This window comes from Pseudomonas sp. CG7 (assembly GCF_023701885.1).
In the GTDB taxonomy this organism is placed as follows: domain Bacteria; phylum Pseudomonadota; class Gammaproteobacteria; order Pseudomonadales; family Pseudomonadaceae; genus Aquipseudomonas; species Aquipseudomonas zanjanensis.
Genome location: NZ_JABAEE010000032.1, coordinates 1 through 56665, shown reverse-complemented (window position 1 = coordinate 56665; position 56665 = coordinate 1). Strand labels below are relative to the sequence as shown.

At 62.7% G+C, this 56665-nt stretch carries 50 protein-coding genes and 2 pseudogenes; 32 read left to right on the top strand and 20 right to left on the bottom strand.

Translation table 11 applies throughout. The annotated features are described in order from the left end of the window. Positions 1-6: 6 nt before the first annotated feature. From HGO40_RS15020 to HGO40_RS15010, 3 genes are all read left to right on the top strand, one after another. Positions 7-549 carry a YaeQ family protein gene (locus HGO40_RS15020; protein ID WP_250963635.1) on the top strand — a complete coding sequence of 181 codons (543 nt, stop codon included), beginning with the start codon at positions 7-9 and terminating at the stop codon, positions 547-549. A 168-nt stretch (positions 550-717) separates the two neighbouring features. Beyond that, positions 718-2427 carry a single-stranded-DNA-specific exonuclease RecJ gene (gene recJ / locus HGO40_RS15015; protein WP_250963634.1) on the top strand — a complete coding sequence of 570 codons (1710 nt, stop codon included), beginning with the start codon at positions 718-720 and terminating at the stop codon, positions 2425-2427. Positions 2428-2783: 356 nt separating this feature from the next. Then, positions 2784-3890 carry an NADH:flavin oxidoreductase/NADH oxidase gene (locus HGO40_RS15010; RefSeq protein ID WP_250963633.1) on the top strand — a complete coding sequence of 369 codons (1107 nt, stop codon included), beginning with the start codon at positions 2784-2786 and terminating at the stop codon, positions 3888-3890. A 203-nt stretch (positions 3891-4093) separates the two neighbouring features. Here the strand turns inward: HGO40_RS15010 and HGO40_RS15005 are convergent, their stop codons facing one another. After that, positions 4094-5722, bottom strand: a complete 1629-nt coding sequence (locus tag HGO40_RS15005; protein WP_250963632.1) for a glucan biosynthesis protein D — start codon at positions 5720-5722, stop codon at positions 4094-4096. Between the two features lie 361 nt (positions 5723-6083). Between HGO40_RS15005 and HGO40_RS15000 the strand changes: the two genes are divergently transcribed. From HGO40_RS15000 to HGO40_RS14990, 3 genes are all read left to right on the top strand, one after another. Then, on the top strand, positions 6084-6269 hold the full coding sequence (locus tag HGO40_RS15000; protein WP_250963631.1) for a hypothetical protein: 186 nt from the start codon (positions 6084-6086) through the stop codon (positions 6267-6269). A 160-nt stretch (positions 6270-6429) separates the two neighbouring features. Then, positions 6430-6675, top strand: a complete 246-nt coding sequence (locus tag HGO40_RS14995) for an AbrB/MazE/SpoVT family DNA-binding domain-containing protein (protein ID WP_250963630.1) — start codon at positions 6430-6432, stop codon at positions 6673-6675. Continuing rightward, positions 6675-7076 (top strand): type II toxin-antitoxin system VapC family toxin, encoded by a 402-nt coding sequence (locus tag HGO40_RS14990; RefSeq protein WP_250963629.1) that lies wholly within the window; start codon positions 6675-6677, stop codon positions 7074-7076. The genes HGO40_RS14995 and HGO40_RS14990 overlap by 1 nt, the downstream gene beginning before the upstream one ends. 63 nt (positions 7077-7139) lie before the next feature. Here HGO40_RS14990 and HGO40_RS14985 read toward each other — a convergent pair whose 3' ends face one another. The 7 genes from HGO40_RS14985 to HGO40_RS14955 all read right to left on the bottom strand — a co-directional run bounded on the left by HGO40_RS14985 (position 7140) and on the right by HGO40_RS14955 (position 15598). Continuing rightward, complete coding sequence (locus HGO40_RS14985) at positions 7140-8564, bottom strand: gamma-aminobutyraldehyde dehydrogenase (protein WP_250963628.1); 1425 nt, start codon at positions 8562-8564, stop codon at positions 7140-7142. A gap of 157 nt (positions 8565-8721) precedes the next feature. Next, on the bottom strand, positions 8722-9540 hold the full coding sequence (locus tag HGO40_RS14980; protein WP_053118722.1) for an ABC transporter permease: 819 nt from the start codon (positions 9538-9540) through the stop codon (positions 8722-8724). After that, positions 9530-10477, bottom strand: coding sequence for an ABC transporter permease (locus tag HGO40_RS14975; protein WP_250963627.1), 948 nt, complete (start codon positions 10475-10477; stop codon positions 9530-9532). The genes HGO40_RS14980 and HGO40_RS14975 overlap by 11 nt, the downstream gene beginning before the upstream one ends. A 1-nt stretch (position 10478) precedes the next feature. Beyond that, on the bottom strand, positions 10479-11516 hold the full coding sequence (locus tag HGO40_RS14970) for an ABC transporter ATP-binding protein (protein ID WP_250963626.1): 1038 nt from the start codon (positions 11514-11516) through the stop codon (positions 10479-10481). A gap of 254 nt (positions 11517-11770) precedes the next feature. After that, the gene (gene ydcS, locus HGO40_RS14965; RefSeq protein ID WP_250963625.1) at positions 11771-12922 is read right to left on the bottom strand and encodes a putative ABC transporter substrate-binding protein YdcS; all 1152 of its coding nucleotides are present in this window, start codon (positions 12920-12922) and stop codon (positions 11771-11773) included. An 89-nt stretch (positions 12923-13011) separates the two neighbouring features. Next, the gene (locus tag HGO40_RS14960) at positions 13012-14469 is read right to left on the bottom strand and encodes a gamma-aminobutyraldehyde dehydrogenase (protein ID WP_250963624.1); all 1458 of its coding nucleotides are present in this window, start codon (positions 14467-14469) and stop codon (positions 13012-13014) included. Between the two features lie 214 nt (positions 14470-14683). After that, entirely contained in the window at positions 14684-15598 is a 915-nt protein-coding gene (locus tag HGO40_RS14955; RefSeq protein ID WP_250963623.1) for a LysR family transcriptional regulator, read from the bottom strand. A gap of 181 nt (positions 15599-15779) precedes the next feature. Between HGO40_RS14955 and HGO40_RS14950 the strand changes: the two genes are divergently transcribed. The 15 genes and pseudogenes from HGO40_RS14950 to HGO40_RS14880 all read left to right on the top strand — a co-directional run bounded on the left by HGO40_RS14950 (position 15780) and on the right by HGO40_RS14880 (position 32725). Continuing rightward, positions 15780-16490 (top strand): tellurite resistance TerB family protein, encoded by a 711-nt coding sequence (locus tag HGO40_RS14950; RefSeq protein ID WP_207966541.1) that lies wholly within the window; start codon positions 15780-15782, stop codon positions 16488-16490. Positions 16491-17128: 638 nt separating this feature from the next. Next, complete coding sequence (locus HGO40_RS14945; RefSeq protein ID WP_250963622.1) at positions 17129-18751, top strand: methyl-accepting chemotaxis protein; 1623 nt, start codon at positions 17129-17131, stop codon at positions 18749-18751. Further along, positions 18751-19287 carry a chemotaxis protein CheW gene (locus tag HGO40_RS14940; protein ID WP_250963621.1) on the top strand — a complete coding sequence of 179 codons (537 nt, stop codon included), beginning with the start codon at positions 18751-18753 and terminating at the stop codon, positions 19285-19287. The genes HGO40_RS14945 and HGO40_RS14940 overlap by 1 nt, the downstream gene beginning before the upstream one ends. After that, the gene (locus tag HGO40_RS14935) at positions 19284-20549 is read left to right on the top strand and encodes a CheR family methyltransferase (RefSeq protein WP_250963620.1); all 1266 of its coding nucleotides are present in this window, start codon (positions 19284-19286) and stop codon (positions 20547-20549) included. The genes HGO40_RS14940 and HGO40_RS14935 overlap by 4 nt, the downstream gene beginning before the upstream one ends. Then, positions 20546-21217 carry a chemotaxis protein CheW gene (locus HGO40_RS14930; protein ID WP_250963619.1) on the top strand — a complete coding sequence of 224 codons (672 nt, stop codon included), beginning with the start codon at positions 20546-20548 and terminating at the stop codon, positions 21215-21217. Before HGO40_RS14935 ends, HGO40_RS14930 begins: the two co-directional genes overlap by 4 nt. Then, positions 21214-23478, top strand: a complete 2265-nt coding sequence (locus tag HGO40_RS14925; protein ID WP_250963618.1) for a hybrid sensor histidine kinase/response regulator — start codon at positions 21214-21216, stop codon at positions 23476-23478. Before HGO40_RS14930 ends, HGO40_RS14925 begins: the two co-directional genes overlap by 4 nt. Next, on the top strand, positions 23475-24485 hold the full coding sequence (locus HGO40_RS14920) for a chemotaxis response regulator protein-glutamate methylesterase (protein ID WP_250963617.1): 1011 nt from the start codon (positions 23475-23477) through the stop codon (positions 24483-24485). The genes HGO40_RS14925 and HGO40_RS14920 overlap by 4 nt, the downstream gene beginning before the upstream one ends. 45 nt (positions 24486-24530) lie before the next feature. After that, positions 24531-25526: pseudogene (locus tag HGO40_RS14915) on the top strand (diguanylate cyclase); the annotation flags it as partial. 275 nt (positions 25527-25801) lie between these two features. Continuing rightward, positions 25802-26897, top strand: a protein-coding gene (gene prfB, locus HGO40_RS14910) for a peptide chain release factor 2 (RefSeq protein WP_250963616.1) whose coding sequence is annotated in 2 segments (ribosomal slippage) — positions 25802-25873 and positions 25875-26897 — 1095 coding nt in all. Because the reading frame shifts where the segments join, the coding sequence is not laid out codon by codon here. Between the two features lie 108 nt (positions 26898-27005). After that, positions 27006-28508, top strand: coding sequence for a lysine--tRNA ligase (lysS, locus tag HGO40_RS14905; RefSeq protein ID WP_250963615.1), 1503 nt, complete (start codon positions 27006-27008; stop codon positions 28506-28508). A 101-nt stretch (positions 28509-28609) separates the two neighbouring features. Then, positions 28610-29326 carry a TetR/AcrR family transcriptional regulator gene (locus tag HGO40_RS14900; protein ID WP_250963614.1) on the top strand — a complete coding sequence of 239 codons (717 nt, stop codon included), beginning with the start codon at positions 28610-28612 and terminating at the stop codon, positions 29324-29326. A 150-nt stretch (positions 29327-29476) separates the two neighbouring features. After that, the gene (locus HGO40_RS14895; protein ID WP_250963613.1) at positions 29477-30031 is read left to right on the top strand and encodes a hypothetical protein; all 555 of its coding nucleotides are present in this window, start codon (positions 29477-29479) and stop codon (positions 30029-30031) included. A 36-nt stretch (positions 30032-30067) separates the two neighbouring features. After that, on the top strand, positions 30068-31345 hold the full coding sequence (locus tag HGO40_RS14890; RefSeq protein WP_003185001.1) for a flavohemoglobin expression-modulating QEGLA motif protein: 1278 nt from the start codon (positions 30068-30070) through the stop codon (positions 31343-31345). A gap of 148 nt (positions 31346-31493) precedes the next feature. After that, complete coding sequence (locus HGO40_RS14885; protein WP_250963612.1) at positions 31494-32399, top strand: alpha/beta hydrolase; 906 nt, start codon at positions 31494-31496, stop codon at positions 32397-32399. Further along, positions 32396-32725, top strand: coding sequence for a PA3694 family proteiin (locus HGO40_RS14880; protein ID WP_250963611.1), 330 nt, complete (start codon positions 32396-32398; stop codon positions 32723-32725). The genes HGO40_RS14885 and HGO40_RS14880 overlap by 4 nt, the downstream gene beginning before the upstream one ends. A gap of 185 nt (positions 32726-32910) precedes the next feature. On the opposite strand, the gene lptF is transcribed toward HGO40_RS14880, so the two are convergent. The 3 genes from lptF to HGO40_RS14865 all read right to left on the bottom strand — a co-directional run bounded on the left by lptF (position 32911) and on the right by HGO40_RS14865 (position 34795). Next, on the bottom strand, positions 32911-33699 hold the full coding sequence (lptF, locus tag HGO40_RS14875) for a lipotoxin F family OmpA-related lipoprotein LptF (RefSeq protein WP_250963644.1): 789 nt from the start codon (positions 33697-33699) through the stop codon (positions 32911-32913). Positions 33700-33750: 51 nt separating this feature from the next. Beyond that, the gene (locus HGO40_RS14870; protein ID WP_186705469.1) at positions 33751-34164 is read right to left on the bottom strand and encodes a DUF4398 domain-containing protein; all 414 of its coding nucleotides are present in this window, start codon (positions 34162-34164) and stop codon (positions 33751-33753) included. A 286-nt stretch (positions 34165-34450) separates the two neighbouring features. Continuing rightward, positions 34451-34795, bottom strand: coding sequence for a pilin assembly protein (locus HGO40_RS14865; RefSeq protein WP_250963610.1), 345 nt, complete (start codon positions 34793-34795; stop codon positions 34451-34453). A gap of 180 nt (positions 34796-34975) precedes the next feature. On the opposite strand from HGO40_RS14865, the gene ppc reads away from it, so the two are divergent. The 7 genes from ppc to HGO40_RS14830 all read left to right on the top strand — a co-directional run bounded on the left by ppc (position 34976) and on the right by HGO40_RS14830 (position 42421). After that, on the top strand, positions 34976-37606 hold the full coding sequence (ppc, locus tag HGO40_RS14860; protein WP_250963609.1) for a phosphoenolpyruvate carboxylase: 2631 nt from the start codon (positions 34976-34978) through the stop codon (positions 37604-37606). Positions 37607-37898: 292 nt separating this feature from the next. Then, entirely contained in the window at positions 37899-38546 is a 648-nt protein-coding gene (adk, locus tag HGO40_RS14855; RefSeq protein WP_072408226.1) for an adenylate kinase, read from the top strand. A gap of 93 nt (positions 38547-38639) precedes the next feature. Beyond that, positions 38640-39317, top strand: coding sequence for a tRNA (adenosine(37)-N6)-threonylcarbamoyltransferase complex dimerization subunit type 1 TsaB (gene tsaB / locus HGO40_RS14850; protein WP_250963608.1), 678 nt, complete (start codon positions 38640-38642; stop codon positions 39315-39317). A gap of 365 nt (positions 39318-39682) precedes the next feature. Then, positions 39683-39991: a hypothetical protein gene (locus HGO40_RS14845; protein ID WP_186705474.1), complete on the top strand. Its 309-nt coding sequence runs from the start codon at positions 39683-39685 to the stop codon at positions 39989-39991. Beyond that, positions 39991-40851, top strand: a complete 861-nt coding sequence (locus HGO40_RS14840; RefSeq protein ID WP_250963607.1) for a DUF72 domain-containing protein — start codon at positions 39991-39993, stop codon at positions 40849-40851. The genes HGO40_RS14845 and HGO40_RS14840 overlap by 1 nt, the downstream gene beginning before the upstream one ends. 33 nt (positions 40852-40884) lie before the next feature. Continuing rightward, positions 40885-41706, top strand: a complete 822-nt coding sequence (locus tag HGO40_RS14835) for an isocitrate lyase/PEP mutase family protein (protein WP_250963606.1) — start codon at positions 40885-40887, stop codon at positions 41704-41706. A 16-nt stretch (positions 41707-41722) separates the two neighbouring features. After that, entirely contained in the window at positions 41723-42421 is a 699-nt protein-coding gene (locus HGO40_RS14830) for an extensin-like domain-containing protein (RefSeq protein WP_250963605.1), read from the top strand. Positions 42422-42446: 25 nt separating this feature from the next. Here the strand turns inward: HGO40_RS14830 and HGO40_RS14825 are convergent. After that, positions 42447-42860 (bottom strand): annotated as a pseudogene (locus HGO40_RS14825) (energy transducer TonB); the annotation flags it as partial. A 109-nt stretch (positions 42861-42969) separates the two neighbouring features. Here HGO40_RS14825 and HGO40_RS14820 point away from each other — a divergent pair. Beyond that, the gene (locus HGO40_RS14820) at positions 42970-43752 is read left to right on the top strand and encodes a class I SAM-dependent methyltransferase (RefSeq protein ID WP_250963603.1); all 783 of its coding nucleotides are present in this window, start codon (positions 42970-42972) and stop codon (positions 43750-43752) included. 261 nt (positions 43753-44013) lie between these two features. Here HGO40_RS14820 and HGO40_RS14815 read toward each other — a convergent pair whose 3' ends face one another. Then, positions 44014-44649 (bottom strand): TetR/AcrR family transcriptional regulator, encoded by a 636-nt coding sequence (locus tag HGO40_RS14815; RefSeq protein ID WP_250963602.1) that lies wholly within the window; start codon positions 44647-44649, stop codon positions 44014-44016. Between the two features lie 93 nt (positions 44650-44742). Between HGO40_RS14815 and HGO40_RS14810 the strand changes: the two genes are divergently transcribed. Continuing rightward, a complete protein-coding gene (locus HGO40_RS14810; RefSeq protein ID WP_250963601.1) occupies positions 44743-45843 on the top strand; it encodes an efflux RND transporter periplasmic adaptor subunit in 1101 nt (366 codons plus the stop codon). 5 nt (positions 45844-45848) lie between these two features. Next, positions 45849-48914 (top strand): efflux RND transporter permease subunit, encoded by a 3066-nt coding sequence (locus tag HGO40_RS14805; RefSeq protein ID WP_250963600.1) that lies wholly within the window; start codon positions 45849-45851, stop codon positions 48912-48914. Between the two features lie 188 nt (positions 48915-49102). Here the strand turns inward: HGO40_RS14805 and HGO40_RS14800 are convergent, their stop codons facing one another. From HGO40_RS14800 to plsB, 4 genes are all read right to left on the bottom strand, one after another. Beyond that, positions 49103-49792 carry a DUF4197 domain-containing protein gene (locus HGO40_RS14800; RefSeq protein ID WP_186705483.1) on the bottom strand — a complete coding sequence of 230 codons (690 nt, stop codon included), beginning with the start codon at positions 49790-49792 and terminating at the stop codon, positions 49103-49105. Positions 49793-49822: 30 nt separating this feature from the next. Continuing rightward, a complete protein-coding gene (locus tag HGO40_RS14795; protein WP_250963599.1) occupies positions 49823-50227 on the bottom strand; it encodes a YbaY family lipoprotein in 405 nt (134 codons plus the stop codon). A gap of 170 nt (positions 50228-50397) precedes the next feature. Then, positions 50398-50700 (bottom strand): hypothetical protein, encoded by a 303-nt coding sequence (locus HGO40_RS14790; RefSeq protein WP_250963598.1) that lies wholly within the window; start codon positions 50698-50700, stop codon positions 50398-50400. Positions 50701-50888: 188 nt separating this feature from the next. After that, complete coding sequence (gene plsB / locus HGO40_RS14785) at positions 50889-53387, bottom strand: glycerol-3-phosphate 1-O-acyltransferase PlsB (protein WP_250963597.1); 2499 nt, start codon at positions 53385-53387, stop codon at positions 50889-50891. Between the two features lie 250 nt (positions 53388-53637). Between plsB and HGO40_RS14780 the strand changes: the two genes are divergently transcribed. Then, the gene (locus tag HGO40_RS14780; RefSeq protein ID WP_207965472.1) at positions 53638-53847 is read left to right on the top strand and encodes a cold shock domain-containing protein; all 210 of its coding nucleotides are present in this window, start codon (positions 53638-53640) and stop codon (positions 53845-53847) included. 215 nt (positions 53848-54062) lie between these two features. On the opposite strand, the gene HGO40_RS14775 is transcribed toward HGO40_RS14780, so the two are convergent. From HGO40_RS14775 to dapE, 3 genes are all read right to left on the bottom strand, one after another. Beyond that, on the bottom strand, positions 54063-54440 hold the full coding sequence (locus HGO40_RS14775; RefSeq protein WP_250963596.1) for a hypothetical protein: 378 nt from the start codon (positions 54438-54440) through the stop codon (positions 54063-54065). Positions 54441-54519: 79 nt separating this feature from the next. Next, positions 54520-55329, bottom strand: coding sequence for a putative RNA methyltransferase (locus HGO40_RS14770; protein ID WP_250963595.1), 810 nt, complete (start codon positions 55327-55329; stop codon positions 54520-54522). Next, positions 55329-56480, bottom strand: coding sequence for a succinyl-diaminopimelate desuccinylase (gene dapE / locus HGO40_RS14765; protein WP_250963594.1), 1152 nt, complete (start codon positions 56478-56480; stop codon positions 55329-55331). Before dapE ends, HGO40_RS14770 begins: the two co-directional genes overlap by 1 nt. Positions 56481-56665 lie beyond the last annotated feature (185 nt).

Below are 56665 nucleotides of genomic sequence, written 5' to 3'. Positions count from 1 at the left end.
CCGTTCATGGCCCAGCCGTCCACGACCTACAAGTTTGAACTGAACCTCACCGACCTCGACCGCAATGTGGACGAGAATGTGAAGCAGACCATCGCCCGCCACCCTTCGGAAACCGAAGAGCGCATGACCGTGCGCCTGCTGGCCTACGCGTTCTGGTACAACGAGCTGCTGGCATTTGGTCGTGGTCTGTCAGACGTCGATGAGCCTGCGCTGTGGGAAAAAAGCCTGGATGCCCGGGTGCTGCACTGGATCGAAGGCGGTCAGCCGGATGCCGATCGCCTGACCTGGTGCTCGCGCCGGACCGAGCGCACCAGCCTGCTGGCCTACGGCAGCCTGCGGGTGTGGGAAGGCAAGGTGATCCCGGCGGTGAAGAACCTGAAGAACGTCAACATTGCCGCCGTGCCCCAGGAAGTGCTCGAAACCCTGGCCAAGGACATGCCCCGGGTGATCAAGTGGGATGTGATGATCAGCGAAGGAACGATTTTCGTGACCGACGACCGTGGCCAGCATGAAGTCCAGCTGCAATGGTTGCTGGGCGAACGTGGTTGAGCCATTGACCCGGCATTGAGCGAGCTCATTGTGGGAGCGAGCTTGCTCGCGATGACGGCAGATCAGTTTGCATTGATGTTGAATGCGCCGCCGTATTCGTGAGCAAGCTCCCACCCAGGCTCTCCTTGCCACAATCTTCATGATTTCCAGAGAAAACTTTGTCCCCCCATGCGCATAGAACCCCGCCAACTGCCCGACACCCTACCGTTCCTCGGTGACCTGCCGCCCCTGTTGACCCGCCTGTACGCAGCACGCGGCGTGCAGTCCGAGGCCGAACTGGACAAGAGCCTGGCGCGCTTGATTCCGTTCCAGCAGCTCAAGGGGATCGACGCCGCGGTGGACCTGCTGGTGACGGCGCTGGAGCAACGCCAGCGCATCCTGATCGTCGGGGATTTCGATGCCGATGGCGCGACCGCCAGCACCGTGGGCATGTTGGGCTTGCGCCTGCTGGGTGCGGCCCATGTCGATTACCTGGTGCCCAATCGCTTCGAATATGGCTATGGGCTGACCCCGGAAATCGTCGAGGTCGCCCTGGCCCGCGAACCGCAATTGCTGATCACCGTGGATAACGGCATTTCCAGTGTGGAAGGCGTGGCGGCGGCGAAAGCGGCGGGGCTTCGGGTGCTGGTCACCGATCACCACTTGCCGGGCCTCGAATTGCCGGCGGCCGATGCCATCGTCAATCCGAACCAGCCGGGCTGCGAGTTCCCGAGCAAGGCCCTGGCCGGTGTCGGGGTGATTTTTTATGTGCTGATGGCGCTGCGGGCGCGTCTGCGCAGCCTGGGCTGGTACACCAGCACCCCTCAGCCGAACATTGGCGAATTGCTCGACCTGGTGGCCCTGGGCAGCGTGGCCGACGTGGTACCGCTGGACGCGAATAACCGGATCCTCGTGCACCAGGGCCTGGAACGGATTCGCGCCGGACGCGCCCGGCCCGGCATCAAGGCGATCCTGGAAGTGGCCAAGCGCGACGCAGCGCGGATTACTTCCACTGACCTCGGATTTATCCTCGGGCCGCGTCTGAATGCGGCCGGGCGCCTGGACGACATGAGCCTGGGCATCGAATGCCTGCTCACCGACGACCCGGCCCTGGCGCGGGAAATGGCGGCGCAACTGGACGGCATGAACCAGGACCGCAAATCCATCGAGCAAGGCATGCAGCGTGAAGCCCTGGCCCAGCTCAAGGACCTGCCGGTGGAGTCGATGCCATTCGGCTTGTGCCTGTTCGATCCGCAGTGGCACCAAGGGGTGATCGGCATCCTCGCTTCGCGGATGAAAGAACGTTATTTCCGGCCGACCATCGCCTTTGCCGACGCCGGGGACGGCTTGCTCAAGGGCTCAGGTCGCTCGGTGCCGGGCTTTCACATTCGCGATGCGCTGAGCGTGGTGGCGGCGCAGCATCCGACCCTGATCAGCAAGTATGGCGGTCACGCCATGGCGGCGGGGCTGACGCTGCCGGAAGCGAATTTTCCATTGTTCGCCGAAGCGTTCGACGCGGAAGTGCGCCGGCAATTGCGCGAAGAAGACCTGACCGGCCGGCTGTTGTCGGAGGGCGCCCTGGCGGTGGAGGAGTTCCATCTGGAACTGGCCCGGGCGCTGCGCCATGCCGGTCCCTGGGGCCAGCATTTCCCGGAGCCGATGTTCCATGGCGTGTTCCAGTTGGTCGAGCAACGCGTGGTGGGCGAACGGCACCTGAAGGTCATCCTCAAGAGCGAGTGCGGCTCGGTGAAGCTCGACGGCATTGCCTTCGGCATCGACCGCGAGATCTGGCCCAACCCTACCGTGCGCTGGGTGGAGCTGGCCTACAAGCTCGACCTCAACGAGTTCCGCGGCCAGGAAACGGTGCAGTTGATGATTGCCCATATCGAGCCGCGGTAGGCGATACGCCGATCAGCCTTTGTGGCGAGGGAGCTTGCTCCCGCTGGACGCGACAGCGTCCCCTTGCAATGTGATGGCTGGAATTCAGGGGGCCGCTTCGCAGCCCAGCGGGAGCAAGCTCCCTCGCCACGAGATGCAAGCAGCCTTGAGCGAACGGCGTTGCGTCACACCGTCGGTTTTTAAGTTCTGAACCCTCCGTCCTCGCGGGTTGTCGACTAGGCTCTAAGCACTGCTTGATAGCCCTTGTGACGTCTTGTCGAATTTTTTGCCCGCGGGGGCGGGTGTTGTACCTTTTGTCACTCGTCGACTGTTCAAACAGAACCCTGGAGCCTGCCCACTGATTCGAGAGGTGCCCCATGAGTCTGCTGCTGGAACCCTATACCCTTCGCCAATTGACCCTGCCCAATCGCATCGCGGTATCGCCGATGTGCCAGTATTCGAGCACCGATGGCCTGGCCAACGATTGGCACCTGGTGCACTTGGGCAGCCGCGCCGTGGGCGGTGCCGGCCTGGTGTTCACCGAAGCCACCGCCGTGACCGCCGACGGTCGCATCACCGCCCAGGACCTGGGGCTGTGGAACGATGAACAGATCGAACCCCTGCAACGCATCACCCGGTTCATCACCGCCCAAGGCGCCGTGCCGGGCATCCAACTGGCCCATGCCGGACGCAAGGCCAGCACCTGGCGACCCTGGCTGGGCAAGCACGGCAGCGTCAAACCGGCGGACGGCGGCTGGGTGCCGGTCGGCCCGTCGCCGATTGCCTTCGCTCCGCACCACACCCAGCCGGTGCAGTTGGACGAAGGGCAGATCGCCGATCTGATCCAGGCCTTCGTGGAGGCGGCCAAGCGCGCCCTCACGGCCGGCTTCAAGGTGGTCGAGGTCCACGCGGCCCATGGCTACCTGCTGCATCAATTCCTGTCGCCGTTGAGCAATCAGCGGCGCGATCAATACGGCGGCTCGTTCGAAAACCGTATCCGGCTGGTGCTGCAAGTCACCGAAGCGATCCGGGCGGTATGGCCTGAAGAACTGCCGGTCTTCGTCCGCGTCTCCGCCACCGATTGGGTCGAGGACGGTTGGAACCCGGATGAGACCGTGGAGCTGGCGCGGCGCTTCAGGGCGCTGGGTGTGGACCTGATCGATGTGTCATCGGGCGGCACGGCCGCCAATGCGGAAATTCCCACCGGCCCGGGTTACCAGACACGTTTTGCCGAGCGGGTGCGCAAGGAGTCGGAAATCGCCACCGGCACCGTCGGCATGATCACCGAACCGGCCCAGGCCGAGCACATCCTGCGCACTTGCCAGGCCGACATCATTTTCCTGGCCCGGGAATTGTTGCGCGATCCTTACTGGGCCCTCCATGCCGATGATGACCTGGGCGGCCGCAAGGCCACGTGGCCGGCGCAATACCAGCGGGCCACCCATCGGGACCAGCCGATTCATGAGTCGGATTTGCGGGACTGAGGGCCTGATAAAACAGAAAGCCCCGGTCGATTGGCCGGGGCTTTTGTTTGTCTAGCTGGATTATTTGATGGCGGTACCGGCCTCATCGCGAGCAAGCTCGCTCCCACAGGGTTGGGTGTGGATTACAGGTTATGTGAACAACACCAATCCACTGTGGGAGCGAGCTTGCTCGCGATAGGGCCAGCCCAGACAACCGATTCCTATCAGGGGTACTTGCGCTTATCCGGCGCCGGCGGGAAGTACTGGTACAACCAGGTCTCGCTCAAGGTCCGGTCCTTGGTGCGAATGAACAGGCGCATCTGCACCGGGTCCACACGGTCGTCGGTCGGGTACCAATCGAAGGTGATGCGATAGCCCTTGATCGCATCCAGCACCAACACGTTGAAGTCCTTCACTTCGCCGTGGGAGCAGGTCACCACCGGTTCGATGCCGGTGCCCGGCGGCAGTTGGTCGAGGCCACCGCCGCTGAAGTCCACGGCGAAACGGCGTGCCCAGACGGTCGGGTAATGCTCGCCCGGTGCCCAACCTTCGATGAAGCCGCCCATGCCTGAACGGGTGGCGTCGACATGGGCCAGGTCGGTGCTGACCGGCGGCAGGGCGCTCCAGTAGAGCTTGTAGCCATAGTTCAGCGAGTCACCGGCGGCCACCGGTTTTTTCGGCGTCCAGAACGCGACGATGTTGTCCAGGGTTTCGCCGGTAGTCGGAATCTCCAGCAGGTCTACCGAGCCTTCGCCCCAGGCCGTCGTCGGTTCGACCCACAGGCTCGGACGCTTGCTGTACCAGTCCACGGTGTCCTGGTAGCTGGCAAAGTCGTGATCGGTCTGCACCAGGCCGAAGCCTTTTGGGTCCTTGTCGGCGAACGCATTGAATTGCAGGGTGGCGGGGTTGTGCAACGGACGGCAGACCCACTCGCCGTTGCCGCGCCACATGGCCAGACGGTCGGAGTCGTGGATTTGCGGGTGAATGGTGTCGCACATGCGCCGCGCGACGGTGCCGCAGCTGAACATGCTGGTCATGGGGGCGATACCCAGTTGCTCGATGGCGGTACGGGCGTTGACGTGCGCGTCGATCTCCATCACCACCCGGGTCGGCTGGCAATCGATGTCGAACCGATAGGCACCGGTGGCACTGGGGGAGTCGAGCAGGGCGTAGACCACGAAGCGGGTGCTGTTCTTGTCCGGGGTTTCGAACCAGAACTTGGTGAAGTCCGGGAATTCCTCGCGCTTCTTGGCGTAGGTGTCGATGGCCAGGCCACGAGCCGACAGCCCGTACTGGCCGCTGGCATCCACCGCGCGGAAATAGCTGGCCCCCAGGAACGAAACGATGTCGTGCCGATCCAGCTCCGGCGCCTTGAAGACGCGAAAGCCGGCGAAGCCCAGGTCACCTGTCAGTTGCGAGGTGTTGACCGTGGTTTTCTCATAGTTGAACAGCTCCGGACGGAAGTGCACCTCACGGGCCATACGTGTCTTCGGGTCGACACTGTACATGCGCACCGGCTGCTTGAAGCCCATGCCCACGTGGAAGAACTGTGCATCCAGTTGCCGCCCGTCCAGATCATTCCATAACGAATGGTTGGCGTCGTACTGGATGGCGTTGAACTGCAGTGGCGACATCTGGGCCAGGGTCGGTGGCAGGACTTGCTTGGTGTCGACGTAGCGGCTCTCGGCCAGCCGCTTGGCCTGTTCCTTCAAACCGTTGAAATCGAAGGGACGGGCTTCGCCGTCGGCAGTCTGTTCGGCGGCCCAGGCGCGTGCGGCCATGAGCCCGGAGGCCGATAGCCCGGTGTAGGCGGCGAAGGCCATGGAGGCCTTGAGCAGATTCCTGCGGTGCATAAATACAACCTTTCTCGAAACAGCCCCGAGCCGATCCTGGCCACAGCGACTGATAAAGGAGTTCGGACATGCCTTTGGCCAAACGCGACGAACGTTAGAACAGATGCCTGAGAGCTGGATCGGTTCACCGAGGCGCAAAATCATAGGGGAAATACAGGCTTGGAGAGACAGGAAAGCGTGGCATGGTTAAATTTTCTTACAGTTATTTCTTTTTTTATGCCGATTCCCTGCTTTTTTGACTAATTACTCTAAAACTCTCTTTTCACGCTTTGAATCCTCCTATTCTTTAGCGTGACGGACGATCCAACTCGGGTTTCAGACGGCGCTATCAGGTCAACCTCGACGTAAAGAAGGACAACTCATGACAAAAATGCAGGGCATCATCGAAATGCTGGGGATCTTTCCAGGCCTGACCCACCCGCGCAGGACACGCCGGCTCAGCCTGGAAGAATTGAGACTGGTCGAGCGCTATCGGGAGTTGTCGGAAAACGACCGCATCGCCATGCGTTACCTGGTGGATGCGATGCGCAGTGTTTCGCGGTTTTGACCAGAGACCCTGCAGCCTTTAAATGGCCTCGCAATTTTCCTACCAACGAGTGGGAATTTTCAAACGAGGCCAAGCACATCGGCCTACCGTCAGCGGCGGTTGCAGGCCTGAGCGTGAAGTATTACTTTTCTATGCGAAGTAATACTTTGAGGAGAATACCGTGCCGACGACTATGACCAGCAAAGGACAAGTCACCATTCCCAAACCCATTCGCGACGCGCTGCACTTGATTCCTGGCTGTGCGGTAGAGTTCAGCATCAATGCACAGGGCGAGGTAGTGCTGCAGGCAGGTAAGCCCGGAACAGCCGAGGCAGCTATCGGTGATCGCTTTGAAGCTGTCCGTGGCAGGGCGGATATCAAATGGCGCACAGACGATCTAATGGCCCTGTTGCGTGGTGAAGACTGATGATATTGGTCGATACCAACGTCTTGATCGATGTGCTGGAAGATGATCCGGTTTGGGCTGATTGGTCCATCGAGCAGATGCGTGCCCAATCCAAAATTCACAATTTGGTAATCAATCCAGTTATTTATGCTGAACTGTCCCAGACATTTTCTACCTTCGAAGCGTTGGATGAGGTTGTCGAAGAGATGGGGCTGCTAATGCAGGAGGTACCTCGTCCAGCGTTGTTTTTGGCAGGGAAGGCTTTTGTGCGTTATCGAAAGATGGGCGGTGGCAAAAATAATGTGCTCGCCGACTTTTTCATCGGTGCCCATGCAGCTGTCAAGCGTCTTCCTTTGCTTACACGTGATGCGAAGCGTTACCGAAGTTATTTTCCTTCGGTGCAGTTGGTGGTGCCATCGTGAGGTGCGCTTCACCACGACCAATATCGTCCCCTTGGTCGTGGTGTAATCGCAATTAGCGTTGGCTCAATGCTTGAACATCACATGCCGCACCACCGTGTAATCCTCCAGGCCATACATGGACATGTCCTTGCCATAGCCGGAACGTTTCTGACCGCCATGGGGCATTTCGCTGACGAGCATGAAGTGGGTGTTCACCCAGGTGCAGCCGTATTGCAGGCGTGCCGACAGGCGATGGGCACGGCCGATGTCGGCGGTCCAGACCGATGAGGCCAGGCCGTAGTCCGAATCGTTGGCCCAGGCCAGCACTTGCGCTTCGTCGAGGAACGGCGTGACGGACACCACCGGCCCGAAGACTTCCCGGCGGACAATTTCGTCATCCTGCTGGGCGTCGGCCAGCACCGTCGGTTCGAAGAAGAACCCGTTGCCGTCCACGGCCTTGCCACCGGTGATCAGGCGGATATGCGGTTGGGCGATGGCCCGTTCGACAACAGCGGCCACGCGGACGCGGTGCTGGGCGGTGATCAGTGGGCCCATCTCGGTGTCTGGTGCGGTTTGCAGGCCGTATTTGATGCTCTTCACCGCGGCGCCGAGTTTCTCGACGAACCGGTCGTAGATACCTTGCTGGGCATAGATGCGGCAGGCGGCGGTGCAGTCCTGGCCGGCGTTGTAGAAACCGAAGGTGCGGATGCCTTCCACGGCCGCGTCAATGTCGGCGTCGTCGAAGATGATCACCGGGGCTTTACCGCCCAGTTCCATGTGCATGCGCTTGACGCTGTCGGAGGTGCTGGAAATGATGTTCGAGCCGGTGGCGATGGAGCCGGTGAGCGCCACCATGCGCACTTTCGGGTGAGTGACCAGCGGGTTGCCGACGGTTTGCCCGCGGCCGAAGATCACGTTAAGCACGCCGGCCGGGAAAATCTCCGACGCCAGTTCCGCCAGGCGCAACGCCGTCAATGGGGTCTGTTCCGACGGCTTGAGCACCACGGTATTGCCGGCGGCCAGGGCCGGGGCGATTTTCCAGGCGACCATCATCAGCGGGTAGTTCCACGGCGCGATGGAGGCGATGACCCCCACCGGGTCGCGACGGATCATCGAGGTGTGCCCGGGCAGGTATTCGCCGCCCGCCGAACCGCTCATGCAGCGACTGGCGCCGGCAAAGAAACGGAACACGTCGGCAATCGCCGGGATCTCGTCGTTCAGGGCGGCGCTGAAGGGTTTGCCGCAGTTATCCGACTCCAGCTTCGCCAGTTCCTCGCCGTGGGCTTCGATGGCATCGGCCAGCTTGAGCAGCAACAAGGAGCGGTCCTTTGGCGGCACTTGCGACCAGGCTTCGAAGGCGCTGTCGGCGGCACGCACGGCGGCATCGACCTGGGCTTCGCTGGCTTCATTGATTTCCACCAGCACCCGGCCCAGCGCCGGGTTGAACACCGCCTGGCCAGGGCCTTCGCCGTTCACCAGATGGCCGTTGATCAGCAGTTTGGTTTGCATGTCCATGTCCTCTTGAAGGTTTCCAAAATCCCCTGTGGGAGCGAGCTCGCTCGCGATGAGGCCGACACATTCAACATCACCGTTTCAGACACACCGCCATCGCGAGCAAGCTCGCTCCCACAGGATTGCGGTTCCTGCAGTGAGCGATCACCGTTGATTATTTCCCGCCACTCCCCGCCACGCTCTCACCCCCACGGGTCAGGTAATACGCGCCCAGTATCGGCAGCATCGTGACCATCATCACCAGCATCGCCACCACGTTGGTCACCGGCACGTCGCGTGGGCGACTGAGCTGGTTGAGCAGCCACAGCGGTAGGGTGCGTTCGTGGCCGGCGGTGAAGGTGGTGACGATGATCTCGTCGAACGACAGCGCAAACGCCAGCATCCCACCGGCCAGCAGGGCCGATCCCAGATTAGGCAAGATGATGTAGCGAAAGGTCTGCCAGCCGTCGGCGCCCAGGTCCATCGAGGCCTCGATCAGGCTGTGGGAAGTACGGCGCAGGCGGGCGATGACGTTGTTGTAGACGATCACCACGCAGAAGGTTGCATGGCCGACGACGATGGTGAACATCCCCGGTTCGATGCCCAGGGTCTTGAAGGTCGCCAGCAGTGCTATGCCGGTGATGATCCCCGGCAAGGCAATTGGCAGGATCAGCATCAGCGAAATGCCCTGTTTGCCGAAGAAATCGCGGCGGTACAGCGCCGCCGAGGCCAGGGTGCCCAGCACCATGGCGATCAGCGTGGCGATGGCCGCGATCTGCAACGACAGCTTGATCGCCTCCAGCACGTCCGGGCGTGAGAAGGCGACGCTGAACCACTTCAGGGTCAGGCCCTTGGGCGGAAAGCTGAACGCCGCATCCTCAGTGTTGAAGGCGTAGAGGAAGATGATCAGGATCGGAAAGTGCAGGAACACCAATCCGCCCCACGCCGCGATGCGCAAGCCCCACGAGGCTCGGTCTTGAGAGTCAGAGTGCATCGAAAGCCCCCAGTCGCTTGACGACGGATAGATAGATCGCGATCAGCACGATGGGTACCAGGGTGAACGCCGCGGCCATGGGCATGTTGCCGATGGCGCCTTGCTGGGCGTAGACCATGCTGCCGACGAAGTAGCCCGGTGGGCCTACCAGTTGCGGCACGATGAAGTCCCCCAGGGTCAGCGAGAACGTGAAGATCGAGCCGGCGGCAATGCCGGGGATCGACAGTGGCAGGATCACTTGCATGAACGTCTGGCGCGGCCTGGCGCCCAAGTCCGCCGAGGCCTGCAGCAGCGACGGTGGCAGACGCTCCAGGGACGCCTGGATCGGCAGGATCATGAACGGCAGCCAGATGTAGACGAACACCAGGAAACGCCCCAGGTGGGAGGTGGACAAGGTGCTGCCGCCCACGCCCGGGATCCCCAGCACGAACTGCAACACCGGCCCCAGGCCCAGGTGCTGGACGAACCACTGCGCCACGCCGCCCTTGGCCAGCAGCAGCGTCCAGGCATAGGCCTTGACGATGTAGCTGGCCCACATGGGCAGCATCACCGCGATGTAGAAAAACGCCTTGGTCTTGCCGCGGGTGTAGCGCGCCATGTAGTAAGCGATCGGGAACGCGACGATGGCGCTGGCGATGGACACCGCAATGGCCATGCTCAGGGTGCGCCAGATGATGTCGAAATTCGACGGCTGGAACAGCGCCGTGAAGTTCGCCAGGGTCAGGTCCGGCGTCACCGCCATGGTGAAGTCATCGAAGGTGTAGAAACCCTGCCACAGCAAGGTCAGCAGCGAGCCAAGGTAGATCGCGCCGAACCACAGCAGCGGCGGCACCAGCAACAGCGACAGGTACAGGTTGGGCCGTCGGTACAGCAGGTTGGAAAAACGCCGCAGCGGCGAACCGGGCGCAGGCGTTGGGGTGATGGCCAGCGTGTTCATCTCACACCTCGCCACTGACGGCGTCGTGCAGCGTGACCATCGCCTCACGGGCCCAGCGAACGCTCAGCTGTTGGCCGGCCTGGTGCGGGGCGGCGTTGTCCTGCCACTGGGTGTTGGCCTGGCTGAGGTTCAGGGTCTGGCCGTTGGCAAGTTTCAGCTCATAGCGTGTGGCGCTGCCCTGGTACTGGATGTCGTGCAGCAGGCCGTGGACTTCGACCTCACCGCTGGCCAACGGGCCCTCGGCGAAACGCAGGTGTTCCGGACGGATCGAGAACGGCTGTGGATAACCGCTCAGTTCCCGTGCCAATTCGCCACGAATCACGTTGGAGGTGCCGACGAATTCAGCGACGAAGGTGGTCGCCGGTTTCATGTACAGGTTGCGCGGCGTATCGACTTGTTCGATGCGGCCTTTGTTGAACACTGCCACGCGGTCGGACATCGACAGCGCTTCGGTCTGGTCGTGGGTGACGAAAATGAAGGTGATGCCCAACTGGCGTTGCAGCTTCTTCAACTCGCCCTGCATCTGTTCACGCAGCTTCAGGTCCAGGGCGCCCAAGGGCTCATCGAGCAACAACACCCGCGGGCGATTGACCAGCGCACGGGCCAGGGCCACCCGTTGGCGCTGGCCGCCGGAGAGCTGCACCGGCTTGCGTTCGCCGTAGCCGCCCAGGGCGACCATCTCCAGGGCCTCGTTGGCGCGCTGGATGCGCTCGGCCTTGGCGACGCCTTTGACCTTTAAGCCGTAGGCAACGTTGTCGCGCACGTTCATGTGGGGGAAGAGGGCGTAATCCTGGAACACCGTGTTGACGTCCCGCTGATACGGCGCAAGCCCCGTGGCTTCTTCGCCATGGATGCGGATCGAGCCGGCAGTGGGTTGTTCGAACCCGGCGATCAGCCGCAGGCAGGTGGTCTTGCCCGAGCCGGACGGGCCCAGCATGGAAAAGAACTCGCCGTCCTGGATGTCAATGGAGACCCGGTCAACGGCCTTTACATCGCCGAACTGCCGGGATACCTGGGTGAATTGGACTGCAAGCGTCATGGTGCGGGGCTCCAGAAAGCGGGGCGGGTATGAAATCTCAACGATTGGCAGGCGATCCCGTGGCGAGGGAGCTTGCTCCCGCTGGGTGGCGACGGTAGGAGCTGTCGAGTGCAACGAGGCTGCGATCTTTCCACTACCCATTGAATCGAGAGCGAAAGATCAAGATCAAAAGATCGCAGGCTTCGCCAGCTCCTACACACCAGCGGGAGCAAGCTCCCTCGCCACAGGGGCCGCTCCCATTTATGTGCTGGGGGTTAACGCCCACCCATGATCGCAATGTAATCCTGGGTCCAGCGGCTGTACGGCACGAACTTGCCGCCCTCGGCCTGTGGGGTTTTCCAGAAGGCGATCTTGTCGAATTGATCGAAGCCGTTGGTCTTGCAGCCTTCGGCGCCCAGCAGCTCGCTGCCCTTGCACGCCGCCGGCACCGCTGGCAAGGAGCCGAACCACGCGGCCACGTCACCCTGGACTTTCGGTTGCAGTGACCAGTCCATCCACTTGTACGCGCAGTTGGGGTGCTTGGCCTCGGCGTGGAGCATCGTCGTGTCGGCCCAGCCAGTGGCGCCTTCTTTCGGAATGGTCGAGGCGATGGGTTGCTTCTCGTTCATCAGGCCGTTGACCTGATAGGGCCAGGCGCCGGACGCCACCACGCCTTCGTTCTTGAAATCGCTCATCTGCACCGTGGTGTCGTGCCAGTAGCGGTGGATCAACGGCTGCTGGGCCCGAAGCAGTTCCAGCACGGCCTTGTACTGGGCTTCGTCGAGTTGGTACGGGTCCTTGATGCCCAGTTCAGGCTTGGCGGTCTTGAGGTACAACGCCGCGTCGGCGATGTAGATCGGGCCATCGTAGGCTTGCACGCGCCCTTTGTTCGGCTTGCCGTCGGGCAACTCCTGGGCATTGAACAGTACGCTCCAACTGGTGGGCGCTTGCTTGAACACGTCGGTGTTGTACATCAGCACATTGGGACCCCATTGGTACGGGGTGCCGTAGGTCTGCTGGTTGACCACGTACCACGGCGCATCTTTCAGGCGCGGGTCGAGGTTTTTCCAGTTGGCGATCAGCGCGGTGTTGATCGGCTGCACGCGCTTGCCGGCAATCAGCCGCAACGAGGCGTCGCCCGAGGCGGTGACCAGGTCGTAGCCGCCCTTGGTCATCAGGCTGACCATTTCATCGGACGTGGCGGCGGTTTTCACATTGACCTTGCAGCCGGTTTCCTTCTCGAACCCCGTGACCCAGTCGTAGGCCTTGTCGCTTTCGCCGCGTTCGATGTAACCCGGCCAGGCGACGATATCCAGTTGGCCCTCGCCGGCACCGACGGCCTTGAGCGGCTCGGCGGCCTGGAGACTGACGCTGGTCAGCAGCGCCGTGGTGAGTGCACTGAGCAATGCGGTCTTGTGCGCGTACATGGAAATCCCTCTTGCTTTAATTATGGTCGGGGCAGTGTTCGAACAGGTGAAACGCCATGGCTGGCCTGTTATTAGAGTAGTGCTGTTATCTATAGATGCTGGCCGTGGCGGGCCATGATGTGGCGCACCACGCTGTAGTCCTGGAGCGAATCGCTGGACAGGTCCTTACCGTAGCCGGAACGTTTCAGGCCGCCGTGGGGCATTTCGCTGCCCAGCATGAAATGGCTGTTGATCCAGGTGCAGCCGTATTGCAAGCGCGCCGCCACCTGCATGGCCTTGTCCAGGTTCTGGGTCCATACCGAGGACGCCAGGCCGTATTCCGAATCATTGGCCCATTCCACCGCCTGGCTGAGTTCGTCGAAGCGGGTCACGGTGACGACCGGGCCGAACACCTCGCGCTGGACGATTTCATCGCTTTGCTTGCAGCCGGCCAGCAGGGTGGGTTGATAATAGAAGCCAGCACCGGAATGCACCGCCGCACCGGTGATGCGCTCGATGTGCGGCTGGCCGAGGGCGCGCTCGACAAAACTGGCCACGCGGTCGCGCTGGCGGGTACTGATCAGCGGGCCAATCTCATTGTCGGCGTCGCGCTTGCCGGCAAAGCGCAAGCTGCTGACCGCCGCGCCGAGCTCGGCCACCAGCCGGTCGTGAATTCCGCCCTGGGCGTAGATCCGGCACGCTGCCGTGCAATCCTGCCCGGCGTTGTAATAGCCGTAGGTGCGCACGCCTTCGACCACCGCCTGGATGTCGGCGTCGTCGCACACGATCACTGGCGCCTTGCCGCCCAGTTCCAGGTGTGTGCGCTTGAGGGTTTTTGCCGCCGCCTGGAGGATTTTCTGCCCGGTGACGATATCGCCCGTCAGCGAAACCATGCGCACCTTCGGATGGCTGACCAGATGGCTGCCCCCCCCTTCGCCACCGCCGCAGAGGATATTGATCACGCCCCGCGGCAGGAGCCGGGCCAGCATCGGCGCCAAGGCCAGGATCGACAACGGCGTGTGCTCCGATGGCTTGAACACCAACGTGTTGCCGGCGGCCAGGGCCGGGGCGATTTTCCAGGCGGCCATCATGATCGGGTAGTTCCACGGCGCGATGGACGCCACGACGCCGATCGGGTCGCGGCGCACCATGCTGGTATAGCCGGGCAGGTATTCGCCACTGAGCTGGCCGGTCTGGCAGCGCACGGCGCCGGCGAAGAAACGAAAGACATCCACCGTGGCGCTCAGGTCATCCTGGCGCGCCAGGTGCAGCGGCTTGCCGCAGTTCAGGGCTTCGAGGCGGGCCAGCTCATCGGCGTTCTGTTCGATGGCGCTGGCGATGTCCAGCAGCAGGTTCGAGCGTTGTTGCGGCGTGGTGCGGGACCAGCCGTCGAAGGCGCAGTGGGCAGCGAGGATCGCGGCTTCCACCTGCTCGGTACTGGCCTCGGCGATGTGAGCCACGACTTCGCCGGTGGCCGGGTTGAGGATCGGCTCGACAACGCCTTCACCGGGAACGAGTTCCCCGTCGATCAGCAACGCGGTGCACAACGGGGTTTGCGTGCCAGCCATTTTTATAGGTCTCAGTTGAAACAAAGAACCTGTGGGAGCGAGCTTGCTCGCGAGGGCGGTGTATCAGTCGAATCGATGTCGCCTGTCACGCCGCTATCGCGAGCAAGCTTGCTCCCACAATGGATTGTTCTCCCACAATGGATTGTGGCGATGCAGCAAGACTAGTGCCCGGCCTCATGCCCGACAAATTCGAAATACTCAAGGCTGCATTCGATTAAATAGATGGCTTGCGTCCGCCATGAGGCTGTTCCCGGGCCACCGCCAGGAACGGGTCGACCGACGCCGGTCGCGCCGTGCCCCGGCGCCAGGCCAGGCCGACGTCGAGGGTCTGGTTGAGGTCGGCAATCGGTCGCGCTTCGATGATGTCGCCTTCCAGCGACCAGGGGCGGTAGGTCATGTCCGGCTGGATCGATACGCCCAGCCCCGCGGCCACCAGGCTGCGCACTGCTTCGGTCGAGGCGGTGCGCAGGGTGACCCGGGGTTGCAGGCCGGCGCCGCGCCACAGGCGCTGGGCGTTGCGGTCCATTTCGTCGACGTTCAGTTGGATCAGCGGCTCGCGGGCCACATCGGCCAGGTGGATGCTGTCGTGCTCCAGCAAGGGATGCTGCGCCGGTAGCCACAAACGGTGCGGCGAATGCGTCAGGACTTCGGTCTGCAGGGCGTGGCGATCCTCCAGGTTGGACAGGATCAGCACCCCGACGTCGATTTCGCCGCTGACCAGCAAATGTTCGATGTACGGCCGCTCGTCCTCCATCACGCGGATCTCCACGTTGGGGTAGGCGCGCTGGAAGCGGGTCAGCAAGTCCGCCAGGTAATAACCGGCGACCAGGCTGGTGACGCCAATGGTGACTTGGCCAGCCACCTGGTCGGTGCTTTGTTGCAGGCTGCGCTTGGCGTTGTCGACCGTGGCCAGGATCAGGTGGGCCTGGCGCAGGAATTGATGGCCCTGGTGGGTCAGGGTCATGCCCTTGGCGTGGCGGTTGAACAGGCTGACGGCGATGTCTTGCTCCAGTTGCTGGATGGCCAGGGTCAAGGTGGACTGGGAAATGAACGCCGTTTGCGCCGCGGCGGAGATGGAGCCGGTTTCGGCCACGGCGATGAAATGGCGGATCTGACGCAGAGTCATCATGGGCGCGTACCGGTGGGCGGATTTATCGATGTACTGAAGTGTATATCGTTTTTTTAGAAGGGAAGGAACGTGCACCGCTGGCGGCGCTAGGCAACATCTGGAAGCAATCTCGCCAACGGCGTCGGGCACTTTCGATCTAGGCTGGGGGCCTTACGTTGACCCGAACATCTGGAGGCAACAAATGAACACCCGTGGATTGCTCGATCAGCTTCTCAAGTCCGGCCAGGAAATGTTGCAGAACAAGGCTGGCGGTTCACAGGGCAAGTCGTCCGGTGGCCTGGGCGGTTTGCTCGGCGGCTCCGGCAACCTGGGCGGGATGCTTTCCGGCGCGGGCGGCGGGGCACTGGCCGCCGGGGCCATGGGCCTGTTGCTGGGCAACAAGAAAGCCCGCAACTTTGGCGGCAAGGCCCTGGCCTATGGCGGCCTGGCGGCCTTGGGCGTGATCGCCTACAAGGCCTATGGCAACTGGCAGGCCCAGCAGGGCAACGCGCCGAAGACCGAACCGCAGACCCTCGATCGCGTGCCTCCGGCGCAGGTCGAGCAGCACAGCCAGGCGATCCTCAAGGCGCTGGTGGCGGCGGCCAAGGCCGACGGCCATGTGGACGAGCGCGAGCGGCAATTGATCGAAGGCGAGTTCACCAAGCTCGACAACGACCAGGAGTTGCAACACTGGCTGCATGCTGAACTCAACAAACCCTTGGACCCCACCGACGTCGCCCGTGCTGCCAGCACCCCGGAAATGGCCGCGGAAATGTACATCGCCAGCGTGATGCTGGTGGACGAGGAAAACTTCATGGAGAAGTCCTACCTCGATGAACTGGCGCGCCAACTCAAGCTGGAGCCAGGGTTGAAGGCGGAACTGGAAAAACAGGTGCGCCAGGCGACTGTATAAAGCAGCATCAACGCTATTCCTTGTGGGAGCGAGCCTGCTCGCGATGGCGTCCGGTCAGTGACAGTATTTTTGACTGATACACCGCTATCGCGAGCAAGCCCGCTCCCACAGTGGTTTTGTGGTGTCTGGCAATCTTGTATCCAACGCTATTCCCTGTGGGAGCGAGCCTGCTCGCGAAGGCGCTCGGTCAGTCTCAGCATGGTTGACTGATACACCGCTATCGCGAGCAAGCTCGCTCCCACAGTGGTTTTGTGGTGTTTGGCAATCTTGTATCCAACGCTATTCCCTGTGGGAGCGAGCTTGCTCGCGAAGGCGCCTGGTCAGTCGCAGCATGGTTGACTGACACTGCGCTTTCGCGAGCAGGCTCGCTCCCACAGTGGTTTTGTGGTGTTTGGCAATAACATGTATCCAACGCTATTCCTTGTGGGAGCGAGCTTGCTCGCGATGGCGCCCGGTCAGTGACAGTATTTTTAACTGATACACCGCTTTCGCGAGCAGGCTCGCTCCCACAGGGGCGGGCTCCATTCTTCAAGTACCGGTGAGCCTCGGCTCAATCAAAATCCTCCCACGCCGCCATACAGACGCCGCGCCGCCCTCGGCTATACTCCCCAGCATTTTCAAGTGCCTGAGGTTTTACTGTGAAGAATTGGACATTGCGCCAACGCATCCTGGCGAGTTTTGCGGTGATCATCGCCATTATGCTGCTGATGGTGGTTGTCTCGTATTCACGGTTGCTGAAAATCCAGGACAGCGGAGAAAAGGTCCGGGCCGATGCGGTTCCGGGGGTGTATTTCAGCTCGATGATCCGCGGCGGCTGGGTCGACAGCTACGTCCTGACCCAGCAAATCGTCGGCCTTTCCGGGAATCGGGAAATCACCGCCGAGGACAAGGCTCGCTACCAGGGTTTCGAGCGGCACTTGCGCGAAGAAATACGGAACTATCAAAAACTGATCCAGGACCCGGCCGACCAAGTCTCTTTCGACGAGTTCGAGGTCAACCACCAGGACTTCAACAAGGCCCTGGCGAAAGTCCTGGACCTGTACCAGCGCAAGGATTACGAAGGGGCGCGGCTGGCGCTGAACGCAGAACTGACGACGGCGTGGCTCGACGGTCGCGGACACTTGAACCAGATCATCGAGCGCAATCGCGAGCTGGCACAAAGCGCCACCCTGACCATTGGCGATGCGGTGACGGCGGCCAAGGTCGCCATGGGCTTGTCGTTCCTGGTCGCGCTGATCGTCGCGGTACTCTGTGGCCTGCTGCTGATGCGGGCGATCATGGGGCCAATGAACCGCATCGTCGAAATCCTCGAGATCATGCGCAGCGGCGACCTGAGCGGACGCCTGAACCTGGCGCGCAAGGACGAATTCGGGGCCGTGGAAACCGGCTTCAACGACATGATGGCCGAACTGACCTCGCTGGTATCCCAGGCCCAGCGCTCATCCGTGCAGGTCACCACCTCGGTCACCGAAATTGCCGCCACCTCGCGCCAGCAGCAGGCCACGGCCACGGAAACCGCCGCCACCACCACCGAGATCGGCGCGACGTCCCGGGAAATCGCCGCCACCTCCCGGGACCTGGTGCGCACCATGACCGAAGTCTCCACCGCCGCCGACCAGGCCTCGGTGGCCGCCGGCTCTGGCCAGCAAGGCTTGGCGCGCATGGAGGAAACCATGCATTCGGTGATGGGCGCCGCCGACCTGGTGAACGCCAAGCTGGCGATCCTCAACGACAAGGCCGGCACCATCAACCAGGTGGTGGTGACCATCGTCAAAGTGGCCGACCAGACCAACCTGTTGTCCCTCAACGCCGCCATCGAGGCCGAGAAGGCCGGTGAGTACGGGCGCGGTTTCGCCGTGGTGGCCACGGAAGTACGGCGCTTGGCCGACCAGACCGCCGTGGCGACCTATGACATCGAACAGATGGTGCGCGAGATCCAATCCGCGGTATCGGCCGGTGTGATGGGCATGGACAAGTTTTCCGAGGAAGTGCGCCGTGGCATGGCCGAAGTGCAGCAGATCGGCGAGCAACTGTCGCAGATCATCCATCAGGTCCAGGCTCTGGCGCCGCGGGTATTGATGGTCAACGAAGGCATGCAGGCCCAGGCCACCGGCGCCGAACAGATCAACCACGCCCTGGTGCAACTGGGCGATGCCAGCAGCCAGACCGTGGAGTCCCTGCGCCAGGCCAGCTCCGCCATCGACGAGCTGAGCCAGGTCGCCGTGGGGCTGCGCAGCGGCGTCTCGCGTTTCAAAGTCTGATGGGCGAACTCGAGACCCGGCGTGGCGTCGCAGCGACGGCCCGCCAGACGTTGTTCCTGGTGTTCTGCATCGGCAACGAACGTTACGCCCTGCAGGCCACCGATGTAGTGGAAGTGCTGCCGCGCCTGCCCCTCAAGCCGATCGCCCGGGCGCCGTCCTGGGTGGCGGGGGGGTTTGCCTGGCGCGGCACCGTGGTGCCGGTGATCGACCTGTGCGCCCTGACGTTCGGCCGGAGCGCCGAACCCCGGACCAGCACGCGGTTGGTGCTGGTGCGTTATCAAGGCGATACACAACGAACCGGGCAAGTGCTGGGATTGATCCTGGAACAGGCGACCGACACCCTGCGCTGTGATCCGGTCGATTTCAAACCCTATGGCCTGGACAATCGGCAGGCGCCGTACCTTGGGCCGGTCCGCGAAGATGCCCTTGGGTTGCTGCAATGGGTGCGGGTCAATGACCTGCTCGACGAATCCGTTCGGGCGCTGCTGTTTCCTGCTACGCCGCTGAGCCTCGACGACCTCGAGGCAGCGCCATGAACAACGACCAACGCTTTTTCGATTTTCTCAAGGAGCGCATCGGCCTCGATGTGACCTCCGTCGGCACCGCGATCATTGAGCGCGCCGTGCGCCAACGAATCAGTGCCGTGCCTGGGCGAACCGCCGATGAGTATTGGCAGGCCCTGCAGCATTCGGCCCCGGAACAGCAGGCGTTGATCGAAGCGGTGATCGTCCCGGAGACCTGGTTCTTCCGCTACCCCGAGTCCTTTGCGACCCTCGCCAGGCTGGCCGTCAAGCGCCTGGCAGAGATCAAGCACCTGCGTGCGCTGCGCATCCTCAGTTTGCCGTGCTCCACCGGCGAAGAACCGTATTCCATCGCCATGGCCTTGCTCGACGCCGGCTTGGGCGCCCATCAGTTCAAGGTGGACGGCATGGACGTCAGCCCGCTGTCGGTGGCGCGGGCCAAGGACGCGCGTTACGGCAGGAACTCCTTCCGTGGCGCCGACCTGGGTTTTCGCGAGCGGCATTTCGACGCCGAAACCGAAGGCTACCGCCTCAGCGACCGGGTGCGCGAACAGGTGCGCTTGCAAGTAGGCAACCTGCTGGATCCGGCCTTGCTGGCGAACGAGGCCCCCTACGACTTTGTGTTCTGTCGCAACCTGCTGATCTATTTCGACCAGCCGACCCAGCAGCAGGTGTTCGAGGTGCTCAAGCGCTTGACCCATCAGGACGGCGTGCTGTTTATCGGTCCTGCCGAAGGCAGCCTGCTGGGGCGCCTGGGCATGCGCTCGATCGGGATTGCCCAATCGTTCGCGTTCAGCCGTCAGGGGGCGTCGGAGCCACAACCGTTGCCGGCCTTGATACCACCGTCGCTACCGATTCGTCAGCCACCGCCTCGCGTCGTCCCGCCGGTGGTTCGGCCGCGGCCGTTTGCCGCGAGCGTGACACCGATTGCCCCACCCGAGAGCAGCGACGCCGCGAGCTTGCTGGCCAATATCGCGGCCCTGGCCAACGGCGGCAAAAGCGCCGAAGCCCGCGCGGCATGTGAAGAATACCTGCGCAGCCACGCGCCGAACGCCCAGGTGTTCTATTGGTTGGGCCTGCTCAGCGACATGGCCGGTAGCGCGCTGCAAGCCCAGGGTTTTTATCGCAAGGCGCTTTATCTTGAACCGCAACACGCCGAGGCCCTGGTGCATCTGGCGGCGCTGCTGGCTTCCCAGGGAGACGCGGCCGGAGCCCGTCGGTTGCAGGAACGCGCCGCCCGCAGCGGGCGCACGGCAGACAGTGAGCACAAACGATGAGCGGTTCGGCTTCCTACACCATCACCCATGACGATGCCCAGGCCATCGACGATTGCTGGAACCGCATCGGTGTGCATGGCGATAAATCCTGCCCGCTGTTGGTCGAGCATATCCATTGCCGCAATTGCTCGGTGTATTCGGCGGCCGCGACTCGGCTGCTCGACCGTTATGCCTTGCCGCAGGATCAGCGGGATTTGTCCCTGGCCCCGGTGGACAACGATGTGGTCACGCGCTCGTTGCTGATGTTCCGCCTCGGCGAGGAATGGCTGGGCCTGACCACGCGCAGCCTGGTGGAAGTGGCGCCGTTGCAGCCGATTCACTCGTTGCCCCACCAACGCTCACGGGCCTTGCTGGGCGTGGCGAATGTGCGCGGGGCGCTGGTGGCCTGCCTGTCGCTGGTGGAGCTGCTGGCCCTGGAACCCGGCGCGGCGGCGGTGGCCGGTACACGGGTCATGCCGCGCATGTTGATCGTCGCGGCCAAGGGCGGGCCGGTGGTGGTGCCGGTGGATGAGGTGGACGGCATCCACGCCATCGATGAACGTATTTTGGCGAACGCTTCGCCGTCGGCGGGCAAGTACACCCGTGGCGTGCTGCCGTATAAGGGGCGCAGCTTGCGCTGGTTGGATGAAGAACAGTTGCTGACCGCCGTGGCCCGGAGTTTGTCATGACCCCCGACCAAATGCGCGACGCCTCGCTGCTGGAACTGTTCAGCCTGGAAGCCGAAGCCCAGGTCCAGGTGCTGAGCACCGGCCTGCTGGCCCTGGAGCGCGATCCGACCCAGGCCGAGTACCTTGAGTCATGCATGCGCGCGGCGCATTCCCTCAAGGGCGCGGCGCGCATTGTCGGGGTGGATGCCGGGGTTAGCGTGGCCCACGTGATGGAAGATTGCCTGGTCAGCGCCCAGGAGCGGCGCCTGGTACTGGGCGCCGAGCACATCGACGCCTTGCTGCAAGGCACCGACTTGCTGACGCGCATCGCCACGCCGGGCAACAACGTCGGCGCGCCGGACATCGACGCCTATGTGGCGTTGATGGGACGCCTGCTCGATCCCAACGCTGCACAACAACCCGCGCAGGTACCGACAAAACTCCAGACGCCTGTCGAACCCGTCAGCGTCGAGCCGTCCGTGCCGGAACCGCTCGCCGCAACGGAGCCGGGCCCCAAGCGCAAACGGGTCACCGAAGGCGGCGAGCGGGTCTTGCGGGTCACGGCCGAACGCCTCAACAGCTTGCTCGACCTGTCGAGCAAGTCCCTGGTGGAGACTCAGCGCCTCAAGCCTTGGCTGGCGGCGATGCAACGGCTCAAGCGCCAGCAAGGCACCGGCTTGCGCGCCCTTGAAGAGCTGAACGTGCACCTCAAGGACCACGCCCTGAGCCTGCAAGCCCAGGAAGCCCTGGGCGATGCTCGCCGCTTGCTCGCCGAAACCCAGCAGTTGCTGGCGCAGAAAACCGCCGAGCTGGATGAGTTCGCCTGGCAGGCCAGCCAGCGGGCGCAGGTGCTGTACGACACAGCGCTGGCCTGTCGCATGCGGCCGTTCGCCGATGTGCTGTCGGGCCAGGCACGCATGGTCCGTGACCTGGGCCGCAGCCTGGGCAAACACGTGCGCCTGGAAATCGAAGGCGAGAAAACCCAGGTCGACCGCGACGTGCTGGAACAGCTCGAAGCGCCTCTGACCCATTTGCTGCGCAACGCCGTCGACCACGGCATCGAAACCCCGGAACAACGGGTACTGGCCGGCAAGCCCGCCGAAGGCCTGATCCGCTTGCGCGCTTCTCATCAGGCCGGCCTGCTGGTCTTGGAGCTGGCGGACGATGGCGCCGGGGTGGACCTGGAACGGGTGCGCCGCAGCATCGTCGAGCGCGGCCTTTCTCCTGAGCCAACCGCCGCCAGCCTGAGCGAGGAGGAACTGCTGACCTTCCTGTTCCTGCCCGGTTTCAGCCTGCGCGACAAAGTCACCGAAGTGTCCGGGCGCGGCGTTGGCCTGGACGCCGTCCAGCACATGGTCCGGCAGTTGCGCGGGGCGGTGGTGCTGGAGCAGACGGCGGGCGAGGGCAGTCGTTTCCATCTCGAGGTGCCGCTGACGCTGTCGGTGGTGCGCAGCCTGGTGGTGGAGGGCGGCGGTGAAGCGTACGCCTTCCCCCTGGCCCACATCGAACGCATGTGCGACCTGGCGCCGGAGGACATCGTCCAGGTCGAGGGGCGCCAGCATTTCTGGCACGAAGGCCGGCATATCGGCTTGGTCGCCGCCAGCCAGTTGCTCAATCGCCCATCGACGCAGAACGGCAGCCAGACCCTCAAGGTCGTGGTGATCCGCGAGCGCGAGACGATCTACGGCGTGGCGGTGGAGCGGTTCGTCGGCGAGCGCACCCTGGTGGTCCTGCCCTTGGACGAGCGCCTGGGCAAGGTCCAGGACATTTCCGCCGGGGCCTTGCTCGACGATGGCTCGGTGGTGGTGATTGTCGATGTCGAAGACCTGTTGCGGTCGGTGGACAAGCTGCTCGATACCGGGCGCCTGGAGCGCATCGCCCGGCAAAACCAGGCCCAGGCACCCCGCAAGCGGATCCTGGTGGTGGACGATTCCCTGACCGTGCGTGAGCTGCAGCGCAAGTTGTTGCTCAATCGCGGCTATGACGTAGCAGTGGCGGTGGATGGCATGGATGGCTGGAATGCATTGCGCTCGGAGGATTTCGATTTGTTGATCACGGACATCGACATGCCACGCATGGACGGCATCGAACTGGTGTCGCTGTTGCGGCGCGACAACCGCTTGCAATCGCTGCCAGTGATGGTGGTGTCCTACAAGGACCGCGAAGAAGATCGCCGCCGTGGCCTCGACGCCGGCGCCGACTATTATCTGGCCAAGGCGAGTTTCCACGACGACGCCTTGCTCGATGCCGTGGTCGAATTGATCGGAGGGGCGCGCGCTTGAAGATCGCCATCGTCAATGACATGCCCCTGGCAGTCGAGGCCCTGCGCCGCGCCCTGGCGTTCGAGCCGGCGCACCAACTGGTCTGGGTCGCCGCCAACGGTGCCGAGGCGGTGCAGCGTTGCGCCGAATACACCCCGGACCTGATCCTGATGGACCTGTTCATGCCGATCATGGATGGCGTGGAGGCTACCCGGCGGATCATGGCCGACAGCCCATGCGCTATCGTGATAGTGACCGGAGACAGCCAGCAGAATGTCCACCGGGTGTTCGAGGCCATGGGCCATGGCGCGCTGGATGTGGTCGATACCCCGGCCCTGGGGGTCGGTAACCCGGCGGACGCGGCGGCGCCGCTGCTGCGCAAGATCACCAACATCGGTTGGCTGATCGGTGAGCGCAACAAGCGCGAGCGCCCCGTACCGGCGGCCCAGCGCGCGGCGGTGTCGCGCAAGAGCCTGGTGGCCATCGGGTCGTCGGCGGGCGGGCCCGCGGCGCTGGAGGTGTTGCTCAAGGCCCTGCCGCGGGACTTTGCCCCGGCGATCGTGCTGGTCCAGCATGTGGACGAGGTGTTCGCCGCGGGCATGGCCGAATGGCTGGGCAGTGTGTCGGGCCACACGGTGCGCCTGGCCCGGCAAGGTGAGACGCCGCAAAGCGGCACGGTATTGCTGGCGGGAACCAACCATCACCTGCGTTTGTTGAAGGACGGCACCCTGGCCTATACCGCCGAGCCGGTGAACGAAATCTACCGGCCCTCCATCGACGTGTTTTTTGAAAGTGTCGCCCAGTACTGGAGCGGCGACGCGGTGGGCGTATTGCTCACCGGCATGGGCCGCGACGGTGCGCAAGGGCTTAGACTCATGCGCCAGCAGGGCTATGTGACCATCGCCCAGGACCAGCGCAGCAGCGCCGTGTACGGCATGCCCAAAGCGGCGGCCGCCATCGACGCCGCCGTCCATATTCTTGCCCTGGACGCCATTGCGCCACGGCTGTTGGAGATTGTGACCCCATGAAGAACCCCGCGAGCCTTGCCCCAGGCCGTACCCAGGTAAGCCATCATGACTGATTTGCAGCTCGACGAATTCAAGCGCGATGAGAACGCCGCCATGGTCTTGCTCGTCGACGACCAGGCGATGATCGGCGAGGCGGTGCGGCGCGGGCTGTCGGAGGAAGACAACATCGACTTCCACTTCTGCTCCGACCCCCACCAGGCCATCGCCCACGCGGTGCGCATCAAGCCGACGGTGATTCTCCAGGACCTGGTGATGCCCGGCCTCGACGGCCTGAGCCTGGTGCGCGAGTACCGTAACCATCCGTCCACCCGCGATATCCCGATCATTGTCCTGTCCACCAAGGAGGACCCGCTGATCAAGAGCGCGGCGTTCGCCGCCGGGGCCAACGATTACCTGGTCAAGCTGCCGGACAACATCGAACTGGTGGCGCGCATCCGCTATCACTCGCGTTCCTACATGATGCTGTTGCAGCGCGACGCGGCCTATCGCGCATTGCGGGTCAGCCAGCAGCAATTGCTCGACACCAACCTGGTGCTGCAACGCTTGATGAACTCCGATGGCCTGACCGGGCTGTCCAACCGTCGGCATTTCGACGAGTACCTGGAACTGGAATGGCGCAGGGCGATGCGCGACCAGAGCCAACTGTCGCTGCTGATGATTGACGTGGACTACTTCAAGTCCTACAACGACAACTTTGGCCATTTGGAAGGCGACGAAGCCCTGCGCAAGGTCGCCACGGCCATCCGCGAGGCGTGCAGTCGGCCGTCCGACCTGCCGGCCCGCTACGGCGGCGAGGAGTGCGCCCTGGTGCTGCCCGGCACTTCGCCCGGCGGCGCCCGGCTGATGGCCGAGAAACTGCGCCAGAGCGTCGTCGCCCTGAAAATCCCCCACGCCACGCCCGACGGCGGCGAAAACCTGACCATCAGCATCGGCGTCTCGACCTTCACCCCCCAGCAGGGTGGCGACAGCCGTCAGCTGATCTCGGCGGCGGACAAGGGGTTGTACCTGGCCAAGCACAAAGGGCGTAATCGGGTGGGGGTCGATTATACCTTTTGCCTGGCTAGATTGCTTTTGTGGCGAGGGAGCTTGCTCCCGCTGGGGCGCGCAGCGGCCCTGAAACCCGTTGGCTCGGTGTGTCAGCTTGATTGAGGGAGCCGTTTTGGGGCTGCTGCGCAGCCCAGCGGGAGCAAGCTCCCTCGCCACGGGGGTGGTGTTGAATGTTCATTGCCCCTAAAGCCGCCAGGCGGGCTGCCGCTGGCGCTTGATTACGTTATACTCGCCGGCTTTCAAAAGTTCGCCAACGAGTGCTGCCCGCCATGGAAATCAACCCGATCCTTAACACCATCAAGGACCTGTCCGAGCGCTCCGAAACTATTCGGGGGTATCTTTGACTACGATCAAAAGCATGAGCGCCTGACCGAAGTCAATCGCGAGCTTGAAGATCCGAATGTCTGGAACAACCCTTCGTACGCCCAGGAACTGGGCCGCGAGCGTTCTGCGCTGGCGCAGATCGTCGAGACCCTGGACGAGCTGTCCAGCGGCCTGGCCGATTGCCGCGACCTGCTGGACATGGCTGTCGAAGAGGACGACGAAGGCGCAGTCGGCGATGTCGTCGCCGAGCTGACCCGCCTGGACGAGAACCTCGCCAAGCTGGAATTCCGTCGCATGTTCAGCGGCGAGATGGACATGAACAACGCTTACCTGGACATCCAGGCCGGTTCCGGCGGCACCGAAGCCCAGGACTGGGCCAACATCCTGCTGCGCATGTACCTGCGCTGGGCCGATAAACGCGGTTTCGACGCCACCATCATGGAACTGTCGGCCGGTGAAGTCGCCGGGATCAAGGGCGCCACCGTGCACATCAAGGGCGAATACGCCTTTGGCTGGCTGCGGACCGAGATCGGCGTGCACCGCCTGGTGCGCAAGAGCCCGTTCGACTCCGGCAACCGTCGCCACACCTCGTTCTCGGCCGTGTTCGTTTCGCCGGAAATCGATGACAACATCGAAATCGAGATCAACCCGGCGGACCTGCGCATCGACACCTACCGTTCCTCCGGGGCCGGTGGCCAGCACGTCAACACCACCGACTCGGCCGTACGGATCACCCACGTACCGACCAACACCGTGGTCAGTTGCCAGAACGAACGTTCCCAGCACGCCAACAAAGACACCGCGATGAAGATGCTGCGGGCCCGCCTGGACGAGCAGGAAGTGCAGAAGCGCAACGCGGCGTCCCAGGCCCTGGAAGACACCAAGTCGGACATCGGCTGGGGTCACCAGATCCGTTCGTACGTGCTCGACGCCTCGCGGATCAAGGACCTGCGGACCAGCATCGAACGCAGCGATTGCGACAAGGTGCTCGACGGCGATATCGATGAATACCTGATCGCCAGCCTCAAACAAGGGCTGTAACGCGACACCCATGCGGCGGACGGGCCACGCTTGCACAGAAAGCGCGGCTCGCCCGCAAACTCCGGCCCGGGCCGGGGGCAACGAACCTGTGATGGAATCCTTAAAGACATGAGCGACCTAGAACTCGACCCGCAAGCCCTGCAACAGGAAGAAAACTCCCTGATCGCCCTGCGCAAGGAAAAGCTTGCTGCCGAGCGCGCCAAGGGCCAGGCCTTCCCCAACGACTTCCGCCGCGACGCGTATTGCGACGTCCTGCAGAAGAAGTACGCGGACAAGACCAAGGAAGAGCTGGCCGAGGCGGCGATTCCAGTCAAGGTGGCCGGTCGTATCATGCTCGACCGTGGTTCGTTCATGGTGATCCAGGACATGACCGGGCGTATCCAGGTCTACGTCAACCGCAAGACCCTGCCGGAAGAAACCCTGGCCGCCGTCAAGACCTGGGACCTGGGCGACATCATCTCCGCCGAAGGCACCCTGGCCCGTTCCGGCACGGGCGACCTGTACGTCGAGATGACCAACGTGCGCCTGCTGACCAAGTCCCTGCGCCCGCTGCCGGACAAGCACCACGGCCTGACCGACACCGAGCAACGCTATCGCCAGCGCTACGTCGACCTGATCGTCAACGAAGACGTGCGCCAGACCTTCCGCGTCCGCTCGCAAGTCATCGCCCACATCCGCAGCTTCCTGATGAAGCGTGACTTCCTGGAAGTCGAGACGCCGATGCTGCAGACCATCCCTGGCGGCGCGGCGGCCAAGCCGTTCGAAACCCACCACAACGCCCTGGACATGGAAATGTTCCTGCGCATCGCGCCGGAGCTGTACCTCAAGCGCTTGGTCGTGGGTGGCTTCGAGAAGGTTTTCGAGATCATCCGCAACTTCCGTAACGAAGGCGTTTCGACCCGGCACAACCCCGAGTTCACCATGCTCGAGTTCTACCAGGCCTACGCCGACTACGAAGACAACATGGACCTGACCGAGGAACTGTTCCGCGAGCTGGCGCAGCTTGTTCTCGGGACGACCGACGTGCCGTACGGCGACAAGGTGTTCCACTTCGGCGAGCCGTTCGTGCGCCTGTCGGTGTTCGACTCGATCCTCAAGTACCACCCCGAGATCACCGCCGCCGACCTGCAGGACATCGAGAAGGCCCGCGCCATCGCCAAGAAGGCCGGCGCCAAGGTGCTCGGCTTCGAAGGCCTGGGCAAGCTGCAAGTGATGATTTTCGAAGAACTGGTCGAGCACAAGCTGGAGCAGCCGCACTTCATCACCCAGTACCCGTTCGAAGTGTCGCCGCTGGCCCGTCGCAACGACGAGAACCCAAGTGTGACCGACCGTTTCGAGCTGTTCATCGGTGGTCGTGAAATCGCCAACGCCTACTCCGAGCTCAACGATGCCGAAGACCAGGCCGAGCGTTTCATGGCCCAGGTGGCCGACAAGGATGCCGGCGACGACGAAGCCATGCACTACGATGCCGACTTCGTGCGCGCCCTGGAGTACGGCATGCCGCCGACTGCTGGCGAAGGCATCGGCATCGATCGCCTGGTGATGTTGTTGACCAACTCACCGTCGATCCGGGATGTGATCCTCTTCCCGCACATGCGGCCCCAAGCGTAATTGTTTCAAATAAAAAGCCGCCTCGATGGGCGGCTTTTTATTGCCTGTCTGGTACAAACGTATCAATTGGTTACTTTTTCAAAGAGCGAGGAAGACCTGTCGTGAATCGTGCAATGGCTTCAGAAGGTGCAGCGGGCGTCGCCACGGCTGTCGCTGAAAGTGTTCAGTACCAGGGCCGCAAGGCCAGCCGACAGGGCAGTGAGCAGCGTCGCCAGGAGATTCTCGACGCGGCCATGCGCATCGTGGTGCGCGATGGCGTGCGTGCGGTGCGTCACCGTGCGGTGGCCGCCGAAGCGGGCGTGCCGCTGTCGGCCACTACGTACTATTTCAAGGACATCGACGATTTGCTCACCGATACCTTCGCCCAGTATGTGGAACGCAGCGCGGCGTTCATGGGCAAGCTGTGGGCCAACAACGAAGGCCTTCTGCGGGAGATGGTCGCCTATGGTGACGGCAGCGCCCAGTCGCGCTCGCAACTGGCGGACGACATCGCGCGGATGACCGCCGACTACGTGCGGCATCAACTGGACAGCCGTCGCGAGTACCTGATGGCCGAGCAGGCCTTTCGCCAGGAAGCCCTGCTCAACCCACGCCTGGCGGAGTTGGTGCGTTCCCACCAGCAGATATTGCTGCATGGCACGTGTCAGTTTTTCCAGGTTTTAGGCTCCCGCGAACCGCAACAGGATGCCAAAGTGTTGACGGCGATTATCGGACGGATGGAATATCAGGGCTTGCGCAATGGCGCCGAGCCGGTAGCCGATGAAGACATGCTCGGCATCCTGACCCGCTACATGCACCTGGTACTGGCGTCGGTGTGATCCAGATGGGTTCACCACAGCCCTTGTGGCGAGGGAGCTTGCTCCCGCTGGGCTGCGCAGCAGCCCCTTTTTTGTGAGCGCTGCGCACTCAAGCGGGAGCAAGCTCCCTCGCCACAGGGGATAAAGCGACCTGTGCCAGAGGGAGTTCAAATGAAAGCCTGGCCTGCCGTTGTACTGGCCGTGTCGTTGCTGCTGCTCAGTGGTTGCCTGGTGTCCTTCAAGGCGCCGTTACCCGACAGCGAAGCCGCGCCCGCCGGCCTGCTCGGCCAATGGACCAGCACCAACGCCTGGGGCGAACCGTTGAACCTGGAGTTGACGCAAGTCGGCAAGCACCGCTACCAGGCCATCAGCTACTTCAGGGCCCGGCCCCATGAGCGCGAAGCCATCCCCCTGACCGTCTCCCGGCATGGCAGTCGCTGGTACCTGTCGGCCAAGGTGCCGGCCCGCTACGGTGGACATTTCCTGATCGCCGGTTTCGAATTGACCGATAAACAGGAACTGGTGGTCTACAACCTGGACCTGGAACAGATCAACCAGGCCATCGGCCAGAAGATCCTCAGCGGCCAGCCGAACCAGAGCGAAGAAGGTGACGGTGTGTTGGTGGACAGCGACATGAACAAGGTTTTCAGCTACCTCGACGACCCGGCCAATTCCGATGTGTTCTCGGAAGCCGTGCGTTACCAGCGACTGGCCAAATCCCAATAATTGCAACAAGCGGACGTTTTTTCACAGGAGTTTTCGGTGGACGATTACCAGCAGACGATACGCACCTTGTCCGATCGCATTGTGCTGGCGCAAACGCCGATTCGCATCCTCGACGCGGTGAAGTGGGACGAGAACATCCGCAAGGGGTTTCTCAAGGCCAAGGGCAAGGAAATGCCTGCGGTGGATCGCGACTATTACCTCAACCGGCCGTTGTCTTTTGACTCCAGCAAAGTGAAGCTGGAGTTCCAGAACATCGAGCGCGACATCACCCGCCAACTGGGGCAGTTCAACCCGGTGGGCCAGATCATGCGCCGCATGTGCAAGGAATACCGCATGGTGGTGCGCATGCTCGAAGCGCGTGGCACCGAGGATTTCGGGCTGATTTCCCAGGAGCTCTATGGCGCCGCCTCCGATGCTTTTCACGCCGGCGACCCGACCCTCGCCGACCTGGGCCTGATGCTCTCCGATTACCTGAACAACATCGATGGCCGTGGCGACCTCAAGGACGAGCCGAAAGTCCTCAGTGCCAAGGAAGCCGTCAGCCTGTTGCAGCATCGCCTCAACCGGGTGTTCGGCGAAGCCGAGGAAACCATCCGCGTGTTCGAGTCCGACGGCATCGTCGCCGACGCGGCGGCGGGCGCCGACTACATCAAGATCCGCACCGATGCGATGTTCAACGAGCGCGACGTACGAGCGCTGGAGGTCCACGAAGGGCTGGTGCACGTCGGCACCACCCTCAACGGCTTGAACCAGCCGATCTGCACCTTCCTGTCCAAGGGCCCGCCCTCGTCCACGGTGACCCAGGAAGGCCTGGCGATCCTGATGGAAATCATCACCTTCGCCTCCTACCCGAGTCGCCTGCGCAAACTCACCAACCGCACCCGGGCCATTCATATGGTGGAGGAGGGCGCCGATTTCCTGCAGGTCTTCGAGTTCTTCCGCGAGCAGGGTTTTGAGATGGCCGAAAGCTACGGCAACGCCAGTCGGGTGTTCCGTGGCTCGGTGCCCACCGGGCTGCCATTCACCAAAGACTTGTCCTACCTCAAGGGCTTCATCATGGTTTACAACTACATTCAGTTGGCCGTGCGCAAAGGCAAGCTGGAGCAGGTGCCGCTGCTGTTCTGCGGCAAGACCACCCTGGAGGACATGCGCACGTTGCGCCAGTTGGTGGACGAAGGCCTGGTGGTGCCGCCTAAATACTTGCCTGAGCAATTCCGCGACATGAATGCCCTGTCGGCCTGGATGTGTTTCTCCAACTTCCTGAACCACCTGAGCCTGGACCGGATCGAAGCGGATTATTCGAATATTCTTTAACAACACCACCCATCCCCTGTGGGAGCGAGCTTGCTCGCGATAGCGCCAGGACAGTCAACACCGCTGTGACTGACATACCGCTATCGCGAGCAAGCTCGCTCCCACAGGGGCTGTGGATAACTTCTGATTTTTTGCGAGGCTTCACCGGATGCGAACCCTCGGCATCATCTGCCTGCTGCTGGCCCTGGGCGGTTGCAGCTCCCTGTTGTTCTATCCCGAACGCGGCCTGCCGTTTACCCCGGAGCGGGCCAAGCTCGAGTACCGCGACGTCACCCTGACCACCGCTGACAATCTCAAGCTCCGTGGCTGGTGGCTGCCCGTCAAACCAGGCGTGGAGGTCAAGGGCACGGTCCTGCATTTGCACGGCAACGGCGGCAACCTGGCGTGGCACCTGGGCGGGAGCTGGTGGTTGCCCGAGCAGGGCTACCAAGTGTTGATGGTCGATTATCGGGGTTATGGCGTGTCCGAAGGCGAGCCGAGCCTGCCGGCGATCTACCAGGACATCGACGCCGCGTTCCAATGGCTCGACCAGTCGCCCGAGGTCCAGGGCAAGCCGCTGGTGCTGCTCGGCCAGAGCCTGGGCGGCGCGCTGGCGGTGCATTACCTGGTCGAACATCCCCAGCGTCAACGGCAGCTCAAGGCCCTGGTGCTCGACGGCGTGCCCGCCAGCTATCGCGACGTCGGGCGTTTTGCCCTGAGTACCTCGTGGCTGACCTGGCCGTTCCAGGTGCCGTTGTCCTGGCTGGTGCCGGACGGTGACAGCGCGATCAGCTCCGTGGCGCAGTTGAACGGCGTGCCGAAGTTGATCTACCACAGCCTCGCCGACCCCATCGTGCCCCTTTCCAATGGCATCCGCTTGTATCAAGCTGCGCCGCCGCCGCGGGTCCTGCAGCTGACACGGGGCGGCCATGTGCAGACCTTCGCCGACCCGACGTGGCGCACCGTGATGCTGCGCTACCTCGACGATCCCCGGCATTTTGACGGCCTGCGCCGCCTGGGGGAGGTCCCGAACTACCCGAAATCACCCGTTGAACCACCAGAGAACCCGCAATGAGCGAAGAACGTAACGCCATCCCCCTGATCATCACCGGTATCTGCAGCATCCTGGGTACCGTCGCCGTGCTGTGGTACTACGGCTACCTGCATTTCGCCAAGCCCGAGGATGCGTTGCTGCTCGACCAGTTCACCATGCTCAAGACCGTGCCGGGGGAGGACTACAAGGTGTCCCTGGAACCCGCGCCCCAGGTCGCCCAGTGCATCGATGGCGTGCTGGTGTTGTTCGACACCGAGCAGAAAGGCCTGACCGGCGTGTTGATCAACGAGAAGAAACGTGCGGTGCGGTGCATGGGGCAGGAAACACCACAAAAACTGCAGCCGTAATCCAATCCCCTGTGGGAGCGAGCTTGCTCGCGATAGCGGTAGTTCAGCAGCATAAATAGTGCCTGACACGCCGCCATCGCGAGCAAGCTCGCTCCCACAGGGATTGTGTACAGCCAAATATCTTCAGCCATGAAAAAGCCCCGCCTGACGAAACCAGGCGGGGCTTTTCAGTTGCACTCAGCCGATCAGTTGGCGCTCATGGTCGAGCGCGGGGCCACTGGCTGGTTGTCGTTGGAGATGGTCACTTCCACGCGACGGTTCATGGCGCGGCCCGAGACGCTGGTGTTGTCCGCCACCGGGAATTCCTTGCCATAGCCCTGGGTCACGATGCGAGCCGGGTCGACGCCCATTTTCACCAGGGCGGTACGCACCGAGCTGGCGCGGCGTTCGGACAGCGATTGGTTGTAGGAATCCGAGCCGGTGCTGTCGGTGTAGCCTTCGATGATCACCTTGCGGTCCGGGTTTTCCTGGAGGAACTGCGCCAGTTTGCTCACATTCGTCATGCCGCTGGTGCGCAGGTCGGACTTGTTGGTGGCGAACAGCACGTCGCCGAAAGTCACCAGCGTCCCGCGTTCGGTTTGCTTGGCGTTGAGGCTGTCTTGCAGTTGCTTGATCTGCGCGTTGCGCGCGTCGAGCAGGGCACGGGCGCGTTCGTCGCCGGCGTTTTTCAGTTCGGCTTCGGCATTGCGCAGGGCGATGGTCTGCTTGGCCACTTCGACGCGCTGGTTGGTCAGGTAGGCCAGTTGGTCGACCTTGGCTTCGTCTTCCCGATCCAGGTAGGCCTTGTCGGCCTTGGCCAGGAAGTCCGCCGCGTCCTTGGTTTCCAGGGCGGCCACTTTGGTCGCCGCCGGGTCGGCTTGCAGGCCGTTGTAATTGGTCCGCGCCTGTTCGAGATTGGCGTTCGGGGCGTGGGAGCAAGCGGCCAGGGCTACGCAGGCAGCGAGCAGGGCGGGCATCATCAAGTGTTTGTGCATCATAGTCTGTCGTCCTTTTATCAATGAGAAGTACGTCGTGGCGTGATCGGTTTACTGAACCTTGTTCATGCCTTCCTGACGCAGTTCCTGAACCCCTTTCTGAGAGTCCTTGAGGGCTTGTTCGGCCTTGGCGGCCTGAGCCTTGCGCTCGGCGACGCGGGCATCCCACTCGGCTTGTTCGGCCAGTCGCTTGGCTTCTTCGTAGTTCTCGTCATGCATGGCGATTTCGGCTTGCTTGAGCTTGTCCTGGGCCGATTTCATTTCCACGGCGGCAAATTCGGTACCACCGGCGCTGACGGCGCTGTTGACCGCCGACTGGGTCACCGCGTACTGCTCCGAAGGTGGGTTACCGGCGCAACCGGCGAGAATGAAGCTGCTACCGATCGCCAGGGCAGCCAACTTCAAGCCGCGCAGGCCACTGGATGAGGGTTTGGCAGTGCAGGTATTCATAGGCTTCAACTCCATTGGAAAACTCCTGAAAAAAACGACAAATCCATGCTGGGACCGAAGCCATGACGTCTGGTTTGGTGTTGGCGCCAAGGCGCGTTTATTTAAACGACCGTTCCAGTATGGTTACTCGGTGTGACCCGAGGCGTTTTTCAAAAGTTCAGCGAGGATGGCCATTCGCCAAAAGAATTACTGACTGATCGGTCAGCGACAGAAAAGCTGAACTTTCAAGGCGCGCAGCGGTATTCCCGGCGTAGGTGGGAAAGGCCCCGCGCCGGAAAACCGCAACCTGGAATGAAGGGAATCAGTGTTTGGATTTGTCGTTCTGCGAGGAAAGTTCGTGCAGATGCCGGCGCGACAGGGCGAGGAATCGTGGGGGCGGTCCTACGTCTTCATACAGCGGGTCACCTTCCTCATCGGTGGCGACAACTTGCGCACCCTTGATGTAGGGGAAGCTCGCTTCCAGCTCTTCCAATGCGGCCCCGATCAGCTCGCCCAGCAGCTCCTCGGGCTGGCGCTTGGGGTACATGTCGCAGATCGCAGCCAGGCGTGCGGCGGCTTCGACGTCCAGATGGATCGTGTAGCCCGTCTGGGTCAGGCGGCCCTTGGCGTTTTCTTCCCAATGCTGGGCAAGTTCACGAATTTTCATGATGACCTCAATCAGCCTGCTCGTGGCAGGCGCGGTGAGTGACAAGCCGTTGTGTGGCTTACCCATGAGACTAGCTTTGTTGTGCAAGGTTTAAAGTCCCTTCGTCGCTTGTCATAAGCGACGGGCATCGGCACTCTCTGATCCAAGAGCTGTCCGGACTTTTTTGCTGGAGAAATGCTGATGACCGATATCGATGCCCGCTTGCGCGAGGATGTCCACCTGCTTGGCGAACTGCTGGGCAATACCATCCGCGAACAGTACGGGGACACGTTTCTCGACAAGATCGAGCAGATCCGCAAGGGCGCCAAGGCTGACCGACGCGGTTCCGTGGATGCCGAACTCAGTGCCAGCCTCAATCAACTGAGCGAGGACGAACTGCTGCCGGTGGCGCGCGCGTTCAACCAAATCCTCAACCTCGCCAACATCGCCGAACAGTACCAACTGATCCATCGCCGCGAAGAATCGCAACCGGCGCCCTTCGAAGCACGGGTCCTGCCTGAGTTGCTTGCCCGGCTGCGGGCCGAAGGCCATGGCGCCGAGGCCCTGGCCCGGCAGTTGGGACGCCTGGAAATCGAACTGGTCCTCACCGCCCATCCCACGGAAGTGGCCCGCCGCACCCTGATCCAGAAATACGACGCCATCGCCGCGCAACTGGCGGCCCAGGATCATCGCGACCTGACCAGCGCCGAGCGCGCGCAAATCCACGAGCGCCTGCAACGCTTGATCGCCGAAGCCTGGCACACCGAAGAAATCCGCCGCACCCGGCCGACCCCGGTGGACGAGGCCAAGTGGGGCTTCGCGGTGATCGAGCATTCGCTGTGGCACGCCATTCCCAATTACCTGCGCAAGGCCGACCAGGCCTTGCATGCCGCCACCGGGCTGCGCCTGCCGCTGGAGGCCGCGCCGATCCGCTTTGCCTCGTGGATGGGCGGCGACCGTGACGGCAACCCGAATGTCACCGCCGCCGTGACCCGCGAGGTGCTGTTATTGGCGCGGTGGATGGCGGCGGACCTGTACCTGCGTGACGTCGACCAACTGGCGGCCGAACTGTCCATGCAAAACGCCAGCGAGGCCTTGCGGGCCCAGGCCGGCGACAGCGCCGAACCGTATCGTGCCGTGCTCAAGCAACTGCGCGAACGCCTGCGCGCCACCCGCAACTGGGCCCACGCCTCCTTGAGTGCCGCCACGCCGCCGGGCGCCGAGGTGTTGCAGCACAACCGCGAACTGCTGGACCCCCTTGAGCTGTGCTACCACTCCCTGCATGAATGCGGCATGGGTGTGATTGCCGATGGGCCGCTGCTCGATTGCCTGCGGCGGGCGGTGACCTTCGGCTTGTTCCTGGTGCGTCTCGATGTGCGCCAGGACTCGACGCGCCATACCGCCGCCATGACGGAAATCACCGACTACCTGGGCCTGGGTCGCTATGAGGATTGGAACGAGGAGCAGCGCGTCAGCTTTTTGCTGGAGGAGCTGAACAACCGGCGTCCACTGCTGCCGGCCCATTTCAAGCCCTCGGCCGACACGGCGGAAGTGTTGGCGACGTGCCGGGAAGTGGCCGCGGCGCCGGCGGCGTCCCTGGGTTCCTACGTGATCTCCATGGCCGGCGCGGCGTCCGATGTCCTCGCTGTGCAACTGGTGTTGAAGGACGCCGGGGTGTTGCGGCCGATGCGAGTGGTGCCGCTGTTCGAGACCCTGGCCGACCTGGACAACGCCGGGCCGGTGATCGAGCGGCTGTTGCTGCTGCCGGGCTATCGTTCACGGCTGCAGGGCCCTCAGGAAGTGATGATCGGCTATTCCGATTCGGCCAAGGACGCCGGGACCACGGCGGCGGCCTGGGCGCAATATCGGGCCCAGGAACGGCTGGTGGACATCTGCCGCGAGCAGCAAGTCGACTTGCTGGTGTTCCACGGTCGTGGCGGCACCGGGGGCCGTGGTGGCGGTCCGGCGCACGCGGCGATCCTGTCCCAGCCACCGGGCTCGGTGGCCGGGCGTTTCCGCACCACCGAGCAGGGTGAAATGATTCGTTTCAAATTCGGTCTACCGGACATCGCCGAACAGAACCTCAATCTGTACCTCGCCGCAGTGCTTGAAGCGACGTTGCTGCCACCGCCGCCACCCACGCCCGAATGGCGACACCTGATGGACGAATTGGCTGCCGATGGCGTCAGTGCCTACCGCGCGGTGGTGCGGGAGAACCCGCAGTTCGTCGAGTACTTCCGCCAGTCCACCCCCGAGCAAGAACTTGGCCGCCTGCCCCTGGGCAGCCGGCCGGCCAAGCGTCGCGCCGGCGGCATCGAAAGCTTGCGGGCGATTCCGTGGATCTTCGGCTGGACCCAGACCCGCCTGATGTTGCCGGCCTGGCTCGGCTGGGAAACCGCACTGAGCAAGGCCCTGGAGCGTGGCGAAGGGGCGTTGCTGGGGCAGATGCGCGAGCAATGGCCGTTCTTCCGGACCCGCATCGACATGCTGGAGATGGTGCTGGCCAAGGCCGACGCCGACATCGCCCGCTCTTACGACGAGCGTTTGGTGGAATCTGGGCTGCTGCCTTTGGGTGCGCATTTACGCGACCTATTGTCGCAGGCCTGCACGGTGGTGCTTGGCTTGACCGGTCAGTCGCAGCTACTGGCACATAGCCCAGCCACGCTGGAATTCATCCGCCTGCGCAACACCTACCTCGACCCGTTGCACCTGTTGCAGGCCGAACTGTTGGCGCGCTCACGCCAGCAGGAAGTTGCCCAAGGCAGCCCCGTGGAGCAGGCATTACTGGTGTCTGTGGCGGGGATTGCCGCCGGGTTGCGCAATACCGGCTAAGATCAGGCAGCGCACCGAAACGGCTCGCCCGGCGTTCCCGGGCGTTGTTCGGCGGGGGCGGGGACAGGTCGACCAGGCGACAGTTTGTTGCCCGGTTGCGACGCTCGCCACCCCCTCCGAAGGTCGTATCGGGCGCAGGTTCCTCCGACTTTCGGCGGCTTGTGTGGGTCGGGCCTGCTGTGTATCTTGATCAGCCTTTGGCCGTTTGGGCGGTCACGATCCAGTTTTTCGAAGATTGGCCCCGCGAGGCGAATCCGAGCGTTTTACATAAAAAAATTTGAGGAGCACATCGATGCGCGTCATTCTGCTGGGAGCTCCCGGGGCCGGTAAAGGTACTCAGGCAAAGTTCATCACCGAAAAATTCGGTATCCCGCAAATCTCCACCGGCGACATGCTGCGTGCCGCGGTCAAGGCGGGCACGCCACTGGGCGTTCAAGCCAAGAGCATCATGGATGCCGGCGGCCTGGTGTCGGATGACCTGATCATCGCCCTGGTCAAGGATCGCATCGCTCAACCCGACTGCGCCAATGGCTTCCTGTTCGATGGCTTCCCGCGCACCATTCCCCAGGCTGAAGCCCTGGTGACTGCCGGTGTCGAACTGGATGCAGTGGTCGAGATTGCCGTTGAGGACGAGGAAATCGTCCAGCGCATTGCTGGTCGCCGCGTTCACGAGCCTTCCGGCCGCGTCTACCACACCGTCTACAATCCGCCGAAAACCGAAGGCAAGGACGACGTGACCGGTGAAGAGCTGGTGCAACGCAAGGACGACACCGAAGAAACCGTGCGTCATCGCCTGTCGGTCTACCATTCCCAGACCAAGCCGCTGGTGGACTTCTACCAGAAACTGTCGGCTGCCAATGGCAAGCCGAAATACAGCCATATCGAAGGCGTCGGTTCGGTTGAAGCGATCACCGCCAAGGTGCTTGCAGCCTTGAGCTGAAAAGCCTGATCAGTTGCATCAACTACGGCCCGCTTGCGGGCCGTAGTTGTTTATACTGGCGCACTTTTTCCCACCTGATTTACGGACACATCGATGAGCACCTTGCTGGCCCTGGACACCGCGACTGAAGCTTGCTCCGTTGCCTTGCTGCACGACGGCAAGGTCACGAGCCATTACGAGGTGATCCCGCGCCTGCACGCGCAGAAGCTGCTGCCGATGAACCAGCAACTATTGAGCGACGCCGGCACGACCTTGCAGGCGGTGGATGCGATTGCCTTTGGCCGTGGGCCGGGGGCGTTTACCGGTGTGCGCATCGCCATCGGTGTGGTGCAAGGGCTGGCATTTGCCCTGGAGCGTCCGGTGCTGCCGGTATCGAACCTCGCGGTGCTGGCCCAGCGTGCCTTGCGCGAACAGGGCGCTCGCCAAGTTGCCGCGGCCATCGATGCGCGCATGGATGAGGTGTATTGGGGCTGCTATCGCGAAACCGACGGCGAGATGCGCCTGGTCGGTGCTGAAGCGGTGTTGCCGCCCGAAGCGGCGGCGTTGCCGGGCGATGCCAGCGGTGATTGGTTCGGCGCCGGCACCGGTTGGGGCTATGGCGAGCGGATCGGTGTCAGTCTCATCGGCCAGGACGCCACCCTGCTGCCCCATGCCGAAGACCTGCTGGCCCTGGCACGCTTCGCCTGGGAACGCGGCGAGGCCATTCCAGCGGATGATGCACAGCCCGTTTACTTGCGGGACAAAGTCGCAACCCCCAAGTCCGAGCGGTAAAAAGCATCACTCCGCTCTCGAGCGGGCAGCGTTGTGGCGAGGGAGCTTGCTCCCGCTGGGCTGCGAAGCGGCCCCCAGAAAATTGATTTCAGGCCGGCAAGATAAGGCGCGAATCAGATTTCGGGGCCGCTTCGCGCCCCAGCGGGAGCAAGCTCCCTCGCCACAAAAGCATGGGGTCACCCCAAAAAGCGGTGTCTCGCAAAAGTCATTTACGCCCCCAAAAGTCACACCCGACCTTGCCAGTCGTCTCTTTTTCCGCCCGTTTTTAAACCTTTTCGACTTTATGTGTTCTAGTTATCACTTGCGCATTTGCGCGGCTGCGAAAGTGCCGCTAAATTGCCATCATTGATACCGAGCATTCTGTTATGCGTATAGACGGCGTTTCATCCCAGTCCTACCCCATCAAGCGTCGGCCTCGTGCGGGTAAAGCCAGCGAGCCGGAAAACTTCGATGACATCGATGGCGAGGTGGAATTTCCGTCTGAAGAGCAACTGGCCGCCCGCGCCGCCAAAGCCTCTGCGCAACGCCTGAGCAATCTCCCCGCCCGTCAGCAAGACATGCTTTATCACCGTGCGATGAGCCGCAGTGTCTCCACGGCCCTGGCGAGTTACCTGAGCACCGCCGGTTTTGTCGATTGGGATATGGAAGTGCTGGGACTCGATCTCTACATCTGATGGTCTTGCCTTACTACCTGGGCTGTCCGTCCTGGAGCGAAAACGCCTGGCGCGATTACCTTTATCCCCAGGATGCGAAAAGCACCGATTTCCTCGATCTCTATTCCCAAGTGTTCAATGCCGTGGAAGGCAATACGACCTTCTATGCCAGCCCGGCTGCGACGACCGTGCAGCGCTGGGCCGAGATCATGCCCAAGCACTTTCGCTTCACCGCCAAGTTCCCTGGCGACATCAGCCACAATGGCGACTTGCGCGAGCGCCTGACGGCCACTGAAACCTTCCTGCAACTACTCAGCCCCTTGGGCGAGCGCGTTGCGCCGTATTGGCTGCAACTGTCCAAGGCCTTTACCCCGAATCGGTTGCCGGAACTGGCGGGGTTCATCGACGCCTTGCAGCGCCCCTTGGCGGTCGAAGTCCGTCACGACGATTTTTTTGCCAAGGGCGACGCCGAACGACGGCTCAATCGCTTGTTGCTCGATCGCGGCGTCGAACGCATCTGCCTCGATCCCCGGGCCTTGTTCAGTTGCACCTCCCTTGATCCCGCCGTGCTTCACGCACAATCGAAAAAGCCCCGGGTGCCGCCCCGGCCTGCGGCGTTCACCCAATGCCCGCAAGTGCGCTTCATCGGCCATCCGGTGCTGGAAGCCAACGAGCCGTTCCTGACGCCATGGGTAGAAAAAATCGCCGCGTGGATCGAAGAAGGGCGCACGCCCTATATCTTCCTGCACACCGCCGACAACCGGCTGGCCGCCAGGCTCGCGCAACGTTTTCACGAGCGATTGATGCATCGATTGCCTGGCTTGCCGGCCCTGCCTGCGCTATATAGAGAGCCCGCCGCCGAGCAACTGGGTTTGCTCTGAGGCCCACTCCCTCTCTGCTCAGGAGCGAACTACATGGAAGCGCACATTCGTCGAGCCCAGGCGTTCAAGGCCTTGCACGAACGCGAAGGGGCTTTTGTCATTCCCAACCCGTGGGACGCCGGTTCGGCCAAGATGCTGGCCAGCCTCGGCTTTGAAGCCTTGGCGACCACCAGTGCCGGGCACGCCTTTTCCCTGGGCCGACCCGATGGCGCGCTGGGCCTGGATGACACCCTGGCCAACGTGCGGGCGATTGTCGCGGCCACTGACCTGCCGGAGGCCGTCGACCTGGAAAACGGTTTTGCCGATGCCCCCGCGGATTGCGCCCGCAGCCTGCTCCGAGCCGCGGAGGCCGGCGCGGTGGGTGGTACGATCGAAGATGCCACGGGGCGCGAAGACAGCCCGATCTATTGCTTCGACCACGCGGTAGCTCGGGGCAAGGCTGCCGCCGAGGCCGTGCGCAGCTTGCCGTTTCCCTTCCTGCTGACTGCCCGGGCGGAAAATTTCCTGCATGGCAATCCGGACCTGGACGACACCATTCGCCGCCTCAAGGCCTTCGCGGCCGCGGGGGCCGACGTGTTGTACGCCCCGGGGCTGAGCAGCGCCGAACAAGTGCTCGCGGTGGTGCAGGCCGTGGCGCCAAAACCGGTGAACGTGCTGATGTCCGGGGCGCTGGACCTGACGGTGGCGCAGTTGAGCGAGCTGGGCGTCAAGCGCATCAGTGTCGGCTCGGCGCTGGCCCTGGCCGCGTATGGCGAGTTTTTCCGCGCCGCCGAGGAGATCCAGGAGCAGGGCACATTCACCTTCACGCGCCGCTCGATGCCGTTCAAGCAGGCCAACCAATTATTCAAGGGTTGATGCCCGAGGCAATATCGTGCGGTTTTTGAAAGCGCTTGCGGTCGTGGCCCTGCTCATTGGCCTTGCCGTGCTGGGGGTATGGCGCGGCTGGGTGGCGCTGCCGCCCCAATGGAATCCCTGGGCGCCTTTGGACGTCAACCTGGCGCCCAACCTGCTCACCCGTTTCAAACTCATGGCCCTGCGCAACGACCCGCAGCTGTGCGACCAGGCCCTCGCCACCTCCGGGCTGCGCACCGCGCGCCAGGCCGACAGCGGCGCCAATACCACATGCCCATTGACCAATGTGTTGAGGGTGCAGGGCGGTGAGGTGGCCTTGAGCAGCAGCTTCCTCGCCAGTTGTCCGCTGGCGGTGGCGTTCGCGCTGTTCGAGCGTCACGGGTTGCAGCCGGCGGCCATGGCGGTCTACGGGCAGAAAGTGACGCGGGTCGATCACCTGGGCAGTTTCGCCTGTCGCAACATGTACGGGCGTGAGAGCGGGGCGCGCAGCCAGCACGCCACCGCCAGCGCGCTGGACATCGCCGGGTTTCGCCTGGCCGATGGGCGCACGATCAGCGTGCTCAGGGACTGGCCCAAGGACACGGCCGATGCGCGCTTTTTGCGTCAGGCTCGGGATGGCGCCTGCGATATGTTCAGTGTGGTCTTGAGCCCGGATTACAACGCGGCGCACCGCAACCATTTTCATCTGGATGTGGGGCCAGGGTGGATCTGTCGTTGATTTAAGCGGCGATGCGCAGGTTCTGCAGCACGATCGGACGTGCCCAGCGGGTGTCGAAGTCCAGGTGTTTCTGCTGCGCCACCAATTCCTCTTCCGGGAACGGCGGGAACGGATTGTCCAGCAGGTCGAGTTCGAATTCGGCGATGGGCAGGAACAGCGGTTCTGGCGGCTTGACCTGTGTTTCGGGCACTTCGCAGGTGCGCTGGCTGACGATGTGCGCCAGCAGTTCGGCACCGAGGGTCGGTTCAACGGCCTCATCGAGGGGCTCTGGCTGGTAGCTGCCGGGTGCCGGAGCGTTATCACCCAGTTGATCGGCCAGGGCCCGGGCAAAAAAATCCTGCCACAGGTGACTGACGCCGCTCAGCGCTTGGGTGTTACGCAGGCTGTAATCGCCGTAAGGGGAGATAACGCCTATCGATGTGGATTGAATGTCTGACATTTTTCTCGGTCGACGCTCAGCTCTGGCAAAATGCCGTTCACCGTTGTTATCGGCCGTTTTTGCCGATCCTTAATTTTTTGAGCATGTTTTCCATAAGTGAACAACTTCCATGAGTGAGCAACCCGCGGCCTGCCGCATCCATGTCGAGGCCCTGGCCCCGGCCTTCCAACCGCAGGCCGAACACTGGGCCGAGCGGCTTGGCCTGCCTTTGCAAGGGGACGAAGGCGAGTTCGCCTTGCAGGTCGGTGAGCAAGGGGTGCAGTTGCAGCAGTTGGGCCCGGATGCGCCAGGGCCGGTGCGCGTGGACTTCGTCGAGGGTGGGGCGGCCCATCGGCGGTTGTACGGCGGCGGCAGTGGCCAGATGATCGCCAAGGCAGTCGGGATCGCCCAGGGTGTGCGCCCGCGGGTGCTGGATGCCACCGCCGGGTTGGGCAAGGATGCGTTTGTGCTGGCCAGCCTGGGCTGTGAAATGAGCCTGATCGAGCGTCAGCCGCTGATTGCGGCCTTGTTGGAGGATGGCCTGGCTCGTGGCGCAGAGGACTTCGACGTGGCGCCGATCGTGGCGCGCATGCGCCTGCTCAAGGGCAACGCCATCGAGGTGATGCGCAACTGGGAAGGCGAACCGCCCCAGGTGATCTATCTGGACCCGATGTTCCCTCATCGTGAAAAAACCGCCCTGGTGAAGAAGGAAATGCGCCTGTTCCGGCCCCTGGTGGGCGATGACCCGGACGCCCCGGCGCTGCTCGCCGCGGCCCTGGCCTTGGCGACTCATCGAGTGGTGGTCAAGCGCCCACGCAAGGCCCCGTGCATCGAAGGGCCGAAGCCGAGCCATGGGCTCGATGGCAAGTCCAGTCGCTACGACATCTATCCGAAGAAAGCGCTCAAGCCTTGAGACCGAGTGGCCTGCATCGCGAGCAAGCTCGCTCCCACAGGGGCCGGTGGCGGGCGCTGATTCTGTGAACCCCGTCGATCAAACTGTGGGAGCGGGCTTGCTCGCGAAAGCGGTGGGTCAGTTGGTGAAGGTGTTGAATAGGTCGCCGCCTTCGCGAGCAGGCTCGCTCCCACATTGGATCTGTAGTGTTCATCAAACCCTGTGGGAGCGAGCTTGCTCGCGATGAGGCCCAGACAGCCAGCAAAAATTCCGCTGACTGGCCTAAGGCCGATAAGCCCGCACGAACAACCCCACCACTTCCTGCACATGGGCCTCGGCGGCTTCGGGTTCCGGGGCCGGGCCGCAGCCAGTCAACAAGCGGAAGTTCGCCGCGCCCTTGATCAAGCAGAAGAAGTGTTCGGCGGCATTGCGCGGTTTATCGATGCTCAGGGCGCCGCTCTGGTTGACCTTGGCCAGCAGCCGCTCCATGCCTGAGAGCATCCGTTGCGGACCGGCTTCGTAGAAAATCGTCGACAGCTTCGGGTCCTGGCTGCCCAGGGCCATGATCAGGCGATGCAGGTTCAACGATTCATCGCTGTTGATCAGTTGATTGAACCCGCGGGCAATGTTCAGCAACACGTGGTCGATCGGAACGCCGTCAGGCCATTCGTAAAACAGCGATGGCACCTGCTCTTCACATTTGGCCATCACGGCAGCGGAAAACAGCGTCTCCTTGTCGTTGAAATGGCTGTAGACCGTCAGCTTCGAAACGCCCGCCTCGGTGGCGGCGGCGTCCATGCTGGTATTGGCATACCCCATGCTCAGGAACAGGCGTTTCGCCGCGTCGAGAATGGCCTGGCGCTTGGCCAGGTCCTTGGGGCGGCCAGGGCCGCTAGGGGATGAAGGATTGTTCGACATTCTTCGCTTTAATACTGGACTGGTGAGTTTGCTATTAATAACATACTCGCCAGTATAATTATTCCAAGCATCATTAGCGAAAGGTCACTCGCCATGTTCCGCTATGCCCTGCCCCTCGCCTTGCCAGTCGCCCTGGCTTTTTTATTGTCTGCGTGCGGTCATGACGAGCCGGTGCCCGTCGCCGTGCGTCCCGCCATGGTGGTCAAGCCTGAGCCGTCGGCCCAGGCGATGGACAGTTACCCTGGCGAAGTGCGAGCACGTTTCGAGCCTGAACTGGCCTTTCGCATTGGCGGCAAGGTGAGCCGACGACTGGTGGAAGAGGGGCAGCGGGTCAAGGCCAATCAACCGCTGGCCGAGCTCGACCCCGAGGACGTGCGCCTGCAACTGGAAGCGACCCGTGCCCAGGTCGCTGCCGCCGAGGCCAACCTGAACCTGGTCCGCGCCGAACGTGACCGCTACAAGACCTTGATGGAGCGGCAGATGGTCAGCCGCTCCCAATACGACAACGCCGAAAACCTCTACCGCTCCGGCACCGCACGGCTCAAGCAGATCAAGGCCGAGTTCGATGTCGCCAACAACCAGGCCAGCTATTCGGTGCTGCGTGCGCCCCAGGATGGCGTGGTGGCCCGGCGTTCGGTGGAAGTCGGGCAGGTGGTTTCGGCGGGACAAACCGTTTTCACCCTGGCCACCGATGGCGAGCGTGAAGTGCTGATCAGCCTGCCGGAACAGGGCTTTGGCCGGTTCAAGATCGGCCAGCCGGTGTCGGTCGAGTTGTGGAGCCAGCCTGACCAGCGCTTCAGCGGGCGGATTCGTGAGCTGTCGCCGGCCGCCGACCCCAAGTCCCGCACCTTCGCCGCCCGCGTGGCCTTCACCGCCGGCAGTGTTCCGGCGGAGCTGGGCCAAAGTGCCCGGGTGTTTATCCAGACGGCTGAAAAGGCGCCGCTGTCAGTGCCGCTATCAGCCCTCACTGCCGAGAATGGCGCCACCTACGTCTGGGTCGTCAACCCGGACAACACGGTCAGGAAAGCCCCGGTGCGCGTGGGTGCCTTCGGCGAAAAAACCGTGCCGGTGCTCGAAGGCTTGAGCGCCAATGACTGGGTGGTGGCGGCTGGCATACATGTGCTCCTCGACGGCCAGCAGGTGCGGCCGGTGGATCGCTCCAACCGCGTGGTCAACCTGGCGGCCAAGGAGTAATCCCAATGGGTTTCAATCTTTCCGAATGGGCGTTGCGTAACCGCCAGATCGTACTGTTCCTGATGCTGTTGCTGGCCATTGTCGGGGCGCTTTCCTACACCAAGCTCGGCCAGAGCGAAGACCCGCCGTTCACCTTCAAGGCCATGGTCATTCGCACCGTGTGGCCGGGGGCGACGGCCGAGGAAGTGTCGCGCCAAGTCACCGAGCGTATCGAAAAAAAGCTGATGGAAACCGGCGATTACGAAAAGATCGTCTCGTTCTCCCGCCCGGGGGAATCCCAAGTGACTTTCGCGGCGCGTGATTCCATGCATTCGGCGCAGATTCCCGAGCTGTGGTATCAGTTGCGCAAGAAGATCGGCGACATCCGCCACACCTTGCCGCCGGATGTCCAGGGGCCGTACTTCAACGATGAATTCGGCACTACCTTCGGCAATATCTACGCGCTGACCGGCGAAGGCTTCGACTATGCCGTGCTCAAGGACTACGCCGATCGCATCCAGCTCCAGCTGCAGCGAGTCAAGGATGTGGGCAAGGTCGAACTGATCGGTTTGCAGGACGAGAAGATCTGGATCGAGTTGTCAAACGTTAAGCTGGCGACCCTCGGCCTGCCCTTGGCGGCGGTCCAGCAGGCCCTTGAAGAGCAGAACACGGTTTCCACCGCCGGCTTCTTCGAAACCGGCAGCGAGCGTTTGCAGCTGCGGGTCTCGGGAAATTTCCAGACCGTGGAAGAGATCCGCAACTTCCCGATCCGGGTCGGCGATCGTACGTTCCGTATCAGCGACCTGGCGGACGTGCGTCGCGGTTTCAACGACCCGCCGGCGCCCCGCATGCGCTTCATGGGCGAAGACGCCATTGGCCTGGCCGTGGCGATGAAGCAAGGCGGGGATATCCTGATTCTGGGCAAGGCCCTTGAGGTCGACTTTGCTCGCCTCCAGAACTCACTGCCGGCCGGCATGCAATTGCACAAGGTGTCGGACCAGCCGGCGGCGGTGAAAACCGGGGTCGGTGAGTGCGTCCAGGTGCTGGTGGAAGCACTGACGATCGTGTTGCTGGTGAGCTTCTTCTCCCTCGGGCTGCGCACCGGGATGGTGGTGGCCCTGGCGATTCCTCTGGTGTTGGCGATGACCTTCGCCGCCATGTATTACCTGGGGATCGGCCTGCACAAGATTTCCCTCGGTGCGCTGGTGTTGGCCCTGGGGCTGCTGGGGGACGACGCGATCATTGCGGTGGAGATGATGGCGATCAAGATGGAGCAGGGCTTCGACCGGATCAAGGCGGCCAGCTTCGCCTGGACCAGCACCGCATTCCCGATGCTCACCGGTACCTTGATCCCGGCGGCGGGCTTCCTGCCGATCGCCACCGCGCAATCGGGCACCGGCGAATACACCCGTTCGATTTTCCAGGTGGTGACACTGGCATTGCTGGCCTCTTGGGTGGCTGCCGTGGTGTTCGTACCGTACCTGGGGGAAAAGCTCCTGCCGGACCTGGCGAAAATTCACGCGGCTAAACATGGCACGACTGACGGCCAGACCGACCCTTACGGCACGCCGTTCTATCAGCGTGTCCGGCGGATGGTGGAGTGGTGTGTGCGTCGGCGCAAAACCGTCATCCTGCTGACCGTGCTGTTGTTTGTCGGCTCGGTGGCGTTGTTCCGTTTCGTGCCGCAGCAGTTCTTCCCGGCATCGGGGCGGCTGGAGCTGATGGTCGACGTGAAGCTGCAGGAAGGCGCCTCCCTGAGCAATACCGCCGAGCAGGTCAAGCGCCTGGAAGCGCTGCTCAAGGACCATGCCGGCATCGACAACTATGTGGCCTACGTCGGCACCGGTTCACCGCGCTTCTACTTGCCCCTGGATCAACAGCTGCCGGCCTCCAGCTTCGCCCAGTTCGTGGTGCTGGCCAAGACCATCGAAGATCGCGAGCCGTTGCGCAGTTGGTTGATTTCGACCCTGAACGAGCAATTCCCGACCCTGCGCTCGCGGGTCACGCGCCTGGAAAACGGCCCGCCGGTCGGCTATCCGGTGCAGTTCCGCGTCACGGGTGAGCACATCGAAGAAGTCCGGGCCCTGGCGCGGAAAGTGGCGACAAAAGTTCGCGAAAACCCCTACGTGGTCAATGTGCACCTGGACTGGGAGGAGCCGAGCAAGGTGGTGTACCTCAACGTTGACCAGGACCGCGCCCGGGCCCTGGGCGTCAGCACCACCCACCTGGCGAGTTTCCTGCGCAGCTCCCTCACCGGCTCCAGCGTCAGCCAGTACCGGGAAGACAACGAACTGATCGAGATCCTGCTGCGCGGTACGGTGCATGAGCGCACCGAGCTGTCGTTGCTGCCGAGCCTGGCGGTGCCGACCGACAACGGCAAGAGCGTGGCCTTGTCGCAGATCGCGACGTTGGAATACGGTTTCGAGGAGGGCGTGATCTGGCACCGCAATCGGCTGCCGAGCGTGACCGTGCGGGCCGATATCTACGGCAAGGAACAACCGGCGACCCTGGTGCAACAGATCTTCCCGACCCTGGACCCGATTCGCGCCGAGCTGCCGGACGGTTACCTGCTGGAAGTGGGCGGTACGGTGGAGGATTCGGCCCGTGGCCAGAAATCGGTGAATGCCGGTGTGCCGTTGTTCATCGTGGTGGTGCTGACGCTGCTGATGCTGCAACTGCGCAGCTTCTCACGCACGGCCATGGTGTTCCTTACGGCGCCCCTGGGATTGATCGGCGTCACGCTGTTCCTGCTGGTGTTCCGCCAGCCGTTCGGCTTCGTCGCCATGCTGGGCACCATTGCGCTGTCGGGGATGATCATGCGCAACTCGGTGATCCTGGTGGACCAGATCGAGCAGGACATCAAGGCAGGGCTGGCGCCTTGGCAGGCGATCATCGAAGCCACGGTGCGGCGCTTCCGCCCCATCGTGCTCACCGCTCTGGCAGCGGTGCTGGCGATGATCCCGCTGTCGCGCAGCTTGTTCTTCGGCCCGATGGCGGTGGCGATCATGGGCGGCCTGATCGTGGCCACGGCGTTGACGCTGTTGTTCCTGCCGGCGTTGTATGCGGCGTGGTTCAGGGTCAAGAAAACCTGATCAACAGGTGTACACCTAACCTGTGGCGAGGGAGCTTGCTCCCGCTGGGCTGCGCAGCAACCGCAAAAGCTTGGGGCCGCTGCGCAGCCCAGCGGGAGCAAGCTCCCTCGCCACAGGATCGTGGTTTGTCAGATAGACAGTGTATTCATCGCGAGCAAGCTCGCTCCCACAGTGTTTTTGCGCTTGGCTTAGAGCGTACCGAACACTTTCTTCGCCAAACTGGTCGCCGCAGCCGCCGGGTTCTGGCGAATGGTGGCTTCCTGCTTGCCGATCATTTCGAACAAACCGTCCAGCGCCTGTTCGGTCACGTAGTTTTCGATGTTGGCGCTCTTGGCATCCAGCACGCCGAAAGTGGCGGCCTGGCCGGCGAAGGCATTGTATTGCTGGGCCAGGCCGACCTTGTCGGTGGCTTGCTTGACGATGGGCAGGAACTTGGCGCGGATCTGCTCGCGGCTGCTCTTGTTCAGGTATTGCGTGGCCGAGTCGTTGCCACCACTCAAGATGCCCTTGGCATCGCTCACGCTCATGTTCTTCACGGCATTGACCAGGATCGGCTGGGCCTGGACCACCGCGGCTTCGGCGGCCTGGTTCATGCTGGTTTCCAGTTGATCGACCTGCTCACCCATGCCGAAGGCCTTCATCTTGCTGGCAACTTTGCCCAGCTTGCCTGGCAGTTCGATCTTCACGTCCGGGTTGTTGCTGAAGCCGCCGGGAGTACCGAGTTGCTTGACCGCCACCTGCGCGCCTTGGGTCAAGGCGTCCTTGAGGCCACCCGTGGCATCTTGTTGCGACAGGTCGCCCAAGGACAGGGCCATGGCATTGGCGCAGATCAACAGGCCGGCACACAGGCCGGTGAAACGAAGGGTAGGGCGGAGCATGGCAGCTTCCTTGATGGAATTTAAAAGGAATCAGCGTGCGGCGTTGACGCGAATCTTCAACGGCTGCGGATCTTTGCCATCGAGTTGGACCGTATGCTGTTCAGTGGTGATGAACAGCAACTGGCCGTCCACTTCGATGCGGGCGTTCACGGCATAACGATGGCCGGGCTTGACCTGGTTGGCATCATAACTGAGGTGGAACGGCAACGGGACCTGGCCTTTGACCGGGCCGCTCTGCTCATCGAGCACCACCGCGGGAGCGTCGGCCAGGGAAACATCCTGCAGGCTCACGCTCAAGGTGGCGTTGGGCGGCAGGGCGATGCGTTGCAGATAGAAGACTTCGCCATCGAGGCTCGCGACGGAGGCGGCGGGTGGCGTTGATGATTGGCACGCGGCCAGCAGTGAAGTGAATGCAAGCAGAAGACATTTTTTCATGTGGAAGTACCTTTCCTTTGACGCCAGCAACACGCTGGCGCCAAAGAGAATCTGGAGGATTCGGCACCAAAAATCCAGCCGAAACGTAACGACTCAGATGTTGGGCGCGATCGGATGACCGGTTTCAATGGCTAATCGGAAGAATGCAGCTGTCTTGCACTTCGCTACAGTCATTGCGCTGAAAGCTGGACATCAACTTCCTGATCGCCGCCATTCCAGGTGAAGGTATGCTCGGCAGACAGGGAAGTGGGAGCGTAGCCGTCGATTCGCGCGCTCACAGTAAACTCTTCCTCTGGGCCAGCAACGTCGCTGTCAACGGTGAAGGTGACGATCCATGGCGTTTTCGGCGCTTGGTTGGAGCCGATACCGGCGGATGTACGAGGCGTTGTGAGAGTCACGTAAGTGCTGCCATTTCCAGGAGGTTGATAGCCGTCTGGCAGGTGAATGGTTGCGGTGATGGTATGCAGGTTCATGTTGAATTCCTTTTCAATACGTCGAGATTGACGTAAGCCCATCCTAGAGAGCTGCTCCAAAGTTCTCTGTAGGTCCTTTCTTCGTTTGACGTCACTTTGGCCGCTGCGCAACGTCGGAGTACGCCTGGGGATTGACCCACTCACTCACCAGAACCGTTCCATGGTTCACGGTGAGTGATCGGCATCCCTCAAAGGTTGGGGCTGACGGCAACTTCCGCCGCGTCTTCACTGCGATGCAACGCCACCTGGCGGATCGACAGGCGAATTTCCGCCGGCAGCACGCGCTTGGCCGCACCTTCGGCCAGTTCCCCCAGCAGCTCGTGGTAGCTGAGTTTGCCCGCCTCGTCGCGGCGCAGCACGTCGAGGTCGAGCATCGTCTGGATAAAGTGGCGGAACAGGCTCTTGTCGAAGAACTCCGGCGCATTCAGGCCATGCAGGATCGACAGGCGCTGGGCCATGACGGTGCAGAGGTCTTCCAGTTCTTCGGCGCTGACGGTGTTCTGGCCGCTGTTGAGCAGCAGCGAGACGGTCATGTAGAAGCGCTGCAAGGTCTGGGCGATGCTTTTCGACAGCAACGTCAGCAGCACGAAGTGCCGCGAACTTGGCGCCGGACGCAGGTACAGGTCGTTTTCGAAACGCAGCAGGCCCTGTTCGACGAACGCGTCGAGCCACTGATCGACCACGCCGTCCAGTTCTTCCAGCGACCAGCGAATGAACAGCTCCGATTGCAGGTACGGGTACAACGCATGGGTGTAGCGCAGGATTTGTTCGCGGCTCATGCGCGAGCTGCTCTGGAAGAAGCTCGCCAGCAGCGCCGGCAGGGCGAAGATGTGCAGCACGTTGTTGCGGGAGTAGGTCATCAGCACCGCGTTCTGCTCGTCCAGGTACAGAATCTTGCCCAGGGCATCGCTCTGTTCCGACAGCAGGTCCATGCCTTTGACGTGCTTGATCAGCGCTTGGCCATCGCCTTCGGGCAGGGTGGTGTGGGGCGAGTACGGGACTTTGCGCAACAACGCCAGGTACAGGTCGAGCACCCGGGCCATGGCGCGGTCGTCCAGGGCCAGGCGGCTGGTGGACAGCAGCGCCAGGGCGACGAGGTTGACCGGGTTGATGGCCGCGGCTTCGTTCAGGTGCCGGGCCACGCGTTCGCCGAGGCGGTGGGTGGTCGCGTTGAGCCAGGCCGGTTTGAATTGCGGGCCCAATTCCTGTTGGCGCCAATCCGGTTGTTCGCTGTCGAGGAATTCCGCCAGCTTGATGGGATCGCCGAAGTTCACCGCCACCTGGCCGAAGCGCTGCTTGAGGGCGCCGATGACCTTGAAGATGTCGAAGATCGATTCTTTTTTCTTGCTGGCCCCGCGCAGTTCGCCCAGGTAGGTACGGCCTTCCAGTACCCGTTCATAACCGATGTAGACCGGCACGAAGACGATGGGCATGCGTGACGAACGCAGGAAGCTGCGCAGGGTGATGGCGAGCATGCCGGTCTTGGGTTGCAGCATGCGCCCGGTGCGCGAACGACCGCCCTCGACGAAGTATTCCACCGGAAAGCCTTTGGTGAACAGCGTGTGCAGGTATTCGTTGAACACCGCGGTGTAAAGCGGGTTGCCCTTGAAGGTGCGGCGCATGAAAAACGCCCCGCCACGGCGCAGCAGGCCGCCGATCACTGGCATGTTGAGGTTGATGCCGGCAGCGATGTGCGGTGGCGTCAGGCCGTTGCGAAACAGCAGGTATGACAGCAGCAGGTAGTCGATGTGGCTGCGGTGGCACGGCACATAGATGACTTCGTGGCCCTGGGCGACGTTCTGCACGCCTTCGATGTGGTTGACCTTGATGCCGTCGTAGATCTTGTTCCAGAACCAGCTCAGCACCACTTCCAGGAAACGGATCGCGGTGTAGGTGTAGTCCGAGGCGATCTCGTTGCCGTAGCGCAGGGCCTGGGCCTTGGCTTTTTCCGGGGAGATCTTTTCCCGCTCGGCTTCCTCGGCAATCGCCTGCTTGACCAGCGGCTGGTTCAACAGGCCCTTGACCAGATGACGTCGGTGGGAAATGTCGGGGCCGATGACCGCCGCCTTCAGATTGCGGAAGTGCACCCGCAGGATCCGCTGGGCCATGCGCACGGTGCGTTCGTGGCCCTTGTCGTGTTCGATCAATTCGCGCAGGTGGATCGGCGCGGAGAATTGCACGCGGGTCTTGCGCCCCAGGATCATGATGCTCAGCAGGCGACGCAGGCGCCCGGTAACGGCCCAGCTGTCGGCGAACAACAGTTTCCAAGGGCTGGATTCGCTGTCCGGCGACTGCCCCCAGAACACGCTGACCGGGATGATCTGTGCATCCTCGGCGGCGTTGTGGGTCAGGGCGTCGACCAGCCGCGTCAGGGTGGGCGGCGCACCGCGCTTGTCCTGGCGCCCGATCCAGTCTGGCGCTGGCGTCAGGTAGAAAAACGCCGCTGGCTCCAGCAGGTTGCCCACCGAGACCGGCAGCACCGGACGGGGCAGGCCGGCCTTGGTGCATTCGGTGTCGAGCACCGCCAGGTCGGTGAGCGAGGGATCTTGCAGGACGTAGAACACCGGACGACTGCGGTCGAGGTTGAGGGTGAAGGACGACTGGTTGATCGTCTCGGAGCGAACCCAGAGGTACAACAGTCGGCGCAGGGTGCCAAACACAAGACGGCGGAACGGGGAGCGGGTCATACGGCTTCTGCATGAGTGGATAAAACCGAGCGGCTGCTCGAGCCCGCTAGTGTGCCGGATTCATCGAAAATCGGCAAAAAAGCGCCGAAGTAAAGTCAGTTGAGAGTTTTTCCGGGTGTCATATACTCGGCCGGTTACTGCCCCGGCCTTCTCCATGGACGGCCGGACGGTGGCTTAGGTTCGTACGGCTTTGCCTTTTGCGGTTGGGCGGGAAAAGCCGACTTAATAATAAGAGATGGGAGTGAGCATCATGGCAGCACGGGAAACCGGCAGTGTGAAGTGGTTCAACGACGCGAAGGGTTACGGCTTCATCCAGCGTGAAGGCAGCGCGGATGTATTCGTGCACTACCGCGCGATTCGCGGCGAAGGCCACCGTTCACTGACTGAAGGCCAGCAGGTCGAGTACGCGGTGGTGGAAGGGCAGAAGGGCTTGCAGGCTGAGGATGTGGTGGGGTTGTAACCCGCATTTGCTAGCTATACAAAACCCATTGTGGGAGCGAGCTTGCTCCCACAGTTTTGAATGGGGTGCCACATAGTTCGTGCCCACCACATATCCCCTGTGGGAGCGAGCTTGCTCGCGATGACGGCGTTACATTCAACATCACCGTCTCAGGCAGACCGCTATCGCGAGCAAGCTCGCTCCCACAGGGGGCTTCGGTGGGCTGGGAGTCAGCGTTACGCCGTCTTCCAGGTAATCTCTTCTTCCCCATCGGTGCTGATGCGAATCCAGCGGTCCGCCGATTCTTCTCCTTCTTCTTCCACCCAGGAGCCAGGCGCGCAGCGCACTTCGACGTTCAGCGCGGCGAAGGCGGCGCGGGCGCAGGCGATGTCGTCTTCCCACGGGGTCTGGTCGCTTTCCAGGTACAGGCTGTTCCATTTGCCCACGGCCTTGGGCAGCCAGGTCACCGGGATGTTGCCGGCCTTGCACTTGTAGGTCTGGCCTTTCTGTACCCAGTCGCTGCAAGGGCCCAGGGCCTGGCCGAGCCAGTTGGCAATGGCCTTGTGGTCGACGTCGGCGTCCTTCAGGTAAATCTCGATATCGGGTTGGCGCATGGATGTCCTCGCTGCGGTCTTGAAAAATCCATTCGCGGATTTAACTGGCCCCAGGCGATTGCCCGAGGCCTAAAGGTCATTATTGAAGAATGAAATAATCGTAGCGCATCGACACCGTGACTTCGAACGGCTCGGCCTGCTCGATCACGCTGGCACGGCGTTCGGCACTGGCGCGCCAGCCATGGGGCGTCATCGCCAGCAGGTTGGCGCGGTCCTGGCCATCGGTGAGCACCAGTTTGAATTCGAGGGTTTCGCTGTGATCCAGCGCCATGCCCGGTGGTACCAGAGCCAGGTGCTTATCGTCGGTGTATTCACGCACTTCGTCGTAGAGACGCTCGCGCAATTCCATCAGGTGACCGGCGGTGGGGCCGACTTTCATCAGTCCGCCGCCGGGGCTGAGCAAGCGCTTGGCCTCCTGCCAGTCCAGCGGGCTGAAAACGCTGGCCAGGAACTGGCAACAGCCGTCCGCCAGTGGCACCCGGGCCATGCTGGCGATCAACCAGGTCAGTTGCGGGTTACGCTTGCAGGCTCGTTTGACTGCTTCGCGGGAGATGTCCAAGGCATAGCCATCGGCATTGGGCAGCGCTTCGGCAATTTGCGCGGTGTAGTAGCCTTCACCGCAACCGATGTCGAGCCAGCGCCCAGGCGCGCGTTCGGCGGCCAACTCGGCCAGGCGCCGGGCGACCGGGGCGTAATGCCCGGCGTTGAGAAAGTCGCGGCGAGCCTCGACCATCGCCTGGTTGTCGCCAGGGTCGCGGCTGTTCTTGTGCTGCACCGGCAGCAGGTTCAGGTAACCCTGCCGCGCACGGTCGAACCGATGCCCGGCCGGGCACACCACGCCGTTGTCCACTGCGTTCAGCGGTTCACTGCAGATCGGGCAGGCGAGCATCAGGCGAGCAACTTGATCAGCGTCTTGTAGTAGATCTCGGTGAGCACGTCGAGATCGGCGGCCAGCACACGCTCGTTGACTTGGTGGATGGTCGCGTTGACCGGCCCCAGTTCTACCACTTGCGTGCCCATGGTGGCGATGAAACGACCGTCGGACGTGCCGCCGCTGGTGGAGGCTTTGGTCTCGCGGCCGGTCACGTCCCTGATGCTCGACGACACGGCGTCCAGCAAGGCACCCGGCTCAGTGAGGAATGGCAGGCCGGACAAGGCCCAGTCGATGTGCCAGTCCAGTTGATGCTTGTCGAGGATATCGGCGACGCGCTGTTGCAGGCCTTCGACGGTGGATTCGGTGGAGAAGCGGAAATTGAACACCGCCTCCAGGTCACCGGGGATCACGTTGGTCGCACCGGTGCCGGAGTTGAGGTTGGAGATCTGGAAACTGGTCGGCGGGAAGAAATCGTTGCCGTGGTCCCAGTGCTCGGCGGCCAATTCAGCCAGGGCCGGCGCGGCCAGATGGATCGGGTTCTTCGCCAGGTGTGGATAAGCCACGTGGCCTTGCTTGCCGCGTACGGTCAGCTTCGCGCCGAGGGAGCCGCGACGACCATTCTTGACCACGTCGCCCACCAACGTGGTACTCGACGGCTCGCCGACGATGCACCAGTCCAGTCGTTCCTGGCGGGCCTTGAGGCGTTCGACCACGGCTTTGGTGCCGTGGTGGGCCGGGCCTTCTTCATCGCTGGTGATCAGGAAAGTCAGCGAGCCCTTGTGATCCGGGTAATCGGCGACGAACCGCTCGGCCGCCACGACCATCGCCGCCAGGCTGCCTTTCATGTCCGCCGCGCCACGACCGCAGAGCATGCCCTGTTCGTCGATGACCGCATCGAACGGGTCGAGCTGCCAGGCCTGCACCGGACCGGTCGGCACCACGTCGGTGTGCCCGGCGAAGCACAGCACCGGGCCGTCATGCTTGCCATGGCTGGCCCAGAAGTTATCCACATCCTCGATGCGCATCGGCTCAAGCTTGAAACCGGCGGCGCCCAGGCGCTGCATCATGATGTTTTGGCAATCGGCATCCACCGGCGTCACGGACGGACGGCGGATCAGGTCGCAGGCGAGTTGCAGGGTCGGCGAGAGGTCGGCGTGGGCCGTCATGAAAAACTCCGGAAGCTGGAAAGGAGATCGCAGTCCCTGTGGGAGCGGGCTTGCTCGCGAAGCTCTTAGCGTCAGTGATGACGCCTTCGCGAACAAGCCCGCACACCACGGGCCGGAGATCGCCCGGTTGATGGTGTTGGGCCGCCGCATACAAAAAGGACGTTAGAGTATCACCAAACGAGCGG

What these genes read in the sequence shown, in the direction of transcription:
- HGO40_RS15000 (WP_250963631.1), top strand. Translation starts at nt 6,084, where the DNA reads ATGACAAAAATGCAGGGCATCATCGAAATGCTGGGGATCTTTCCAGGC.
- HGO40_RS14940 (WP_250963621.1), top strand. Translation starts at nt 18,751, where the DNA reads ATGGGCGAACTCGAGACCCGGCGTGGCGTCGCAGCGACGGCCCGCCAG.
- tsaB (WP_250963608.1), top strand. Translation starts at nt 38,640, where the DNA reads ATGAGCACCTTGCTGGCCCTGGACACCGCGACTGAAGCTTGCTCCGTT.
- HGO40_RS14990 (WP_250963629.1), top strand. Translation starts at nt 6,675, where the DNA reads ATGATATTGGTCGATACCAACGTCTTGATCGATGTGCTGGAAGATGAT.
- HGO40_RS14925 (WP_250963618.1), top strand. Translation starts at nt 21,214, where the DNA reads ATGACCCCCGACCAAATGCGCGACGCCTCGCTGCTGGAACTGTTCAGC.
- HGO40_RS14975 (WP_250963627.1), bottom strand. Translation starts at nt 10,477, where the DNA reads ATGAACACGCTGGCCATCACCCCAACGCCTGCGCCCGGTTCGCCGCTG.
- ydcS (WP_250963625.1), bottom strand. Translation starts at nt 12,922, where the DNA reads ATGTACGCGCACAAGACCGCATTGCTCAGTGCACTCACCACGGCGCTG.
- HGO40_RS14880 (WP_250963611.1), top strand. Translation starts at nt 32,396, where the DNA reads ATGAGCGAAGAACGTAACGCCATCCCCCTGATCATCACCGGTATCTGC.
- HGO40_RS14845 (WP_186705474.1), top strand. Translation starts at nt 39,683, where the DNA reads ATGCGTATAGACGGCGTTTCATCCCAGTCCTACCCCATCAAGCGTCGG.
- plsB (WP_250963597.1), bottom strand. Translation starts at nt 53,387, where the DNA reads ATGACCCGCTCCCCGTTCCGCCGTCTTGTGTTTGGCACCCTGCGCCGA.
- HGO40_RS14800 (WP_186705483.1), bottom strand. Translation starts at nt 49,792, where the DNA reads ATGCTCCGCCCTACCCTTCGTTTCACCGGCCTGTGTGCCGGCCTGTTG.
- HGO40_RS14805 (WP_250963600.1), top strand. Translation starts at nt 45,849, where the DNA reads ATGGGTTTCAATCTTTCCGAATGGGCGTTGCGTAACCGCCAGATCGTA.
- lptF (WP_250963644.1), bottom strand. Translation starts at nt 33,699, where the DNA reads ATGCACAAACACTTGATGATGCCCGCCCTGCTCGCTGCCTGCGTAGCC.
- HGO40_RS14870 (WP_186705469.1), bottom strand. Translation starts at nt 34,164, where the DNA reads ATGGAGTTGAAGCCTATGAATACCTGCACTGCCAAACCCTCATCCAGT.
- HGO40_RS15020 (WP_250963635.1), top strand. Translation starts at nt 7, where the DNA reads ATGGCCCAGCCGTCCACGACCTACAAGTTTGAACTGAACCTCACCGAC.
- ppc (WP_250963609.1), top strand. Translation starts at nt 34,976, where the DNA reads ATGACCGATATCGATGCCCGCTTGCGCGAGGATGTCCACCTGCTTGGC.
- HGO40_RS14820 (WP_250963603.1), top strand. Translation starts at nt 42,970, where the DNA reads ATGAGTGAGCAACCCGCGGCCTGCCGCATCCATGTCGAGGCCCTGGCC.
- HGO40_RS14935 (WP_250963620.1), top strand. Translation starts at nt 19,284, where the DNA reads ATGAACAACGACCAACGCTTTTTCGATTTTCTCAAGGAGCGCATCGGC.
- HGO40_RS14770 (WP_250963595.1), bottom strand. Translation starts at nt 55,329, where the DNA reads ATGCTCGCCTGCCCGATCTGCAGTGAACCGCTGAACGCAGTGGACAAC.
- HGO40_RS14980 (WP_053118722.1), bottom strand. Translation starts at nt 9,540, where the DNA reads ATGCACTCTGACTCTCAAGACCGAGCCTCGTGGGGCTTGCGCATCGCG.
- HGO40_RS14960 (WP_250963624.1), bottom strand. Translation starts at nt 14,469, where the DNA reads ATGGCTGGCACGCAAACCCCGTTGTGCACCGCGTTGCTGATCGACGGG.
- HGO40_RS14865 (WP_250963610.1), bottom strand. Translation starts at nt 34,795, where the DNA reads ATGAAAATTCGTGAACTTGCCCAGCATTGGGAAGAAAACGCCAAGGGC.
- HGO40_RS14795 (WP_250963599.1), bottom strand. Translation starts at nt 50,227, where the DNA reads ATGAAAAAATGTCTTCTGCTTGCATTCACTTCACTGCTGGCCGCGTGC.
- dapE (WP_250963594.1), bottom strand. Translation starts at nt 56,480, where the DNA reads ATGACGGCCCACGCCGACCTCTCGCCGACCCTGCAACTCGCCTGCGAC.
- HGO40_RS14950 (WP_207966541.1), top strand. Translation starts at nt 15,780, where the DNA reads ATGAACACCCGTGGATTGCTCGATCAGCTTCTCAAGTCCGGCCAGGAA.
- HGO40_RS15005 (WP_250963632.1), bottom strand. Translation starts at nt 5,722, where the DNA reads ATGCACCGCAGGAATCTGCTCAAGGCCTCCATGGCCTTCGCCGCCTAC.
- adk (WP_072408226.1), top strand. Translation starts at nt 37,899, where the DNA reads ATGCGCGTCATTCTGCTGGGAGCTCCCGGGGCCGGTAAAGGTACTCAG.
- HGO40_RS14885 (WP_250963612.1), top strand. Translation starts at nt 31,494, where the DNA reads ATGCGAACCCTCGGCATCATCTGCCTGCTGCTGGCCCTGGGCGGTTGC.
- HGO40_RS14835 (WP_250963606.1), top strand. Translation starts at nt 40,885, where the DNA reads ATGGAAGCGCACATTCGTCGAGCCCAGGCGTTCAAGGCCTTGCACGAA.
- HGO40_RS14790 (WP_250963598.1), bottom strand. Translation starts at nt 50,700, where the DNA reads ATGAACCTGCATACCATCACCGCAACCATTCACCTGCCAGACGGCTAT.
- HGO40_RS14815 (WP_250963602.1), bottom strand. Translation starts at nt 44,649, where the DNA reads ATGTCGAACAATCCTTCATCCCCTAGCGGCCCTGGCCGCCCCAAGGAC.
- lysS (WP_250963615.1), top strand. Translation starts at nt 27,006, where the DNA reads ATGAGCGACCTAGAACTCGACCCGCAAGCCCTGCAACAGGAAGAAAAC.
- HGO40_RS14810 (WP_250963601.1), top strand. Translation starts at nt 44,743, where the DNA reads ATGTTCCGCTATGCCCTGCCCCTCGCCTTGCCAGTCGCCCTGGCTTTT.
- HGO40_RS14930 (WP_250963619.1), top strand. Translation starts at nt 20,546, where the DNA reads ATGAGCGGTTCGGCTTCCTACACCATCACCCATGACGATGCCCAGGCC.
- HGO40_RS14840 (WP_250963607.1), top strand. Translation starts at nt 39,991, where the DNA reads ATGGTCTTGCCTTACTACCTGGGCTGTCCGTCCTGGAGCGAAAACGCC.
- HGO40_RS14775 (WP_250963596.1), bottom strand. Translation starts at nt 54,440, where the DNA reads ATGCGCCAACCCGATATCGAGATTTACCTGAAGGACGCCGACGTCGAC.
- HGO40_RS14955 (WP_250963623.1), bottom strand. Translation starts at nt 15,598, where the DNA reads ATGATGACTCTGCGTCAGATCCGCCATTTCATCGCCGTGGCCGAAACC.
- HGO40_RS14970 (WP_250963626.1), bottom strand. Translation starts at nt 11,516, where the DNA reads ATGACGCTTGCAGTCCAATTCACCCAGGTATCCCGGCAGTTCGGCGAT.
- recJ (WP_250963634.1), top strand. Translation starts at nt 718, where the DNA reads ATGCGCATAGAACCCCGCCAACTGCCCGACACCCTACCGTTCCTCGGT.
- HGO40_RS14895 (WP_250963613.1), top strand. Translation starts at nt 29,477, where the DNA reads ATGAAAGCCTGGCCTGCCGTTGTACTGGCCGTGTCGTTGCTGCTGCTC.
- HGO40_RS14985 (WP_250963628.1), bottom strand. Translation starts at nt 8,564, where the DNA reads ATGCAAACCAAACTGCTGATCAACGGCCATCTGGTGAACGGCGAAGGC.
- HGO40_RS14780 (WP_207965472.1), top strand. Translation starts at nt 53,638, where the DNA reads ATGGCAGCACGGGAAACCGGCAGTGTGAAGTGGTTCAACGACGCGAAG.
- HGO40_RS15010 (WP_250963633.1), top strand. Translation starts at nt 2,784, where the DNA reads ATGAGTCTGCTGCTGGAACCCTATACCCTTCGCCAATTGACCCTGCCC.